The sequence below is a fragment of the Salegentibacter sp. BDJ18 genome (assembly GCF_017579965.1).
Classification (GTDB): Bacteria; Bacteroidota; Bacteroidia; order Flavobacteriales; family Flavobacteriaceae; genus Salegentibacter.
In genome coordinates this window covers 1-57,671 of sequence record NZ_JAFLQX010000010.1, presented here as the reverse complement: position 1 = coordinate 57,671, position 57,671 = coordinate 1, and the positions used below count along the sequence as shown (strand labels likewise).

Sequence of the window (57,671 nt, the reverse complement as noted above, 5' to 3'; positions counted from 1 at the left end):
ACGGCTGGAAACTCCCAAAAGTTTAAAAATCCACGTCTCAAAATTACCAGCGAACCCCTTTTACATTCATCTCCAGGCTGTAAAGAGCCTGTTGAGCAGTGATAAAAAGGGTTTGTTGGTTTTTACCACCAAAAGTCACATTTGCTGTCCAATCTTTATCTATTGGAATATGCTGAATTTTATTTCCAGATTTATCGAAAACTGTCACGCCATTTCCGGTAAGGTAAACGTTGCCCCTATTGTCTATAGTCATCCCATCTGAACCTAATTCAGTAAAAAGCTTTTTATCTGAAAGGCTACCATCGCGATTAATTCTATAGGAATAGGTTTTATTAGCACCTATATCGGCGATGTATAAGGTTTTCCCATCGGGAGTGCCAATAATTCCGTTGGGTTGTACCAGATCATCTACCACAATACTTATTTCGCCCTGCGGATTCACATAGTAAACGCGCTCCTCTTCAATTTCCTTTTCGGTACGTTCCCAGTAATCCCTCTGATAATAAGGATCTGTAAAGTAAAATCCGCCACCTGGGGCAATCCATAAATCATTGGGACCGTTTAACCTCTTTCCCTGGTAAGAATCAACTAAAACCTCAACTTCTTTTTCAGAATTAATTTTCCAGATTTCTGAATTTTCATCTGCAGCAGCTAGAAGATTTCCTTCTGAATCAAAATAAAGCCCATTAGCGCGGCCCGAATTTTCCATAAAAACCGAAATAGTACCTTCTTCTGCAGACCATTTATAGATTCTATTATTCGGCTGATCGGTAAAATAAATATTTCCTTCAGCCTCTGAAGCAGGACCTTCGGTAAACTCGAATTCATTTGAAATAAGCTGTAGTTCCTGCCCTTCTTTAATTAATTCTTTTTGAGAGCTACAGGAAGTAACCCCCAAAATCAGGATGAAAAACGATAAAAATCTTAATTTAATAGTATTCATAAAAAAGCCTTTCCCTAAAGATAGGGAAAGGCTTTTAAAAGTGAATTAAACTACGTAGGTTAAAATATAAATCCTTTCTAAAGTGTAATTTATCGTCATTCTGAATTTATTTCAGAATCTAAGATTTATAGAATTCTTTCAAATTAGAAGCTGAAACAAGTTCAGCTTGACGAACCCTCAGCCATAGCTTTTCATCAAATAAACCTACAAGGTTTCAGAAACCTTGCAGGAATAAACTACCATCTATGATGAACTTCCTGTTTTAAATATTCATCATAGATCTTATTCATTTCTTTAATTTTTTCATTGCTTAGCTCCGGCCTGTCATAGATAGATAGGTTAGACAGCAATTGTTCTTCTTTTGAAGCGCCGGGAATTGTACAACTAACCTCAGGAAATTTAAGAATCCATTGCAGCGCAATTGGAGCGAGGTTTTGAACTTCAGGAAACAATTTTTTAAGCTCTTCCACCGCCTTTAAACCGCGATTGAAGTCTATTCCAGAAAAAGTTTCTCCTTTATCAAAAGCTTCTCCATTTCGATTAAAATTTCGGTGATCTTCCTTATCAAAACTGGCATTTTTATCGAATTTACCAGTTAATAATCCACTGGCAAGCGGAACGCGGGCAATGATACCGATATTTTTCTTTTTAGCCTGTTCAAAGAAAAGCTCTGAAGGACGCTGCCTGAATAAATTAAATATAATTTGAACGGTTTCAACATTATCATATTCAATCGCTTTTAAAGCCTCTTCCACTTTTTCAACACTAACACCAAAATGCAGTATTTTACCCTGATCTTTTAATTTCTGAAAGGTTTCAAAGATCTCGGGACGATAATATACATCTGTAGGCGGGCAGTGCAACTGGATTAGATCTAGCGCTTCAAAACCGGTTCTTTTAAGACTTTCTTCTACATAAGCGGTAAGTGCTTCAGGCGTATAATTCTCTGGCGTATGCGGGTTAATTTGTCTTCCGCATTTGGTAGCCACAAAAACACGCTCAGACCTGGATCTAACCACCCGGCCTACAGCGGCTTCACTTAAACCGGCTTCGTAAACATCGGCCGTATCAATAAAATTAATTCCCTTATCTATGGCGGTATTAATGGTTTTTTCAGCAGTTTTATCACTAAAATCTGATCCCCACTTTCCACCTATTTGCCAGGTTCCAAGGGAAATCTCTGAAATTTCAAAACCTGTTTTCCCTAATTTTCTATAATTCATATAATTTTTTTCTTCTTTCAATTTACAAAAAGCTCACTACAAGATATAATCTGTACTTACAAAATTGGAAGTTTTTGAGTTTAATAATTCCTGTAAGATCTCATTATTGTAATCATTATCTTTTGAAGCTACAAAAGTCCTAATTGAGAAAGATCTTAAGGCATCGTGAACACTTAGCGTACTTACCGCGGAATCTTTTCTTCCGGTAAAAGGAAAAACATCTGGCCCACGCTGGCAGGAACTATTAAGATTTACCCGGCACACCAAATTCACCAGTGTATCTATAAGTGGCGCAATTTCCTGAATATCCTTACCAAATAAACTAACTTGCTGGCCATAGCTGGAATCAGCCATTTCATCTAAAATCTCCTGAATATCTGTAAAAGGTTTAATTGGTACCACGGGACCAAATTGTTCTTCCTGGTAAACCCGCATTTTTTTGCTTACCGGGAAAAGAACTGCCGGATAGATATAATTTTCTGAAATTTCACCACCCTTTTCATTCAAGATTTCGGCACCTTTTTCCCTGGCGTCATCAATTAATTCTTTAATATAATCGGGTTTATCAGCTTCAGGCAAAGGAGTAAGTTTCACACCATCTTCCCAGGGATTCCCAAATTTTAAAGCATCTACTTTTTTAGCAAAACGCTTATTAAATTCTGCTCTTACATCTTCGTGAACATAAATAATTTTAAGCGCGGTACAGCGTTGCCCGTTAAATGATAAAGACCCCGAAATACACTCTTCTATAGCCAAATCTAAATCGGCATCTGGTAAAATAATGGCCGGATTTTTCGCTTCCAAACCTAAAACCAGTCGTAATCGGTTTTTATATGGGTGCTGATCCTGCAATGCGATAGCCGATTTACTATTTCCAATAAGCGCTAACACATCAATTTTTCCTGCCGCCATTATAGGTGCTGCTACTTCCCTGCCACGACCATAAATTACATTTACCACACCGGGTGGAAAACTGTTTTTGAATGCTTCAAGAAGTGGAGAAATAAGTAGAACTCCATTTTTTGCCGGTTTAAAAATTACCGTGTTCCCCATAATAAGTGCAGGAATTAGTAATGCAAAGGTTTCATTTAAAGGATAGTTATACGGCCCTAAACATAAAACCACGCCAAGGGGACCACGGCGAATATGCGCGTGAATACCATCGCGTTTAAAGAATTTCGCACTATCACGATCTAATTGTTTATAATCTTCAATAGTATCATTAATATATTCAACTGTGCGGTCAAATTCTTTGCGAGAATCGGGGAGCGATTTACCAATTTCCCACATTAAATATTTGACAACTTCTTCCCGGTTAGTTTGCATTTCGGCCACAAAATTCTGCATACAGGAAATTCGCTCTGACACCTTCATAGTAGGCCAATCGCCCTGCCCTTTTGCATAAGCTTTACAAGCTGAATCTAAAACTTCTAGCGCAGAATCTTTATCCATATGCGGAATAGTACCCAGTAAAGTTGGTTTGTAATTCTCTGTGGAAGAAATAGTGGAATAAACCTCATCTGTCTGGCCCTTCCATTTAATCAATTCCCCATTACTAAGGTAGTGTTGTTGATGAAGCAAGTTTGTAATCTGAGATTCCTGTGGTATTTTCATAATTTAAGTTTAAAAAGCTGGTTTAATAAGAGTTAGTTTTAAAATATTTTCTGATTTTTAGAAAAACAATTACCGGGACAAAAGCTACAGTTTCATCCCGGTTATAGTTGTTTTATTACTTTTTTTCTTCTCCAGAATTGGTTAAGAAAAGGTCTTCAAGCATTTAAAATTACAAAAAAAACCTCACATTATTCTTCAGAATTAGATACAAGAAATTTATTAACCTTCAACCAGTGAATAAAAGCATCAAACCAGCGGTTACTGGTACGGTCTGGATTTCCAAGTCCGAAACCATGGCCTCCGTTTTGATAAAGATGAAACTCCACCGGTTTCCCGGCCTTATGCCAGGACTCGATTAAACCAAACTCTCCGTAGAAGAGAAAATCATCGGCAGCAATAACGTTGAACATAGGAGGAGCATCTTCTGGAACCTCTACTTCATTTAAACCTCCATAGATTGGAGCAATAAATGCCAGATCCATGGTTTTGGAATTAAGTGTTGAATGCATAGTAAGACCGGCACCGGCCGAAAATCCCATCATACCAATATTGCTTGTATCAACTCCCCATTCTTCAGCCCGCTCAACGATCATAGCATAAGCAGCCTCGGCATCTTCGAGTTGGTTAGAAAGGTTAGAGCGCGGTCTTTCCGGGCGCGTTTCCGACTCGTCGTCTGAAGATTCGGCTGGAGGAGTGGCAGGTCTTTCCATGGACGCCCTAAAATCATCCAGCGATTCAGGAGTTGGGTGTAAGCGATATTTTAGTACAAAAGCAGTGATTCCCTGTTCTGCAAGCGCTTCGGCAACTTCCCAGCCTTCATTGCCCAAAGAAAGCCATCTAAAGCCCCCACCCGGAGCCACAATTACGGTTGTACCGTTGGCTTTTTCAGGATCGGGCAAAAATGGAGTAAGGGTTGCTTTGGTTATATTTCTCGCCATGGGATCTCCCCACTGGCGAAACCAGGTTTCTGAAGCGGGTTGATCTTCAACCCCACCCGTTTCTAACGGAATAGCATTTGGTTCGTTGGGTGTTTCATGAGGGTAGATTGTTCCGTCTTGCGCCGTTCCCGATGTGGCAACGAGAAATAAAATCGACCAAATGGCAGACTTCGCTAAGTTAATTGGTGTGTTAGACATAATAAATTAGTTTTAAAGTTAGTTATTCAAAAAAATATAATTCACATTTTAAGGTTCACTTATTATTAATCGCTATCTCCAATACTTCCTGCTCAACCTGGTCGATTTTAATATATCTACATAAGTACCATTTTAGGCCTACTATTTACTTAGCAGTTATCTTCCGTTAAAGAAAATCATCACTCCTATAACCAATAGTACTACAAGAATAGAAACTACAATATCAACCCAGTTATAGCTGTTTTTGTTGTTTTTCTTTTCTTCTTCAGAAATTGTCTGAAACGTAAGATTATCGGTTTTAATTTTTGAAGGAATACTGGTTAAGAAACTTACCACGGTAATTAGCACTACACAGAAAAGGAAGAACCAGGCCGCAAAAGTTAAAAAGTTAATATCTCCTACCAGGAATAAGAACCCGTTTGGATCTAAGGAATCTTTAAATAATTCCAGGATAATCCTGAGAGCTCCTACAATAAATCCAACTACTAAAGTCACAAAAGCACCCTGTGCGTTTATACGTTTATAGAAAATACCCAGTAAGAATACGGCGGTAATTGGAGGTGCGATATATGATTGTACTTTTTGTAAATATTCATATAAAACTCCAGAAATATTTGCCATAATAGGAATCCAGATAATACCGATTATCACAATAATTACAGTAGCGATTTGCCCGGTTCTTACCAGTTTTTTCTCCGGGGTATTTGGTCTTAATTTTTTATAGATATCTACCGTAAATAAGGTAGAACAAGAATTAAAAACTGAAGCTAAAGAACTCATTAATGCAGCGAGTAATCCGGCAGCTACAAGTCCGCGTAATCCGGAAGGCAACAAGTTACTCATTAACACAGGAAAAGCTTCATCTGGGCTATCCCAATGCAATTCTCCACGCATCTTAAGTGTAAGGGCGATAATACCCGGAATTAAGAATAAGAATACCGGAAGTAATTTCAGCAAAGCGCCAAAAATAGTTCCTCGTCTTCCTTCTTTAATGTTCTTTGCGGTAAGTGCACGTTGCACAATATACTGGTCTGTACACCAATACCAAATACCTACAATTGTACTGGTAATTAGAAGAGATGGCCAGGGAAAATCGGGATCTGAAGCAGAGCGCCACATATTAAGATATTCGGGCGTTACGGTTTCTTTCATACTCGCCCAACCTCCTACTTCATCTAAGCCGATAAACGTAAGGGCAGCAGCACCAAGCACAAGAATAATAGCTTGCAGGGTTTCAGTATAAACAACTGCCCGCATTCCGCCTAGAACCGTATAAATACCGGTTAAAATTACTGTAGAAAGTGCACCGGTCCAGAAATTGATTCCGAGTAAAGCAGAAACCACAATACCTCCTGCATAAATAGTTACCGAGATTTTTGTAAGTACATAGGCGATTATAGAAAATACAGATAACACCCATCTTGACCTGGCATCAAATCTTTTTTCTAGAAATTCGGGCATTGTAAAAACCCCACTCCTGGCGTAAAATGGTAAAAATACCCAGCCAAGAATAAGCACTACCCAGGCCTGTATTTCATAAATAAGCATTGGTAGCTTATTCCCCGCACCGGCACCGGCAAGGCCCACAACGTGTTCGGATCCAATATTGGAAGCAAAAATAGAAGCTCCCACTACAAACCAACCTACATTTCTCCCAGCAAGAAAATAATCTTCGGTATTAGACTGTTTTTTTCTTATTACCCAAAAGGCAATTCCCGCTAACACCAAAAAGTACAGGCTAATCGCAATCCAGTCATAAATATCTAATGCTTTCATAAACTTATTTTACTGAGAATTTAAAACTGGTTTTTGAAGAATAAGTTTCTCCCGGCTCCAATACTACAGAAGGAAAACCTTCCTGATTTGGAGAATCTGGGTAATGTTGTGTTTCAAGACAAAAGCCACTTCTGTGACCGTAATTTCCTTCGCCATCTGCCTGGGGCAGTGTCCCGTCTAGAAAATTCCCAGAATAAAACTGAATTCCCGGCTCATTGGTGTGAACCTCCAACATTCTACCACTTTCTTCGTGATAAGCTGAAGCTGCAAAGCGCATCCCACTATCCTGTTCATTTAAAACCCAACAATGATCGTAACCCTGGCCACGTTCCAGTTGCTGGTTTTTTTCTTCAATATGCTGTTCCACGGTTTTTGCTTCGCGGAAATCAAAAGGAGTTCCTGCCACATCCTTTAATTCTCCTGTTGGGATCAAAGTTTCGTTTACCGGTAAAAATTCATCAGCATTTATTTCAATTTTATGATCTAAAATAGTTTCAGAAAAATCTCCTGAAAGGTTAAAATAAGCGTGTTGGGTTAAATTTAATACTGTTTTCTTATCGGTTGTAGCATTATAATCTACTTCCAGGGCGTTATCCTCAGTTAAAGTGTAAACAACCGTAGTTTCCAGGGTTCCAGGATAACCTTCTTCCATATCTTCACTAATATAAGAAAGGCTAAGGGAGCTTGCACTGGCATCATTAACAGTCCAAACCACTTTATCAAAACCTTTTTCCCCACCATGCAGATGGTTCTGCCCATCATTTTGAGCCAAAGTATATTCTTCACCGTTTAAGGTGAATTTCCCGTTTGCAATGCGATTTCCAAAACGGCCAATTAGAGCTCCAAAAAACGGATTATCTTTGATGTATTGCTCTAAAGAATCAAATCCTAAAACCACATTCTCAAATTCGTCGTCCTTATTGGGAGCTTTTAAAGAAGTAATTCTACCACCATAGGTGATTATTTTCACTTCCATACCATTTTCGTTGGTAAGTGTATATTGCGCTACTTTTTCACCATCAGATGTGGTACCGTAGTCTTCTTTTTGCATTTCCGTTTTTTGGCTTTTTTCGGTATTCATTTCATTTTCTTTAGTTTCAGCTTCCTTGTCGCTATTTTTACACTGAATAAAAAACAAGGACAGAAAAACTATCCCGAAGCCGAAAAGGTTATTTGTTGAAATTCTCATAATTAGATGCGTTATGTTAGAAATTACATTCCGTGTTGAAACATATGGTAATACGCCTCGTTAGCGTTTATTTTATCTTTGAACTCCCTAATACTGGTTTTTTCGTCTATAACCAGTAATTCAATCCCCGCTATATCGGCAAAATCTTCCAAAAACTCAGTGGTTAATGCCTGGGTATACACCGTATGATGAGCTCCCCCTGCTAAAATCCAGGAAGTAGCTGCAACTTCAAGATTGGGTTTTGCATCCCAAAGCACACGCGCTACCGGTAAATTTGGTAAATCGGCTTCCGGCGCTACCGCTTCCACTTCGTTTACAATTAACCTAAACCTATTGCCCATATCTATTAACGATGCATTTAAAGCATCGCCCTTTGGAGCGTTGAAAACCAATCTAACGGGGTCTTCTTTTCCACCAATTCCAAGCGGATGAACTTCACAGGTTGGCTTAGCATCAGCAATTGAGGGACAAATTTCCAACATATGCGAACCTAAAACATAAGATTTTTGTGGGGTGAAATGATAGGTATAATCTTCCATAAAAGAAGTTCCTTCTTCTAATCCAACAGCCATAACTTTCATAGCACGTAAAAGCGCTGCGGTTTTCCAATCGCCTTCTGCGCCAAAACCGTAGCCATCGGCCATTAGCCGTTGTACGGCAATACCAGGAAGTTGTTTCAGCTTTCCAAGGTTTTCAAAAGTATCGGTAAAAGCTTTAAAACCACCTTCGTCTAAAAATGATCTTAATCCTAATTCAATTTTAGCGGCATCAATCAAAGAATCTCTTTGTGCACCACCTTCTTTCAGGTCCTGACTTAAGTTATAATCAGCTTCATATTTCTTCAGTAATTCATTTATTTTTTCTTCTGAAATTTTATCAATATGCGCTACCACTTCTGAAGAATCATAACCGTTTACGGCCATTCCAAATTTCATTTCAGCGGCCACTTTATCACCTTCGGTAACGGCTACATTCCGCATATTATCGCCAATACGTGCCACTTTTAGATGCTGAAGTTCGTCCCAACCTAAAACCACTCGAGACCAAATCCCAAGTTTTTGCTGAACGCGATCGGTCTTCCAATGGCCAACAATTACTTTGCGCTTTTTACGCATTCTACTCATCATAAAACCAAATTCCCTATCTCCGTGAGCTGACTGATGAAGATTCATATAATCCATATCAATTCTACCCCACGGAATTTCAGCATTAAATTGCGTATGCAAATGGCAAAGTGGCTTTTTAAGTAAACTTAGCCCTTTAATCCACATTTTGGCAGGCGAAAAAGTATGCATCCAGGCTACGATTCCAATACAGTTTTTATTGGCATTGGCGTCCTGACAAATATCAGTGATCTCATCGGCCGTCTTCACGGTATCCTTCCATACTATTTTTAGCGGAAGATGTTTCGATTCATTAAGTCCGTTTACAATTGTTTTTGAATCGGCTGCAACCTGGTTTAAGGTTTCATCGCCGTATAAATGCTGGCTCCCGGTGACGAACCATATTTCTTTTGCTTCTATATTTATCATTTGAATTCAGAATTATTTAGTTTTTTAAAAAACCCCACAGGTTTTTGAAGCCTGTGAGGTGATTATTAGGGTAGATATTAATTTTGGCCGTAATAGGCATTTTTGCCGTGTTTACGTTCGTAATGTTTTTTGATTAAGGAATCTTTCATCCTAGGTGCTTCCGGATTAATTTGTTTGGTAAGCAATGCCATCTTAGCTACTTCTTCCAAAACTTTACTATTGTACACAGCTTTAGCGGCATTTTTTCCCCAGGTAAAGGGACCGTGATTACCTATTAACACCATAGGCACTTCCTCGTAAGAAAGCTTTTTATCTTTAAAACAATCCAAAATCTGGATACCGGTATTATGTTCGTAATTCCCTTCTATTAGTTCATCACGCATTGGTGGTGCGCAAGGAATATCGGCGGTAAGATGATCGGCGTGAGTAGTTCCAAAAATAGGAATATCTAATTGCGACTGTGCCCAGGCTACAGAATATGTAGCGTGAGTATGGGCGATTCCGCCAATGTTTTCCCAGTTTTTATAAAGAAAAGCGTGGGTTTTGGTATCAGAAGAAGGTCTCATTTCACCTTCAATCACATTATTATCAAAATCCAGAATTACAATGTCTTCCGGTTTTAATTCATCATAAGGAACGCCACTTGGCTTAATTGCAAAAACCTTTTTTTCACGATCTACAGCACTTACATTTCCGAAAGTATAGATTACCAGGTTTAAGGCATCAAGTTCCATATTGGCCTCGTAACATTCCTGTTTTAGTGCTTTATATTTAGAGCTCATTTACGGTAGATTTTCGGTTAATATTATTTTCAACAAAAGCGCCCAATTCTTTATATTCTTCCATTAAACCGGCGTAAGTTTCCAAAGCTTCCGGTCTAGGATGATATTCGGCTTCAAAATCGCTACCCAGTTTTTTACTGGCCTCGATTACATTTGGATAAAGCCCCGCAGCAACAGCTGCGTAAACTGCAGCACCAAGCGCAGGAGCTTCATCTGATGAAGCAACTTTTATAGGCATATTTAAAACGTTAGCAAGGGTTTGCATAATAAAGGGTGATTTCCTTGCTACCCCACCAATACCAATAACGCTATTTATTTTTACTCCTTCTTCTTCAAAACGATCTACAATTTGTTTGGAACCAAAGCAAATGGCATTGATAAGCGCTTTAAAAATATGAGGTGCTTTTGAGCCCAGCGAAAGTTTGGTAATCGCACTTTTTAATTCCTGGTTGGCATCCGGAGTTCTTCGACCGTTTATCCAATCTAAGGCAATAGGAATACTTTCTGAAAGTGGAATTTCTTCGGCTGCTTCAGAAAGTTTTTTAATGAAATCTTTATCTATTTCATCTCTAAGTTTTGCTTTTTGTTCTTCGGAAATAATAGCTGAATTGAAAACCAAATTTTCCAAAGGCCAGTGAAGCACATCTTTAAACCAGGCCAACACATCGCCAAAAGCCGATTGCCCGGCTTCAAGACCAATCATTTTAGGAATTACCGATCCATCTACCTGTCCGCAGATTCCGCGAACGGTTTTATCTCCAACATTTTCCTGTTCAGAAACAATAATATCGCAGGTAGAAGTTCCCATAACGCGAACTAAGGTATGCTTATCTATTTTTGCACCAACCGCCCCTGAATGAGCATCGAAGGTTCCAACCGCGATCACACAATCGGTAGAAAGTGCAAGCTTTTCGGCCCAGGCTGCACTTAGATTTCCGGCAACTTCATCTGAAGTATAAGTTTCGGTGTATAATCTATCCCGTAATTCGCCTAAATAGGGATCCAACTGATTTAAAAAATCTTTAGAGGGAAGTCCGCCCCAGCTTTCGTGCCACATCGCTTTATGACCGGCCGCGCAACGGCTACGTTTAAAAGAAGCTAAATCCTGATTTTCAATAAGCATAAACGTCATTAAATCACAATGCTCCATCCAGGAATATGCGGCGTTTTTCACGGCTTCATCTTCACGAATAACATGCGCAATTTTTGCCCAAAACCATTCAGAAGAATAAATGCCACCTTCGTATTTGGTAAAATCTTCCCCGCCCCAGGTCCTGGCCAATTCGTTGATTTCATTGGCCTCGTTAATGGCGGTGTGGTCTTTCCAAAGAACCATCATCGCGTTTGGATTCTCCTTAAAACCTTCTTCAAAAGCCAGCGGAGTACCTTCTTTTGTAACCGCAATTGGTGAGGAGCCGGTGGTATCAATGCAAATTCCTTTTACTGCAGAACCATCAATATTGGTTTTTGCTAAAACACCTTTTATTGTTTTTTCTAAGCCATCAATATGGTCTGCCGGATGTTGGCGAAACTGGTTGATTGCTGCATTACAATATTTCTTATCACGCCATTGCGGATAATAAAATGTATCGGTGGCCAATTCTTCTCCACTCCCTGTATCTACAAGTACCGCTCGAACAGAGTCTGTTCCATAATCCAGGCCTATAACGTAATTCTTCATTCTTGGTATGCTATTTAAATCTTTTTTATTGCTATTTTTTTAATAATCTTATATCATAAATACTTGCTGTTCTGGACCCCGATTTGGCTTCAAAACGTATGGTGATTTTTTCCTCTTCATTATATTCTAAATTGTTTGGCAGATTATATTCTTTAGAAAAAAATTGGTCGCCTTCTTCGCCATTAAAATTTTCTTCCGCCAGAACTTTATCATTTATATAAATGCTAAATTTTCTATTTGCATCTTTTCCGTAGTAAGTAATTTGAAGTTTTTTGGCATTATTCTCCGTATCTTTTAAATCGTAACTAAACCATCCCGTAGCATCACGCCAATGCCGATCTTGATGGACCCCGGTATTAGAATCTTCACTTTGAATAAAATGATCTGATTCCGGTTGCTGTTCACCGGGAACTACCCTGTCTATAGTATTTGCTTCCAGTGCACGCTCAACGATTTCCTTTTCCTTTAAATCTTTTTGCTTTTTCTGATAACTTTCTTTCGTTTCCAGGGGAAGATAAATGGCATATCTGGACTCGTGAATATTATAAAAAGGAATAAATTCCTGTTCTTTAAACTTTTCTGGATAAATACCATCGGCTACTGAAAAACTTAGATGTTCACCCGGATTCTTTTTGACTTTTCCCACCAGATCTTCTAGATTTTCAGATAAAAATACCGGCATTTGAGAGATTGGAATTTGAGTACCATCTGCAATATGGCCACCCCGACTATCATCAGCAAAAACTCCTTTTTGATCTTGCTCCCCGGTTTTTGTTCCTAAAACAATTGGCCCATACTTTAGCGCGGCATAGTCTGAACCATCGGGAAGTTTTTCAGCAGTAATATGCATAGGTAATTCCACTCTTATTTTTTCTCCGTTTTTCCATGTTCGGTTAATGCTTACATAAGAACCCGGCTCCTGATTTACTGCAAAAGATTCTTCATTTATAAATATTTTAAACTGATCTTTTTTTACCCAGGAAGGATACCTGAGATTCAGGGTGAAATTTTTCTGTTCCTTAGTCTTAATGCTAAGATTCGTGGTTTCTTCTTTAGGAAAATCAGTATGCTGGAGTATTTCTACATCTTTTTCTTTCCATTTTAGGGTTGAAGGAATGAAAAGATTTACATACAATTCGTTTTCAGAATGGGTATAAATAAACTGGTTATACTTTCCGTGATTTTCAATTCCGGAACCTACACAGCACCAAAAACTGGTTTCAGGCTGGGAATAAACACGGTAATGGCCGGGACGCATTGGAGTAAAATATACAAAGCCTCCCTTTTCTGGATGTTGGGAAGAAAGAATATGATTATATAATGCCTCCTCATAATAATCTATATATTTTTCATTTGGGTTAGTGAGGAACAATTTCTCACTCAACCTTAACATATTGTAGGTGTTGCAGGTTTCTGGACCCTGCTCGCTGGAAATCATTTCAGAAAAATCTGTAGTAGGATGAAAATGCTCCCTAACACTATTCCCTCCAATGGCTACCGAGCGTTTATTGACCACGTTATCCCAAAAATAAGTCGCGGCAGTGTGATAATCTTCGTTGTCATCTAAACCAGCAATTGTTTCAAAACCGATTACTTTAGGAATCTGCGTATTGGCGTGCATCCCATTTAGAATATCATTATTCGAGGCTAATGGTTTGAGCAGTTTTTGATGTGAAAATTTATAGGCCAATTCCAGGTATTTTTCTTCACCGGTGATTTTGGCCACATCTGCAAAAACTTCGTTTAAACCACCGTGTTCTGAAACCAATAACTCCTGAATTTGTTCTTCTGAAAGTCCGCTGGTGACCTGCAGCATCCAGTCAGAAAAACTGATCAACATATCTTTGGCCTTAGATTTTCCCGCAATTTGATAAGCATCCCGAAGTCCTGCGTAGGTTTTATGAATGTTATATAAAGGCACCCATTTTCCATTTAAGCTAAAACTTGCTGCATCAATATTACCGTTGGAAATTTCGCGCCAAAGTTCTTTACTTCCGGGAACGCCACCAATATAACCGTTGCCGTTAGCTTGCTGAACTCTTTCTAATTCGTCTAAGCTATAATTCAGCAGAGAATCAGCTTTTTTACTTCCCGCTGAAGCCTGCATTTGCGCCAGGGCGGTAAGATAATGTCCCCCAATATGACCATCTAAACCTGAATTTTCCCAATTGGTATAACTTTCTGCCTTTGGGTCTAAGCCCGCTTCACGTAAAAAAGGTGCTAAAAGTTTATCGGGGTTTAATTCTAAAATATACTCTAGATCAACCAGCATCGCGTTGCGAAAAGGACCTTCTTCTAAGCTGACATCCTGAAGCTTAAAAGTTTCTAATTTGGTTTGCTGGCCAAACATAAATGTTGAGGCCAGGCAAACTAATAAGCTAAAAAGATTTATTTTAAAATCAGCAAAGGAAAATTTCATTTTAAATTATTTAGACGATAATACTACTACAGAAAAAGGTGGCAGGCTAACTTCTAACTTGCCTTTTCTCAGTTTAAAATCTTTAAATTCAGCAATATTTATTTTATTCGGATTATCAAAAGTATTATGATCCTGGATTTTCCCTGATTTCAGGATTTCAGCTTCCATTTTATTTACATCTAAACCGTCCAAATCTATTTCTACTTTATGTTCTGCACTGGCATCAATATTTACCAATGAAATATTGGTATTTCCGGTTTCATCTTTAGAAGCTGAAACAGAAATTGCAGGCAACGATTCTCCATTGTAGGTATATTCAGGAGAATCAAACTCAACGGGTAACAACTGCGCATCGTGGTGTACGGTGTACATTTTAAATACGTGGTAAGTTGGCGTAAGAATCATTTTTTTACCTTCGGTAAGCGCCACTGCCTGTAAAACATTTACGGTTTGCGCCAAATTGGCCATTTTAACCCTATCACTATGATTATTAAAAATGTTTAAGGTTGTACCGGCAATCATAGCGTCTCTCATAGTATTTTGCTGATATAAAAATCCGGGATTAGTACCTTCTTCTACGTCGTACCAGCCGCCCCATTCATCTACTACAAGATCTATTTCATTTTTAGGGTCATGCTTTTCCATGACTTCTATATGCCCTTTAACAAACTCATCCATTTTAAGCGCTTCTTCCATACTTTTAAAATAGATCTCCTCGTCATATCCTGTAGCTGGACCTTTATTTTCCCAATCTATTACAGCATAATGATGAAGACCAACCGCTTCAATTAAAGATTTTGGAACTTCTTTCATCAAAACTTCTGTCCAGTGATAATCGTCTCCGGAAGCTCCGGCGGCAATTCTATAAAGATTGTCTTTATTTTCCCCGGCGGTCATAAATGTTGAATACTGTTTATATATGTTCGCATAATATTCAACGGTCATATTACCACCGCAACCCCACATTTCATTTCCAATACCCCAATATTTTACTTTCCAGGGTTCTTCTCTTCCATTTTCCTTTCTGAGTTTAGCCATAGGACTTCCTTCTGGATGGTTTGTATACTGTACCCAGTCCATAAAATCCTGAACTGTTCCGCTTCCTACGTTGGCAGAAATAAACGGCTCTGCTCCCAGTTCTTCACATAGGTTTAAAAAATTATGGGTACCAAAGCTATTGTCTTCGGTTACCCCTCCCCACCAGGAGTTTACCATAGTAGGTCTGTCTTCCTGGGGGCCAATACCATCTTTCCATTGGTAAGTATCAGCAAAACAACCTCCGGGCCATCTTAGGTTTGGTATTTGTATTTCCTTTAAAGCTTCAATTATATCTATTCTCACCCCATCTTTATTTGGGATAGCACTGGTATCTCCTACGTAAAATCCATCATAAATAGATCTGCCCAGATGTTCAGCAAAATGCCCATAAATATGCTTGCTAATTTTAGGCGCATCTTCTGCCGTTTTGAATGAAATTTTTGTCTCCTGCCCCTGTACATTAAAAACGAAGCCAAGCATAAGAGCAAATAAAATTTTAACTTTCATATTATTATTGATTTACAGTGAATTAAATATCTTTAAACCCCTTAAGTGTTAATTATACATTTCCAAATATAAATAAAAGTAAATCTCAAAAACAATTTTTCTTTAACAAATTTTTAATTTTGTAAGTTCAGAAATTAAATTCAATATTAGCATGGCCGCGTTTCGGTTTTAAATTTCAGGTAAAAAATGGTACAGAAATACCAATTAGAAGACAAAGTTCTTCTGGCAGTAGATTGTATAATATTTGGTTTTGATGAGGAAGATTTAAAAATTCTTCTTATTAAAAGAAATTTTGAACCCGAAAAAGGAAAGTGGTCTTTGATGGGAGGTTTTCTTAAAAGACACGAAAACCTTAATATCGCTGCTAACCGCATTCTTTATCAACTTACCGGAATTGAACAAATTTACATGGAGCAGTTGTATGCTTTTAGTGAAGTAGACCGGGATCCTGCAGAGAGAACAATATCGGTAGCCTATTTTGCCCTTATTAATATTAAAGAGCATGACAAGGCTCTAATTGATAAATATTCGGCTAAATGGTTTAGCGTCACAGAACTTCCAGAGCTTATTTTTGACCATTCTGAAATGATTACCAAAGCAATAAAAAGGTTACGCTACAAAACTTCTAAAAAGCCAATTGGTTTTGAACTTCTACCCGAAAAATTTACGATGCGCCAGCTTCAAAAACTTTATGAATCTATACTTGGAGAAAAGCTGGATAAACGCAATTTTATCAATAAAATCAATGCTTTGGATATTTTAATTAAACTGGAAGAAAAAGATATGAATTCTTCCCGGAAGGGTTCTTTTTTATACCAGTTTGATGCCGAAAAATATCAGCAAAAAGTGGAAGAAGGCTTTTCTTTTAAACTATGATTTAGCAGATACTACCCAATATTTTCTTCTAAATATTTTCAATAAAAAATCCTTTTGAGAGTAGTTTTATCGAACTTAATGAATAATCAACCGTAAAATTGAAATTAAAACTTTTCTCCCAAAAGGATGAAAATAAGTATTTATTGGGGCGTAATTTTTATAAATCTCTAATAGATTGCTAATTTAAGAAAAAAATTATAACTTGTGGTCATACAAACCATAAGTTTTTTATGCTGCGCCAGGTTTAGTTAATAAAATTCAATAATTAATTATTCTAAAAAGTTCTACACCCTAAAAATTACGATGAGGTCTATATGAAAGCACCCAATTTTAAAGTAGCCTGTTTAAATAGATGCTATTTATTATTAACCATCCTTCTATTATCTCCACTCTTCAATTATGGACAGGTAGGAAATCTATTTTCTACAGATGCAGAACTTTCCAGTAGTTTAATTAATCAAATCTTTCAGGATAATAAAGGCTATATCTGGATTGCCACAGAAGATGGTTTAGACAGGTACGATGGGGCAAAATTTTCAATTTATAAACAAGAACGGGAAGATTCTACTTCAATCTTAAATAATTATGTAAAGTCTATATTTCAGGATAGTGAGGGCGTTTTATATTTCGGTTTTTTTAATGGCTTACAATATTTTGACCACGCTACTGAAGAATTCCATGAAATTCCTCTCTTAACGGAAGACAGTTCTGCCTATCCCGCGCACGTTACCACTATGCTTGAAAGAGAAAACGGAGAAATTTTAATAGGAACGTCTGGGCAGGGTATTTTAAAATTAAGCCAGGAGCATGGTAAACCAGTTGCCAGGAAATTTCCAGAGATGGTTCCCACTTCGTTTCTTGAAAAAATTTTTGAAGATAGAAATGAAAATCTATGGGCTATAAGCCAGGATAAAGGGCTATTTAAAATAACGCGCGAAGGTAAAATTACCGAGTATTTTAATGAAAATGATTATGAAACTCAAATTTCCAGTATTACTCAAGATCAAAATGGGAATTTGTACGTGGGGAGTTTGAGTGCGGGCCTGTTTAAATATAATCGTGAAAAAGATAATTTTAAATTTATAGAAGACTCTAAAAACCTACCGGTAAAAACACTTTTTGTAAATAAAGAGAATGAAATTTTTGTGGGTACAGATGGGATGGGTTTAAAGATCTATGATCCTGTAAGAGAAAAAATGAGTGTAAACGATTTTAGCATTGCTAATTTCGATTTTAAGAAAACTAAAATTCACTCTATAATGCAGGATAAAGCCGATAATCTTTGGCTCGGTATTTATCAAAAAGGAGTTTTACTAATCCCAGATAAGGCCAATAATTTTAATTATATAGGCTACCAATCGGTAAAAAACAACATTATAGGTTCCAACAGCGTGGTATCTATATTTAAAGACAGGCAAAATATTTTGTGGGTAGGTACCGATGGGGACGGATTATATGGCATCACCGAAGATAAAAAACAGCGTTTTCATTTAGGTCAAAATGGGATACAGGGATCGGCGAGTATTATGAGCATTTTCCAGGATTCCGAAAATGAATTATGGATTGGCACGTACCTTAACGGCCTCGCAAAAGTAAATAGGGAAGCGCAGGATTTAGAATATATTGAGCCTTTTAAAGACGACAAGAATAATACCGTAGAACGCGTTTATAATATTACTGAAGATAGTAAGAAAAATCTTTGGATTGGCACCCTGGGATACGGGCTTTATTCTTACAATCTTGAAACCAAAGAAAGCGTAAACCGTAATATTATTGAAAATGGAGCCCCTTTTGACCAGTTATACAACAAATGGATTAACTGCTTACTCCTATCTAATACCAATAAGCTTTATATAGGCACTTATGATGGGCTTGCCACCCTGGATTTGGAGAAAAATAGCTACCTGAACCAAAAAGGTGAAAACCATATCTTAACCAATAAAATTGTTTACAGTCTATATGAAGATGAAGAAAATAATTTATGGATAGGAACTTCTGAAGGTTTATTTTACAAACCCCATAACGATACTATTACCCAAAACTACACTATAGAGCACGGGCTTCCCAGTAATGTGATAAGCGCGATAGAGGAAGACAGCAATAATAATTTGTGGATAAGTACAAATAATGGTATTTCAAAATTTGAACTTCAAACCAAAGAGTTTAAAAATTATTATTTCCGGGATGGGCTTCAGGGAAATGAATTCAATAAAAACGCGTCTTATGCTGAAGCTAATGGCCGCCTATATTTTGGAAGCACCAACGGTATCACTTTTTTTGATCCTTCAGAAATAACTTCAAAAGGAAGTGATGTAGATTTAAGAATTACAGGATTTTATCTTCAGGATGAACCGGTAAAAAAAGGGATGAAATCTGGTTCTTATTCCATAATAGAAAAAGCAATTACTGATGCTGATACTATTGAACTGGCACATAACGATAACGATTTTAGCATTGAATTTTCTTCGTTTGCATTCAAAAACCAGCAGTGGATTACTTATTCTTATTCCCTTAATTCAGAAAACTGGATAAAATTAAGGCCAGGGATGAATACCGTAACCTTTAATAATCTCGAACCTGGGACTTATAATTTTAAAGTAAGAGCAAAAGATTATGGAGAATACTCCAACGAGCAGGAACTTAGCATAATTATTCATCCGCCCTGGTATTTTTCCAGCTGGGCCAAATTAGGGTATTTATTACTGCTTATTGTTATTTCTTATGTTATAGTGCAGGAAATATTACAGCGACGTAAAACAAAAAATGAGTTACAGGAACATTTACGCGCAGAACAAATTAATGAAGCTAAGCTGCAATTTTTAACTAATATTTCTCACGATATAAAAACCCCAATTTCCTTAATTATAAATCCGTTAAAAAAACTTATAAAAACAGATCCTGAAGAAGATCGCCAAAAGCTCTATAAAATTATGGAGCGAAATTCTGAACGGATTTTGCATCTTTTAAACCAATTAATTAATGCTCGAAAATTTGACCAGGGAAAAATTGAACTGAAATTTCAAAAAACTGAAATAATAGGTTTTGTAAAATCTATAACTTCACTTTTTGACGACCAGATTGAAAGCCGCAGAATCAAGTTCGAGATTAATAATCCAGATTCAGAAATAACAGCTTATATAGATCCAAATCATTTTGATAAGATAATTCAGAATTTAATTTCCAATGCTATAAAATTCACTCCCCAAAATGGAACTATTGAAGTGAATATAGGCACTAATGAAAATAAGAATCAATTTTACATTATTGTAAAGGATAATGGCGTTGGCATTAAAGAAAGTGAACTAGATAACGTCTTTAACCGTTTCTACCAGGTCTCTAATAAGGAAAGCAGACAGTTTGAAGGTACAGGAATTGGTCTACATTTAACCAAATCTATAGCCGAACTTCACCACGGCACCGTTAAAGTTGAAAATAATAAGAACCAGGATGGTTGTAAGTTTATAATTAGCGCACCGCTTGGAAAAGATCATTTAAAAGATAGTGTGATTGCTGAAGAAACCTCTGCTACTTCCTATCCCAACAAAGAAACTCGTGCCATACATATTATTCCTAATAGAGAGGAAGTAAAAAGTACTTCAGAAAAGAATAAACCTACCGTTTTAATAGTTGATGATGATGATGAAATAAGAAATTATATTGCTATAGAATTACAAAACCATTACAACATTATAAAAAAAGAAAACGGAAAATTAGCTCTTCCCGAGGTGATTAAAAACGCTCCCGATTTAATAATTAGTGATGTAGTAATGCCCGAAATGGACGGTATAACGCTTACGAGAAAAATCAAAAAGAATATTCATACCAATCATATCCCTGTAATTCTTTTAACGGGTAAAACCGATAAGGAAACCAACCTGGAAGGGCTGGAAATAGGTGCAGATGCTTATATCAACAAACCCTTTAATATAGATATCTTAAAAAAGACGGTAAAAAATCTCATTAAAAACAGGAATGTTTTAAAGAACACTTATTCCGGAAACCAATTACACGAAGAGAAAATTAAGCATATAGATCTAAAATCTGGTGATGAAACCCTGGTTGAAAAATTTATGGAAGTTGTAAATAATAATATAAGCAATCCAAATTTAAATGTAGAAATGGTTGCTTCAGAATTAGGTATAAGTCGGGTTCATCTTTATCGTAAATTAAAACAGCTCACCAACCAATCAGCTGGAGAATTAATCACGAATATCAGGCTGAAAGAAGCTGCCAATTTACTGATTTCCAAAAATATTAATATAGCTGAAGTAGCCTACGCAGTTGGTTTTTCCAGCACGTCAAAATTTTCAACCAGGTTTAAAGACCTGTATGGAATGCCTCCAACAAATTACCGGCAAAAACAAAAACATGCTTAATTAATTATAAAAAAGAGTCAATAATTTAATCCTCAGCTTGAAATAATAACGGAGCGAGCTGGTGTAAGCTACGACGCCAGGTATGGAATTCGTGCGCAGTTCCATCAGAAATGTATGAAACCGCATTAAAACCTTCCTTTTGCAATTCAGAAACTGCACTTTTCACGGCATCAGGTCTTTCTTTACTTCCGGTACTAATAAAAATTAATTCAGGTTTGGTTCTATCCTGGAGTTCCTTCGGTTCATAAATACCTCCACTAAACAGCGCGTAGTGAGAAAACACATCAGGCTTGTTTAGGGTTATAAGTTTTGTTTCAAAAGCTCCCATAGAAAGGCCAGCCATTGCACGGTTTTCTTTATTGGCTTTTGTTCTGTAATGAGTATCTATATAAGGAATTAATTCGTCTACCAACACCGTTTGAAAAGGCTTGATATCGAAGTCTTTTAAACCTCCAAATTCTATTTCGTTGGTCATGCCATAAGTCATCACTAGGATAAAAGGTTTTGTTTTTCCTTCTGCCAGCAGGTTATCCATAATAAGGTTGGCGCGACCCTGATTGGGCCAGGAAGTTTCATTTTCACCATATCCATGTTGTAAATATAAAACCGGATAGTTTTTCTGTGGTTCCAAATCATACTCGGGTGGTGTATAAACAAAAGCTCGCCGCGAAGTCTCTGTACTTTTTGACGGAAAAAGGATTTGTTCAACCTTACCGTGCGGAACATTTTTTAAAGCAAAGAATTCCTGATCCTGAGCAGGGACTTCAATACCACTTCCCCAGCGATTCGCTCCGAAAAAAAATAAACTCCCCGGATCTGGCACAGAAGCACCATCTATGTTTAATTGATAATAATGAAAACCTTCATCCTGCGGCGCCGATTCACCTGTCCACACTCCTTCTGCATCCTTCTCCATATCGTATTTCACACCGCCAATATCCAGTTGAACCTTTTGGGCTTCAGGAGCAGATATTTGTGTACGAACCTGTCCTTTCTCGTTAACCATAGGATATTCACTACCCGGCTGATTTACCGGGGAGGGTTTAAACTCTTCCTCATTGTTCCTCTCCTGACTCTGTGCAATTCCGGGGTGGAACAAAAAGCCTAAGCTCAGAAAGAGTATTAATTTATAGTGTTTCATAATAAAATTTTAAATGTTAAATATTAGATTAGCCTATCCAGAAAAATCTTCTTACTTAAACAAGAGCGGCGCAAAAGAAAACAGGTTGTGGCGCCACACAGGCCAGGTATGCCCTCCGGGATATTCACTATAATCGTACTTTATTCCCATCTCATCAAATTTGGCCATCATCGCTTTATTATTGTTATAAGCTATATCTTCTTCACCACCCATAGAAATCCAGAAAGACTCCAGGTTGTTATTAATTGTAGCGGCTTTTTCTTGCATAAAAGCATATTCCGGCCTGGTAAGTTCTGGATTGTCTGTAAACCAGCCGGAGCTAAAAACTCCTAAATGAGAAAAAAGATCGGTATTTCGAATACCGGCGTATAAAGTTTGAAGTCCACCCATGGAAAGTCCGGCCAGGGCTCTGTTTTCTGCACCCGCTGCCACACGATAATTATTTTCTACAAACGGAATTACAGCCTGCTTCAGTTCCTTCTCAAAAGTTTGAAGTGATTGCTGAAAAGAATTACGGGAACCCAAATTTCCATCCATCATTACCACCAGCATAGGTTCAGCTTTGTTTTCGGCAATAAGGTTATCCAGAATTAGATCGGCACGTCCCTGGGTAGACCAGCCGCGTTCATCCTCTCCTCCACCGTGCAATAAATATAACACCGCGTAATCTTCATCTGAAGCGTCGTAACCCGGAGGAGCGTAAATATACATTCTGCGCCAGCTATTAGTTACTTCTGAAAAATAACGCCTTATCCTCACATCCCCGTGCGGTACATCCTTTAGGGCATAAAATTCTCCCTCCCGGGATGGAATTTCAATTCCGCTTGCCATTCTACCCATTCCATAAAAGGTTTCGCTGGCAGGATCGGCTACTGCTACATCGTCTATAACCAAAGAATAATAATGAAATCCCTGGCCTATAGAATCTGTAGTAACCGTCCAGGTTCCGCTGGAATCCTTTTTCATATCGTATTTTTTCCCGAGATCTATCTGCATCTTCTTTGCTTCCGGAGCATTTATACGGAAGCTTACGCGATTGTCCGGCAAAATTTGCGGATAATCAGCAGAACGAATATTTGTTGAAGCCGGGGTTCCTAAAACAGTATATTCTGAAAAAGATGATTCATCTACCGGTTTAAATAAAAACTGGCTAAACATATAAAGTCCGTTCTTCCAGACTTTAAAATCATGCCCCCCGGGCTCCAGGTAGTAAATATGCGGCACTCCTTTCTGAAAGAGATAATTATGAGTACGCTGACTTACATTAATAAGATCATCCTTATCCCCACAAGAAATAAAAAGTAGCTCAAGTTTTTCTTTGGCTTTCTGAGGATTTGGTAGCAGTACTTCAGGTTCTTTGGTGTTGGGTGCAGCTGAAAAAGCTCCCACCCAGGCAAATTTATCGAGATTGCCAAGACCAAAATTCAGGGATTGACCACCGCCCATAGAAAGTCCCGCAATAGCGCGATTTTCACGATCTGTCAGCACCGAATAATTCTTTTCAATAAAAGGAATCAGGTCATTTAATAAATCACTTTCAAATCGGCTAAAAGCTTCAATTTTATCCGGCGCAAAGATATTCCCTTCGGCACGGTCGTTTTTCATTGCCCTTCCGTTAGGCATTACCACTAGCATAGGTTCAAGCCTGTTTTCACCATAAAGATTATCAAGAATTACCTGCGGATTAGCTCCTTTCAGCCATTCTTTTTCATCTCCACCAATACCGTGAAGCAAGTATAACACAGGATACTTCTTTTCTTTTGAAAAACCGGGTGGAGTATAAATTAATGCTTTTCGCGTATTTCCAACCGTTTTGGAAGCATAACTAATTGTGTCAATTTTCCCGGTGGCAATGCCTGTGCGTTCCTCATCAAAACCCTGAGGCATTTCTTTGGAAATCTCCTGGGCCGATGAAGAAAATCCTAACATCAGGAGAAAAATTAATAGCGTACTGAATTTTTTCATAGTACAAATAGTTTAAATTATTATCAATTACTTCAAAAGCGGAAGCATTTTTTCGGCATAACGCTCCCCCAATTCCCTATATCCTGCTGCTGAAAAATGTAACCCGTCATCCACAGCTTCACATCCTTCTGAAGAAACGATGTGCGCGTTGGGAATTTTCTGTGGAAGCTTTGCGAGTATCTTATTCATACTGGCACATTTGCCGCCCTGTTCTTCTGAAACCATCTCGCCGGCTATTAGCGGAACTTCTTTAGCATTTAAATTCAGGTCTTTCAATAAATTCTCATAAACAACCTTTACTTTTTCGGGCCACTGTTCATCCCCCGTATTAGATTCTCCCTGGTGTAAAAGTATTCCTTTAATCACCCCCTTTTCCTGGGCTTTTTTTCCGAGATCTACTAAATGTCCATAAGGATTCCCGTTGTATTTGTTAATAGCCGGTAGCATCCAATGGGGAGCGTTGGCAACATATTCTTTATGATTCTCTTTATCGAAAAGTTCAATTTTACATCCTCCAACAGCAACATTAATCACTCCCACTTTTATATTTTCAGGTAGATTTTGAATCATAGTTCTTCCAAAATAATCGGTTGGGGTTAAACCGGTATCGCACCTTGACAAAGGCGGAACCGCGGTATACCATTTTCCTGCTTCACGTCCCAGTTCCGGGCAATCTACACTTTGCAGCACCTGGAATCTTTCATTTCCTATTGTATCCTGAGATTCAAATTTGGCGTGCCCTTCCATATTGGACTGACCAAAACTTAAATAAACGTGGAAATTGGAATCCTGTGCAAAACCAACCGGCCCAATTAGTAAGATTGCTATTAGAAAATATATTGCTTTCATATTTTAGTTTATTAATCAGATTAGTTTGCTTGTGGGGTAATAATCTGGTAATTACCACTTAATTGCATAAGGCTAAACAGGTAGAGCAGCCCATCAAAATAAGGATCAAAATAGCCATCTTCGTAAGGTTCTAATTTTGCGTCCCAAATTTCATCTACAAACTTCCAGCCTTTGGGATGGGTCGTCACTAGAGAAGCCGTAGCAGCAGTAGAAACAAGACCAAGAGAATGCCTTAACTTCTGAAAACCTCCCGCAGGAAGTATCCAATCTGGAGTTGAGCCATCTATGTTATATTGATCTACATAAGTTTCCAGTCCCTCACAGTACAGAAAGTTCTGGAAACGGTGCGCATATTGTTGTTGCCATTTCCTGTCTTTAGCAAACCAGCTATAATCCATGGCAATATTAAAAGGCACCCGCCAGGAATCATATCTAAATGCATCCCCCATCTTACCGCGGCTATGGGGTTCTCCGCTAAATTCAGCATAATCTGGAGTTAAACCGGTTTCAGGATGAGTGGCGCGATGAAGAAAAACCCTTGCTGTATCGGCAGTTGCTCTGTAAAAATCCTCACGACCATCATTGCCATATTCTGCCCAAATCTCAAAGAAAGCCGGCACATGATAAGAAGGGTCTGTCCAGTCATATCCGCCATCGTGGGGTACAAAAGTTATTTGTTTATGTTCCTCATTTAGTACATTCCTAACACCATTAGTACCATCTTTACTCCACATAGCATCCAGAATTCTCCTGGCTTCGGCGTAATAATCTATCCCGGTGTCATTTCCCCAAAGATTAGAAGCGAAAAGCAGTGCAGTTACAAAGAATAATTCCCCATCTGAAGCCGATCCTTCGGCATTCTTTTTTCCCGTTTTTGGATCTACACTCCAGGCGAAATAAGCTTCACTGGGCCCTTCCTGGTGCTGCATATATTTCACCGTCCAGCGCCACAATTTGTCAAAAACTTCTTTTTTATCAAACTGAACCGCCACCATTAATCCGTAAGAAAGTCCTTCGGTACGGGCATCTTTATTTTTAAGGTCAGATACGTATGCTAAAGAATCCTCTACTTCAAAATACACCCTATTTGGGCCTTCAAAAACATCGTAATAAGCTTTTTCCAGTTTTGCATCAATAGCTGCTTGAGAATAACCGGCTTCTAAAAATAGATTTCTATATTCCCCAGTTTCCCAGGCTCCCTTAGTCCAGGGTTCCATTTTTCCACGAGGATCTTCTACTTCTTCATCACAATTTTGTGCAATTATATCTGCGGTAAAAAACAGCAGACAGAAAATGCACAATACAGGTATATAAAACTTTTTCATCATTTTTTCTCGTGTTTAAAATTTGAATTATGAAATCCCCTATTCCTCAGGAACCACATCGTTTGCCGAGGTTGCATATAAACCTATAAGAGTCCCGGTAAAACCACCGGCCACGTTGGTGGATAAAATATCGCCAGAAACAGTACCTCCTAAATTCTTAAAATTGTCCCCGTTAATAGCATAGCTGAATTTATAGTCATCCCCATCTGCTTCTACTCTTAGTTGTAGCGCTCCTTTGAATTCTATTTCTTTAGTGGCTAAAATTTTAGAGGAACCTTTTTCTGTTCTTTCTAACACTAAATAATCTTTATTATCCTTTTTAGTTAAACCGAATACATAATTGAACCTTTCACTTTGTAAAGCTGTAATTCCGGCTAAATCTTTTTCAGACTTAGGTTTATAATTCATGGTAGTTGTAAAGGAAAAATCTTTGTGCTGCTGACGGTGAAAAAGCGTAGAAGTAGGTTTTACTTCCTTAATATTTACATCAAAGGGATTTATTTTCACTCCATTTTTAGTTATTTCCATAAAATCTTCACGCGGACCTCTTAAACCTATCCAACGATAATCGAGTTTTTCTGAAGTAAAATCTTCGGTATAGGTAAAGTTACCATTAGGGAAATAATCTCCCTCGCCGGTCTTATTTTCTACACCTTCAGGCATTTCAAGTTTTGGCTCCATGGGAACCAAACCGTTTTCAAAAACCGGAAATTCCCCAGACCAATCTACGGGTAGAATAAAAGTTTCCCTCCCGGTATTTACCCTGTCTTTTTCATTGGGGCGTATTCCTAAAAACACCCCGTAATATTTATCATCTGGACCAACTACCAAATCGGCGTGTCCTACCCAGTCTACTTTATTCTCCCTGTCTTTTGGAAAATGACGCTGCGTTAAGATAGGATTGCTGGGTGCAGGCTCGTAAGGCCCCATTGGCTTATCGCTTACAAAAATTACTTCGCTATGCCAACCACCGGTACCACCTTCAGCACACATTAAATAATACCGACCGTCTTTTTTATAAATATGCGGTGCTTCAATCCAGATTGGCTTTTTAGAAAGGTCTACCCCACCATTCACAATAATTTTATTGGTGCCTTTTATTACCTGGTCTTTTTCTACATCGTATTCCCAGATTTTAATCACGCGATGGCCCTGGTATAATTCTTCGCCCTCATCTGGCGCATCGTTATGAGTTACATAAGCCTTCCCGTCGTCATCAAAAAAGATTGCAGGATCTATTCCCGCAAAATCTAATTTAATAGGATCACTCCATCCCTCTTTAGGATCCTGGGTTTTTACAACTATATTACCAAAACCGCCGGCAAATTGTGTGGTGATCATATAGAACGTATCGTTATTGGGATTGTAGCGAATATCTGGCGCAAAAATTCCCAGACTAATTTCGGTATCCTGCACTTTAAGTTGAGATTTGCGATCTAATACGTGACCAATTTGGGTCCAGTTTACCAAATCATTGGAATGAAAAATTGGCACCCCCGGAAACATCGCGAACGATGAAGAGACTAAATAATAATCGTCACCTTTGCGGGCAATAGCCGGATCTGGATACATTCCCTGTAAAATTGGATTGTAGAACTCATTAGAATCCAAAGGATTTTCATTATAGATATCGTCATCACCTTCGTATACCACGCTGGAAAATACCGGAATATTTTTTTGGGCATTACAACCGGTAAAAACAAATAAAGCCAAAAAGGCGGTGATTAAAACAACTTGATTTTTTTTCATTATTTACTTTTTAATTAATTCTTATCGTTTTTCTATTAAATCTTATTTTGAAAACATCCAGTAATCGAAATACAGAATTTCACTAGCTGCTCTGCCTTTAAATACAAAATATACATCGTGCACACCGGTAACTTTTTCTACTTCTGTGGTTACCAATTCCCACCTATCGCCACCACCGGTTAACGGAACTTCTATGGTGCCTATTAATTTTCCATCAACCGCATCAAGCCTTATTTCCATACTTACGTTTCCATTGTGCGTGGTTCCCACTCTGGCAGTAAAATTTGAAACACCATGCGCTCTAAAATCTACTTCGCGAACCTTTGAAAAGGAATTATTACGCTTGGCTACTATAAAATTTCCAACCTCCTCATTTTCTCTGGATTTTAATCCTTCTGACCAGGCAATAGTTTCGGCTTCATTTTTAACATACGGGTTTAAAGTTTGTAAAGCTTCCTCAATTCCATCGGTCATTTTCATTTGCTTTACTGAACCGTCTTCGTTAAACTCCATTTCTTCTACGGCTACAGATCTTGTAAATCCGCTTCCACCGGGGAGCGCGGCATTGTGATAAAAGAAATACGTATTTCCTTTAAAATCTATAGTTGCGGGATGGTTGGTAAAAGCACCACCTTCCTGTGGCATTACCACACCCTGGTATTTATAAGGCCCGGTTATATTTTTACTTGTAGAATATCCAATATGCTCCGGTAGTGGCCCGGCCGCGAAAAACATATAATAAGTGGCATCTTTTTTATAAAGCCAGGGACCTTCTTCATAGGTTGTTGGCCTCCTGGTATTTTCTTCGCCTTCTCGTTTTCCAAATGCTTCAGTAGTATTGGGAATTTGGGTTATTTCACCTTCATAACTAATCATATCCTCATTTAACTTTACATAATACGGCACCGGATTTCCCCAAAATAAATATGCCTGCCCATCGTCATCAATAAAAACTGAAGGATCTATATCATCCTGGCTGTTACTTATTAAAGGTTTTCCCAGCGGATCAATAAAAGGGCCGTATGGACTATCGGCTACGGCAACGCCAATTCCATTTTTTCCTTCCCTGCTTGTTATTGGCACGTACATATAGAATTTACCGTCCCTTTCTGTAGCCTGTGGGGCCCAGGCATTTCTCCCTGCCCATTCAAAATCGTCATAAGCTAATATTGCGCCGTGGTCTGTCCAGTTAACCATGTCTTCGGTGGTATATAAACGCCAGTCGTTCATCGTGAACCAGGTAGACTCATCTTCGTCGTGAGAAGTATATAAATACACTTTATCATTATAAACCATCGGGGCAGGATCTGCCGTGAAATTGGTTTGAACAATTGGGTTTTGAGAAATACCTGCCTTAAAAGTTAGCATAAGGCCAAGGCATAATAAAGTTCTTGTAATATTCATAAATTGATTTTTATTCATTCCATGATATTCATCAATAGTCTGAAATACTATTGATTTTAATTGAATAATAACTGGGCATATTGATATAAAGATCTTCGCCAGGTTAACCATTCATGAGCAGTATCAGGGGAAGAGTAAAAAGTATAATCTATATCCTGTTTTTCCAGCATATCCCTGAATGCATTTACGGTTTTAAAGAAAATCTCAGCCTCTTTAGTTCCCAAGCTTAAAAAGATCATATTCAGTTTTTCTTCAACATCTTCAGCATTACTAAAAGCACCATTTAGAAAAGTATCGGCATCCAGTTTTTTATTACCGGGAAAATTAGCAGTACCACTAAAACCTCCGTAGTAGGAGAAATGTTCCAGGTTATTCATAATAATACTCATGGTTTGACTGGCTCCCATTGAAAGCCCTGCAATGGCACGGTTTTCCCTATTCGGAATAGTGCGAAATTTGTTATCGATTTTGGGAATAACCTCGTTTATAAGCACTTCTTCAAAAGAAGACATTGGCCTATTCTCTCCTGCTTTTTCAAGATCTTCAGGTTTGTATGCATAGCCGTTATCCATTACAATAATCATAGGTTCTGCATCACCTGAAGCAATTAAATTATCCAGAATCAAATTGGCGTGACCCTGCGAGGACCAGCCGGTTTCATCTTCATAACTCCCATGCTGAAGGTAAAGCACCGGATATCTCTGTTCAAGATTTTCAAAATATCCCGGCGGGGTATACACGAAATTACGCCTCCACTGCTGGGTTATTTCTGAAAAGTATAAGTTTTCAGAAACATTTCCGTGAGGCACATCTTTTAGGGCATAAAACTCTTTATCGGTTGCTGGAATTTCGATTCCGCTGCCCCAGCGGCCAGCACCATAATAATATTTTGAACCGGGATCTGGAACTGAAGCGCCACCAATATTAAGTTGATAATAATGAAAGCCTTCATCCTGCGGGGCAGATTCCCCCAGCCATACACCTTCTTTATTTTTTTCGAGATCATACTTTACCCCGCCAATATCCAGTCGAACCTTATTTGCTTCGGGCGCTTCAATTTGAACCCGTACTCTTCCTTCTGAATTTACCTTCGGAAATTCTTTTCCGGGTTGATTTACTGAAGAAGGTTTAAAATCTTCAACAATCTTTTCCTGTTCCCTTTGAGCAAAGGAAAATGAGACTGAAAAAATTAATAATAACAGGAATGGATGTTTCATAATTTAAGATTTAGAATGGTGCTTAATATTTTTTAGAAGGAATTTATTCTCCACTCTTTCAGTTCGTAAAACCTATTCTACGGCTTCTACCCCTTCTTCTGTTTGTTCCACTTTCTTAATGGTACCATCTTCATTGTAGTACATATAATCTACCGTAATTGAACGTCTATAACTTCCTCCGGTTGGTAATACGCCATTATGGTAGAAGAAATAATCTTTTCCTTTGTACTCGATAATACCGGGATGAATGGTAAAACTATTGGGAGCGCTGTCTGCGAGTATTCCACGGTATTCCCAGGGTCCTTCTGGACTATCAGAGGTAGCATATTCAACTCTTTCGCGTTCTTCTCCTTTGCTGGCATATACTAAATAATACAGGCCTTTTCTTTTGTAAACCCAGGGACCTTCTATAAAATTCTTTGGGTTATAATATTGGATCTCCCCATCTAATTCAATCATATTATCTTTCAATTTTACCATTTTGAGACTACCATTGCCCCAATACATATAGGCCTGGCCATCATCGTCTACAAAAACTGAAGGATCTATATCATCCCAACCGTGTGGATTATCGGTGGTCATTTCATTATAAATTAAGGCTTCCCCTTTAGCATCCTTAAATGGGCCCAATGGGGAATCGGCAACTGCTACTCCTATTGCCGCACCCCCATTACTCCTGTCATCATCTTTATGAAATGTAGAGACATAGAAATAAAATTTACCGTCTCTTTCTGCAACCTCAGCAGCATAGGCATCCCCGGTTGCCCAGGAGAAATCTTTTGGCGAGAGTTTTGGTCCGTGATTTTTCCAATTTTTCATATCAGTCGAAGAAAAAACCAGCCAATCTTTCATTTCATAGTTGGTGGAAGATACTGAAGCCGTATCGTGACTGGTATATAAATAAACCGTATCGTCATAAACCAGCGGTGCGGGGTCTGCCGTAAAAACATCTGTAATAATGGGATTTTGAGCTTTTGTAAGCTGTGGTGCAAGCATTACCCCTAATCCTACCAATGCGAGCATTTTAATTTTTAGTTTCATAATTTTATTATTTATCGGTTAAAGTCATTTTTTAATATTTAATGTATACTGTTCTCCTTCAGAAGTTTTTAAATCGTATTCATAAACCTTCTGAATTTCAACCGGATTTAAATCAGATTCTTCTGAAATAAGCGGTTGCTTAATTTCCGGGAGATTATAGAATTTATTAGTGTTATCCCCTTTGGCTTCTTCCAAACCTTCTCCTTCCAACGGGCTATATGACCGAATCCTAACCACACCTCCTAATTCAGATTTAATACGAATATTCCCTGGCTTATTATTCTTCCATTCAATATCTACTTCAAAACCTCCACGAGCTCTTAAACCTGAAACTTTTCCTTTACTCCAGTCTGCAGGTAATGCAGGCAGAATATGAATGGCGCCATCGTGACTCTGTAAAAGCATTTCGGCAATCCCGGCTGTGCAACCAAAATTTCCATCTATCTGAAATGGAGGATGCGCATCAAAAAGGTTGGGATAAGTACCGCCTTGTTCGCTATGGCCTTCCTGCATCGAAGGGGTTAACTGGTCTTTTATTAATTTAAGCGCGTGATCACCGTCAAGTAATCTCGCCCACAGGTTCACCTTCCAGCCCATTGACCATCCGGTAGATTCATCTCCCCGGGCTACTAAAGAAGTTTTTGCAGCTTCAAATAATTCCGGATTCCGGTATGGGGAAATTTGGTTTGAAGGATAAAGTCCGTATAAATGAGATACGTGCCTGTGATCGCTGCTAGGATCATCCCAATCTTTTATCCACTCCTGCAATTGTCCCCAACTGCCAATTTGCATTGGTGGTAATTGCTGAAGTTTTTCATTTAATTCGACTATAAAATCTTCATCATCTCCAAGTATTTCCGCGGCTTTGGCTGTTCTTGAGAAAAGATCGAAAATTAGCTGATTATCCATCGTAGCTCCATAAGATAAAGATGAGCCTGGATGTGCGGTTGGGGCGTGTTCCGGGGAAATAGAAGGTGAGACTACAAGCCAGTTATTTTCAGGTTCCCTGATCATAAAATCCAGGTAGAATTTCGAAGCTTCTTTTACGATGGGATATACAGATCTTAAAAATTCTTTTTCTCCTGAAAAATCGTATTTATCAAACAAATGCTGGGAAAGCCAGACTCCTCCCATTGGCCACATTCCCCAATAGGAACCGTCTATTGCACCCGTCATTTGCCAGATGTCGGTATTATGGTGCATCACCCAGCCTTCTGCGCCGTACATATCTTTGGCGGTTTTTCTTCCCACTTCTGAAAGTTCCTTCACCATTTGGATCAATGGCTCGTGAAATTCCGGAAGATTCATGATCTCGGCCGGCCAGTAATTCATTTCTGTATTAATATTTACCGTGTATTTACTATCCCAGGCAGGGGTTAACTGGTCATTCCAAATTCCCTGCAAATTGGCGGGTTGCGTTCCCGGCCGGGAAGAGGTAATTAAAAGATAGCGCCCAAACTGAAAATACAGGGAAACAAGGGCTGGATCATTTCCGGTTTTGAAATTTATGATCCTTTCATTGGTGGGTAGCTTCGCAGCTTCCGTTTCACCAAGATCCAGTGATACCCGGTTGAAATAAGTTTGATAATCTTCCAGGTGGGTTTCGTAGATCTCTGCTGACTCCTTTTTTTCAATTGCTGAAAGATATTCTTCTGCTTTTGCTACTTCATCAATACTGAGATCTTTATAGTTTTTAAAATTAGAAGCGATGGAAATATACAGTGTAGCACTGTTTGCATCCTGAATTTTAAGAGCTTCATTTTCTGAAATTATTTCTCCCCCTTCAGTCTGAATTTTAGTGATCGCCAGGAATTTAACTTTACCTTCTATCCCTTCAAAATCGCTGGTTTTACCGTGTAGTTTTAATGTCCTATTTTCAGCTGAAACTTCAGCACCGCCAGGGCGATCCATCGTAGCTGTGAAATTTAAAGCTTCAGGTTTATCTGCCGTAATTTGTACCACGATCACCTGATCGGGATGGGAAGCGAAAACTTTTGTTTCATAGCCTACACCTCCAGCTGTATAGCGGGTTGTGGTAACTGCAGTTTCCAAATCCAGTTCCCGGTAATACTCAGTATAATTTTGGTGATTCGGAAAAGATAATTTCAGGTTCCCTGCGGTTTGATAAGGCATTCCGTGGGAAGTTTTACTAATGAAATGCTGATTAACAAGTTCCTGGGCTTCTGCGCTTTTTCCATCAAACAGAAGTTTCTGCACTTCGGGTAAATATGCTTTGGCTTCAGGATTATCATTCCGGTTAGGTTGTCCTGCCCAGATAGTATTTTCATTTAACTGAATAACCTCTTCCTGAGGATCTCCATAAACCATTGCTCCCAATCGCCCGTTTCCTACGGGAAGTGCCTCTACCCATTTTTCAGCAGGTTTATTATACCAGAGTTTCAATTGGGAATCTTCCTGACTCCAGGATTGAAAAGGTGAAATCAAAAACAGTATTCCCAGCAATACGGAAAATCCAATACTGGAATAACTATTTGTTGAAATTTTGATCTTACCAATTCCCATATCTTCTATTTTTCAAATTGAACCCAGTCAACCTCAACTCCGTCACCATTTTTAAGTTGCACGAGCAGATCCTGCACAGCTGTTGCTTCAGATCTTACAGGAGTCGAAAAAACCTCCCAATTTCCACCTTTTTGGATGGTAACTTCAGCAATCTCCTTATCGTTCTCACCTGCAAGTTTCAGCGCTACAGTACCACCAGTTAAAGATCTTGCCCTGATTTTGACATTTTTGGGACCCTCAGCACCAAAATCAATCCGGTTATATTTCACCCAGGCATCAGGTTTATTTAATACCACTTTCCAACCCTGAAAAGGATCAAGCCGGTCTAAAAATACCGAAGCAGCTCCATAGTTGCTTTTCGCACTATAGCGGTCTATCTGAATTTTAGAAGTACTGGAGGTAATTCCCACTCCGCGTTTGGTTGGAATCACTTTTTTGATATTTCCATTCTCTTCAAAGAACAAACTATCGGCACGAATGGAGCGGTTTTTATCAAAATCGGGGGAAAGATCATTATCGTGATAGAATAAGTACCACTGATCTTTATAATTCACGATGGAATGATGATTGGTCCAGGTACCCGAAGCGGATTCATCCATAATAACCCCCTGGTGGGTAAAAGGTCCCATCGGATTATCGGAAGTGCCATATTCAAGCCTTTCAGTATTGTTGGCAACGTGCGGATAAGTCATATAATAAGTGCCATTTCTTTCAAAAACAAAAGGTCCTTCAATATGCCCTTTTTGAGGGATCTCCTCGAAGGTCTTTATTTCTGAATCCAGCTCCAGCATATTATCCTTCAGTTTCGCACCATAAATTTTTCCACGGGACCAATACAGATAAGCCTGCCCGTCTTTATCAATAAAAACATTGGGATCTATGCCTTCTACGCCCTGAATGTGGTTTGGCTGTGGCTTATAAGGTCCTTCAGGCTTGTCGGCGACTGCCACACCGATTGAAAAACCTTTTTCCCCGTCTCCGGCATCTTTGAGTCTGGTAGGAAAATAGAAGTAAAATTTGCCATTTTTGGATACCGCATCAGGCGCCCACATACTGTAAGCCTTAGGATCGGCCCAGGGAACATCTTTTTGATCCAGAATTTTTCCGTGATCTGTCCAGTTGGTAAGATCTTCCGAAGAAAACACGTGGTAATCAGCCATATTGAACCATTCGGCACGGCCTTCGCCTTCCGGCGGCACAATATCGTGGGAAGGAAATACATATAGCTTTCCATTAAATACCCTTGCCGTAGGATCTGCTGTAAACTGATCCATAATCAGCGGATTTTGTGCAAAAGCATTTACTGACAGGAAAAATACTATCAGGCTCAGTGATATCGTTTTCGGGATATTCAAATTTTTCATTTTAATTATTTTTTTCAGCTTCAATTTTAAAGTAATCGAAATCTACGTAACCCCCAGATTCTTTGGTAGCGTAGTTGAACAACGCAAACCTGTAGCCCATAAAGTGCGGAAGCGTGTAAGACATTTTAAGTTGGTTGCCAATAGTTTTCCAGTTTTCACCATCAAGACTGTAGTAAAATTCTGCTGTATCTTTCCTGTCTTGAAAATCCCCAACGGCCTTAAGGTAAAGCTCCTCCTGATTCAAAGGAATACTTTCCACCTCAACAGGTTCTTCGGAAGCTCCATTGACCATAATAATGTGCTTCTTATTATTTAGCATTTTAGCCCCAACAAATCCGAAATTCTTCTGAAGCAATCCAAGTCCCGCATAATCCCCTTCTTTCATTCCTGAAAGATTAATTTTGGTTATGCCCGAGCTCTTAGGGCCAATAGCTCTTTGGGTAAGGGTATTTCTGGTATCTAAAAATGAAGTATCTACTCTATCTGTAGTCAGCCTTAAATAACCTTCACGATCTTTTACAGACCAGTATTCATCCTGCGGATTATGATTCCATTGCCAAACCAGAGGCAAATCTCTGTCTCCTGACTTTCTACTAAAATCATCTGAAGCCACAATTCCCGGGATCCATCCTTCGTTTGCGGGTAAATCCAGGGTTGCAGGCACCTTGCCATTTTCACCCAGAACAGGCCAGCCGTTTTCCCATTTTACAGGAACCAGGTAAGGAATACGCCCTACTGCTCCATAGTCCCGGAATAAATATGCAAACCAATCCCCTTCCGGCGTATCAATTAAACCACCCTGGGCCACGCCTTTATCCTGAAAAGCAAGTCTCCCTTCATAAGGTCCCGTAATTTTATCGGCCCGGTGAATAATAACCGTTCTCATCCCGTCTCTTGGCCAGGCGATATTGAATAGATAATACTTGTCGTTAACTTTAAATAATTGAGAACCTTCCGCAGGTAAAATAAAATTAGAACCTATAGGTTCGGTAGCGTTCTCAATTAAAACCCGTTCTGTACCTTCCTTTACTCCTGACAGATTATCTTTAAGCTCTACTATATTCAGTTTACCTCCACCCCAAATGAGATAAGTCTTTCCATCGTCATCAAAAAATAAAGTATTGTCGTGAAGAGATGGGGTAAAAGAAATCTCTTCAAAGGAACCATTTTCAATATCTTTTGTTTTGAAAATATAAGTTTTTCCTGTGGTGCTCGAAAAAGTGGAAACGTAAAAAGTCTCATTATGGTAACGAAGGCTGCTTGCCCAGGAGCCTCTTCCGTAGGCATTTTCCCCATTTTCCAGATTCAGGGCATCTGTATCTCCCAAGATATCGTAAGCATAATTCACTATTTCCCAGTTTACCAAATCTTCAGACTTCATAATTGGTACCCCGGGATTCATATGCATCGTGGTGCTGCTCATATAATAGGTGTCATCGACCCTAATTATGGAAGCATCGGGAACATCGGCGTGGATGATAGGATTTTGAGCCTGCTGTTGTGCAACGACTGAATTTCCTAAAAACAGGCTTAAAACTATAATGAGGAGATTTCTCTTTTTCATATTTTTTATTTGAAATAGGGTTTGGCAAATTCTATAAAATATGGCCAGTTAGGGACTACAGTATGGCCGCCTTCGTGTATTCTAAAAACGAGTTTACCTTCAGATAAAAATTCCCCAACTTGAGGAAATTCAGTTTTTGACAGTGCTTTTTCAGCATAGATTTCATAAGCAGGACTCGCGTGAACTCCAGCTAAAAACATCCCTTTGGCGTCTATCCAGTTTCCTTCAACTTTAGGATCTCCGCTGCTGATAAAAACCGGTCGTGGCGCTGCAAGCGCAATCAAATGATGTGCATCTACCGGAAGATCTTTTGTTTCTAAAGGACCGCCGTACTTTATAAAATTGGGAGCAAACCAGTGATATTCGGAGCTGGAGACCAAATTCTCTACCTGTTCTCCAAAATTTCTTCTCAATATTTTAGTACCACCTGCACCGGCAGAACCTATAAATCCCACAGCAAATCTATCATCGTAGGCCATAGTGACCATTGCAGCTTTCCCGTAGCGGGAAAGTCCTTCTATAGCCACCTTTTTTGAATCAACTTTAGAATGATTTTCAAAATAATCAAGCGCACGGCCGGCACCCCAGGCCCAGGCTTTCAAAGCGCCCCAATCATCTAATTTTCTCGGTTCGCCTTTATTCACTAATCCGATAATTCCTTGTCTAAGTCCGGCGCCATTATCAGCTTGATAACTTGTGGGAATCAGGCTGGCATAGCCCCAGTTCTGAGCCAGTAATTGTTCCTGCCAGGGTGTTTCCTGCTCAGGCTCAGGAAAAAACCCAGCCGGAAAATTCCAGTCGAATTTCAAGATTACCGGCACTTTTTTATCTGTATTTTTAGGAAGGGTCAGGGTCATCTCGATTTCAACGTCAATTTCGGGATAGGCAGAGTTATCTACCACTCCTAAAAGTGCCTCAACCTGCACAGGATAATTGCCAATAACTGAATCTTTTCTGGAAATAACTTTCCAGTTTACAGCTGGAGTATTTTCAGGGAAGCGGCCATAAACTTCTGCATCAAAATCTTCTTTGATCTCCTGTCTCCGATTTTCCCATTCAGAAACTGAAGTGACCTTTGATCCATCTTTAAAAACCAAAAGTTCCGGCAGGCTATAATCTACAACTTTAGATTCATCTGAATTTGCGGCATTAGGATCGTTCGGATTTCCCGAAGGTCCGTGCCGCAAGGATTCTATTCCTAACTCCTTCAGCATTAATTGATGATCCTGCGCACTTAGACGATAAATACTATCCCGCTCCTGCTGAGAAAACTGCGCCATCGATTGATTAACGCAGCTAAAAAAAACGATAATGACAAATAATTGTTTCATTTTCACTATTTTACAGGAGGAGAAACCTTTGCTAATTTGTAATCACAAATCCGCCCTGAGGTTGAATGGTGACTTCAAATTTTCCTCTTTTTTGTTTGATTTCTTTCTTTTCAGTTTTCCCCTTTTTTGAGTCATTAATAATACTGAATGTATCTTTCAGTTCAGGAAGGGAAAAGCTCACCTTTTTCACTTCTTTTGACGCATTGATCCCGGCGATATACCATTGATCTTTGTGCCTTCTTGCTATTACGCTGTACTCGCCCGGATATCCCTCAATGAAAATAGTTTCATCCCAGGTGGTAGGAACATTTTTCATAAAGTCTACTGCAAACTCCGGAGCGTCTTCGAGGTTATTCGGTGTTAACGCGAAGAATTGAACCGGTGTTTGGAATAGAACTGCAGTTGCCAATTGAAAAGCATCAGAGGTTTTTCTAAAATTTCCGCCGTCATTGGTTCGGTTGTACCTTTCGTTTAGAACAGTACCGCCAAAATCCATACTTCCCACCGTATTCCGTATAAAGGGATGAATGGCAGCACTGCGAGCTTCCTGGTCATTTGCATACTGACTAAACATTAAATTTTCCGAAGCAAGGACTGCTTCAGTACTTATAAAATTAGGATACATTACTTCCCAGCCCCTTGGAATCGTGGCACCGTGAAAGATCATCATTAATCCGTAATCATTAGCATCGGACATTATATCCTCGTAAAGCTGAATGGTCTCTTGTTTATCACCACCCATAAAGTCTACTTTCAGGCCTTTTACTCCATTCTCCTGCAACCACTGCATCTCCTGTTTGCGGGTAATCGCCCGGTGCATTTTATTTCGCGGAGTCATAGGCGCGTCATTAGCAACCCCATTGGAGTTATACCACAAGAAAACATCAACATTTTTGCTTTTGGCGTAATCAATTAGCTCTTCCATCCTGTCGTACCCGATATTCTGGTCCCAGAGCGCATCAATCAGGATATATTCATAACCCATTTCAGCCGCAAAATCTATGTAGGTCACCTGGTCGTAATAATTCATACTGCCATCCTGCCACATAATCCAGCTCCATACACCGCGCCCGAATTCATAATCCTGAGAAGCTTCGTAAAGCGGCTCCACCACATCAAAAGGAATGGTGGTTTCTACAATAGGCTTTAAACTTTCTCCAATTGTGATAGTCCGCCACGGAGTACTATACGGAAGGGAAATTGCGGCTCCGGTGGATCCAAAATCATTATTTTCAGTACTGTCTGGGAAAGCAATCGTATATTCCCCTTCCTCATTTGGATCGCTGAGATGAGCGCCCACGTAAGTGCCGTCAACTCCGGTTTCAGAAAGTAGCACCCAGTGATCTTCGGTTTTAAATAAACCCGGAAAGGTATATCCCAGATTATTGGCTGAAGCTTTAGTAATCTCCTGATCTAGATAATAGCCCTCTTCATAACTGGGTTTGGTACGCTGAAAACCTACCATAGATTTTGACTGAGGCGTAAGGAAGCTTTTCGCCGTATTTGGGAAATTAAATCCTGTAAATTCTTTCGTCACCACGTGGGCTATGGTATCGCTATATTTTTGAAGACGGTATCTAAAAGCGATGTCATTATTACTAACACGGAAAATTACATCCATTTTTTGCCCTTTTTGAGTGGCAAAAGTGGCGGTTAGTTCACGTGCGTTATAATTGATCTCTGAATCTTTAAGTTTTTTGGATTCATAACTCTTTTCTACGGAAGTGGTTCTACTCCCTTCAAAACTTAAACCTTCGGAATAATCTGAAATATTTGTTTTTAGTCCCAGCCGGGATTTTTCCAGCACCACTTTATTATTGTAGAAAACAGAATAGGTTGGTATTCCAGCTTCCAGATTAACTTCTAATCTTACAGCATCATCGGGACTCTGGATGGTTGCTTCCTGTGCTACCACAAATGGAAAAATACCTAACAGGCAGATAAGTAAAAAGACTTTTTTCATTTCTAATTTCAAATTGTAGGGTTATTTTGCTGCAGCCAGATCTATAAGTTCTTTCACAACCGGTTTTGCATTATTATCTCGATTGAATAGCAACGGATAATCGGTTCTTCCCCTCACCGGCCAATTGTTTTTCCAGGAATTTCCATCGTTTACTCCCCAAAGCGCAACTCTTGAGATCTTATCCTGATGCTTCAGGAAAAGCTCAAAAAATTCTACATATCTCCTGGTGAATTGCTGCTCAACATCGGCTGGCAGACCCTTAGGAAATGGATTCATTTTATCTTCATACTCATAATTATCTGAGATTTCTGCACCGGCATCGCCCCAGGGGGAAGGTAAAACACTAAGATCTAATTCAGTGATCATCACTTTCCCAAGGTTTCCATATGCTTCCAGGCTTTTTTCAAATTCACGAATATCGGGATGGTTTAATCCAATATGTCCCTGCATTCCTATTCCGTGAACAGTAATTCCTTCCTTTTGAAGCTTTTCTACCATTCTCACTACCCCGGCACGCTTTCCTGGCACTGCCATAGAATAATCATTGTAATAAAGCTGGGCTTCGGGATCGGCTTCGTGGGCAAATTCAAAGGCCAGTTTTATAAAATCTTCACCTAAAATTTGATAGAACTTGCTATTTCTATAATTTCCGTCGTCTTCTATAGCCTCATTAACCACATCCCAGGAATGAATTCTGCCTTTATACCTGCCCACAACGGTATGAATATGATCTTTCATTCTTTGGGTAAGCATTTCTTTAGATACCGTATTTCCATCTTTATCGACAAAAAACCAGTCGGGAGCCTGGGAATGCCATATCAAGGTGTGCCCGTGGATATGCATATTATTTTCTTCGCCTATCTTCACAAATTCATCGGCAAGTTCAAAATTGAACTCTCCTTCTTTCGGTTGAATTCGTGCACTTTTCATAATATTTTCGGCAACAATAGAATTGAAATTCTCTGTTGCCACTTTAAGTTCTTCAGGCTGCCTTCCCATAATTTGCCAGGCATTGAGAGTGGTTCCAATATGAAAATTATTCGCGAGAGCATTTTTTAAACTCGCTTTGGATACCTCGCTATTATCAACTGATTTTTTATTAGAATTACAGCTGTAAAATGTAAAAAACACACTTAACAATAATATAAAAATAGACAATTTTTTTCTTTTGTACATAGCAGTTGATTTTAAAATTCCAGGAAGAAAGTTTATAATAATTTACAATTTCTTTATAAAAAAGTTCCCCTAACTTCTAAAAAAGGCTAATTCATACCGGGTAAGCGTTGCTAATCCAACCGGTATCCAGACTTTTTTGAGTTAGGAGAACTATTCAGTAAAACTCACACATGATTAAATTTAAACGGATAGCAACGCTATTATTTCTAATTGATTTTTATTCACATTCCTTTTTTTCTTCAGCATATTCCCCAAACCATTTATATACAGCATTAGCACAGGCTTCAGGATTATTATCATAGGCTATACCAGCATTCGGGTCTCCCCGATGAATTAAGTTCTCAGGAGCCAGTAAATTCCAACTTACATTCCCGCTCTCGTCGGCAAGAGCTTTAAAATTTGCTCCAAATCCCCAGGAGCCGGCCTCGCCGGTAACACCACCTTCGCCCCAGGCATTATAACCTTGGGGAGCCCAATCTATTTCAGTAACTGCAATGGGGGCAATATCTGCAACCGGCTTGATATTCTCTGCCCAATTACTTTTAAAAGTTACCGGATCATTATTGTCCTCTCCCCAATAACCGGGATAAATATGTACCGCATATCCAATATTGTCATCTTCAATAGGATTATTTGCATATCCCTTATAATGCGATTGATAACCGGACCCGGGAATCCAAATCACATTTTCAAACCCATTATTACGAATCATATCTACTAAAGGCTGAAAAAACATTTTTAATTTATCGAAATGGGGCTGGGTATTACTACCCCATTCCCCATTAGTGCCTAAAATATGAATTGGTTCATTGGCTAATTCGAACATAACATGTTCAGAATTTTTTAAGGCTTCATGCTTCGATAAATAGTCCCATACAGTTTTAAGATATTCATGATATTCATCATCAACATCTATCCTTTCGGGGCATACTCCCGGTGGTCTAAGGATAACATACATTCCTCTTGACTTCGCATGCTCAATAAGAGGAAGTATTACTTCATCTACCGCATTTACAAAACGATCAAAATTAAATTCTGAAATATCTTTTTCTCCATCTACCTCGGCCCCGGGATTATTTGACCAATAAGGATCTATGTGTAGCCGTACCATATTTAAATACCAGCCGTCGTCATCTTTATTAGTTAGTTTATTCATAACCGATTTATTATAATTTAATGCTCCCTGTACATCATAATTATTCCATCGCCATTCACCTACATGGCCCCCGTTAAACCACGGATTTGGAGTCATGGCCACCCCGTGAAGCAAAACTTCTTCTCCACAGGTATTTTTCAAATACCTTCCATCAACACTCAATTTATATGTATTTAAAGGCCATTCTATATCTTTAGAAGGTTCATCTTCTTCTATTTCATCAGCATCTTCAATAGAATCTTGCTCCTCGGTTTCTTTTTCCGGCAAGAAATTATCATCGGCTGAACATCCTGGTAATACCAGGAATAAAATCATAAGAATTGCTACTCTGTTAAGAACCTTACTAACCGGCATTCATTTTGTTTTATAATTCTTCCAAAGCTTCAGCGAAACTCTTATAAGCAGGTTTCCTGTTTAAGTTAACATCCCACAAACCCTGGAATTCACCGGGCAACCAGTTTGCATCTTCAGGACTATCGGTAACACCCCAAACAGTAATGCCATATCTTTGCGCCTGAGGTACATGTTCTTTATAAGCTTCAACTACATAGCTATACATATCGGCTTGCTGTTGTAAAACTTCATCTGTAGGTTCAGAGACATTTGTTCTTACGTCCAGTTCTGAAACTTTTATGAGTTTACCTGTTTCAGCAAGAAGTTGAAACATTTGAGCAATATTATTTTTATCGGAATCTATACTTATATGCATTTGAGTCCCAATACCATCTACAGTAGCACCCTGGCTTTCTATGTATTCTACATATTCAATGAGTCCCCGGGTCTTATCTAAGTTATATTCAAGGTTATAATCGTTTATAAAAAGGAGATCTTCGGGGCTACCATACTCCCTGGCCAGTTTAAAGGCTTTAACCGCATAATCTTTACCCAGGTAATCCTGCCAGTAAAATTCGTCACTGGTGATATCAGAATCGGTCGCTCCACTTTTTAATTCGTATGGATTTCCATCATCCATAGGTTCGTTAACAACATCCCAGGCATCTACATAGTCTTTGGAAACTTCCATCATGCCCGTAATCCATCTTTCCATTTCGCCACCAATGATCTCCTCTTTTTCTTCAGGTGTTTTCTCTATAACACCACCGGCATTGGGGTTTACACGCGAAAGCGTTACGTCATCAATATATACCGTCCCTGCAAAGTCACCATAGCTAATAACTAATCGCTCACGATCTTCTTTGGTTATCGTCGTCTCCAAAGTATATTCCTCCCAGTCTTCTGATACGTTAAATGAGCCAAGCCCATCACTTGAATAATCAGATGGCGATTGTAGCTCGGCACGAAGAGTACCCGCAGTATTTGCCTTTACTTTAAAATTCAATACATAAGATCCCCCCATTTCCAATGTAGGTAAATCATAGGCAATCTGTGCCTCCCAAAAATTCGTAGCTGAAGGATTCGTAAAGGTAAAAGCATAACCTGTATCTCCATAGCCCTCACCTTCTGCGGAGCGCTCCATGGTAGAGCCATTTCCCCAGCCAGCCCAGCCATCGGTGCCAGTTTCAAAATCAGAATTGGTAATTACACTTGGATCCAGTGCGGGACCGCCACCACTGCCTTCCTCGTTATATTTTTTCAGGCTTATATTATCAAAATAATAAGTAGTGGCCACATTGCCGAGATTAAAAGCAATAGTACTTGAGCCTGCCATTTCTTCAGAAACAATAATTCTTTTGGTAAAAGTAGTCCATTCAGCAGAGGCGGGAATAGCACCAAAAAAATCCCAGTGTTTATACTCTCCAGGTTGAATATGAGCCTGGGTAGCAAAAGAGGCATCAGCATCTGAGCGAACATCCATAGTAAGTTCGTATTCTTCCCCTACTTCCATAGGCGGAGAAAACTTAAAAAAGAACTGGCTTTCCCAATCGTTTTCCCGAACTTCTCCATTGGTCACCGCTAATGCCCTGCCCTCACCGTCTGCACCTTCTCCGGCAGCCGTAAAAGACATACTATCATCTTCGTTAGTCTCATAGTTTGCTGCTTCATCCGTTTCAAAGTCAGCACCGGCAATCTCATCCCAGCTTGGTCCGCCACCTATTACTGTTGGCGCAATTGTGCTGTTCAGGTATTCGGCATTTTGATTAGCGTGCCAGGTAAGCGTATGCCCGTATATAGAAGTTCCTGCTTGTTGTGCCGCAGCTATAAGTTCATTTACCTGAGCAAAATTCATAGAACCATCATTTTGCACGATGGCACCATGCTTCATTCCATAACCTACGGTAAGCTCATCAAAATTTTTATTAATAAGCCTGTACATTACTCCTTTATTAATATAATCTGAAATAGAAACAGCCCCACCTAAGGTGAAATTTGAGGTACTATCTTTATAGCTCTTAAGAGGTGCATAAGAATTAATATCTTCCTGTGCCTCGAGGCCTTCAGGTTTTTCTACTTCAAATGCTAATGGATCTGGATCGGCACAGGAAAATAATGAAGCCAATAAGCCACTACAAACAAGAAAACGATTTAAATATTTCATAATCGATTTATTTTTTTATTTTATTCTATTATGGGAGAAAATGTTTCCATACGTACCCCACGATCTCTAAGTACAAGCGTATCTGTTGTACTCACATTAATTTCTTCAAGGTTAACTTCGTAATCCAGGTAAAGAGCATCACGATCTTTTCCGCCCCAACTGTTTTGTTCGCCATCTTTTACAAACTGGCCGTTACCACTTGCCGTATACTCATCTGATGCAGCTCTTACTGTACAGTTACCAGAATCGTCAAAGCTTAAAATTAAGGTGCAGTTTACAGCATAACCTTCGCTGTTTTGAAAAACCAAATCTAACTCTACTTCATTTAAAGAGCGGGTTGTGAGGGCTACTACCTGATCGTCTACTACGTACTCTTCTTCTCTTATTACAGTATCGTCAAGATTCTCGTTACCGGTAGTTCCTTCAATTTCATCTACCCCACGGCGTAAATAATAACCATGCCACGGATTCACATATTTTACGGCATAAAGAATGAAATCTTTAGGCAAAACATCCCAATCTTCTGCAACGGGTTTACGTGGATTTGTAACCTGTGGTATTCCCCTAAGAATGGAATCTGCGCTTACAACATTGGTCATTTGAAGTGGAATTACATAATTTCTTCCAATAGCAAGACTATCGGCAAAAAATGCATCGCTTAGCTGAAGCTCAACTCCACCGGTTAGTTCACCTTGCGGAATCCTGATTTCATTAGATTCCAGTGTATAATAATTTTCGGGCATTGCCTGAACAGGTTGGCCGCTATCATCAAATACAAGACCTTCCGTTAAAGAATTATCTACCTCAAAATCTATAAAAACGTCCTGATCATTATCGTAAGTTCCACCGGTAGTAGCCATTATTCTCGCTTTACCTTCATTATCCAGAGAAGTATCAAAAATATCTTCTCCCAGTGTAATTGTCCTTACCGGGTACTGGTAAGCAAAATAAACGGTTTGGTATTCATAGTCGTCAAATTCCCATTTATCATTCTCACATGAAGTAAAGCCTGAAAGAATAATTAAAGCGATTAAATATATTTTATTTTTCATTTTCTGTTCTTTATAATTAAACTAACTACCAGCCCTGGTTTTGGATAATTGCATCGTATTTTAAAACTTCGCTAAAAGGGATTGGACCATATCGCATATATTCTTCATAAATCCTGTCTTCAACAGTTATTGTTTGATGATTCCCGTCAAGAATACTTACTCCTCTGGCCGGAACATTTAAATCATCACCCCAACGACGGATATCCCAAAACCGGAAACCTTCAAAACTTAGTTCTAATCTGCGTTCATTTCTTATTAATTCTCGCATTGCATTTTGATCTGAGCTAATTGACTCTAAATATGCATCTGGCTGCGTTATACCAGCGCGCTCCCTTAAGCCAGCAATAATATCGTAAGCAGAAAACCCAAAAGGTCCTGTTCCTTGTGGCCCCCAGGCTTCGTTAGCAGCTTCTGCGTAAATAAGGTATAATTCGGTATACCTCATCCTGGCGGTATAATGCTGTTGAGTATTGCTGGTTACAGGATCTAAATTCACATCCTGCCTTAGCAATTTCTTTAAATAATAACCTGTTCTGGTTGAAGTCTCTACGGCATTTAAAGCATCATTGGTACTTCCGTCAGCAGCGGTTACAATGGTTGAATTACCTGGTCCTGCGGTACTTTGATTTACCACAATGTAATGATCTAACCTTGGATCCCTGTTTTCGTAAGGATTAGCGGGATCAAACCCACTAGCCGGATCTGTAATAGGATAACCATTGGCCATGGGAAATGAATTCACAAGGTTTTGAGTTGGATTTAGTTGTCCGTCACCAAATAAAGTTGGTGGAAAATGTTGCTGTTCTAAATCACTGGTTTCTACCACATCGGTTCTCCAAATAATTTCCGGCGGGTTATTTCCCCCTCCAATTCCACTTATTTGCGAAGCATTTTTGTACCAGGTATGACCATTTGCTGCAATACCACTTGCTCCTCCATTTTCTGCCAATACCTCCCCGGCATAATTGGCTACATCGGCCCAGGTAGTAGTATTTCCATCGGCATAAGCAGGGCTTGCAGCAAGTAAAGCCGCCTGTGCCCTTACAGTTTTGGCAATTCTACCGGTCATTCTTTGTTTGGCATATTCACCAAAAACCCTGTTATAATCTCCTAAATCTGAATACCCTTCAGGTAAACTTGAAAGCGTTTCATAATCTAAAGGAAGTAAAGCTTCAGCCTGTTCTACATCTGCATATAACTGTTGCATGCACTCTTCAAAAGTTGCCCTTGGCTGATTAAAATCTGAGCCGGTTTCTTCAGGTTCTAATAAGATTGGAACCCCTAATAGCTCTCCATTAGCCCAACCCGCATGTTGACGTAAGAGATAATACATATATAACGCTCTAAGGCCATAGGCTTCACCTTTAAGCCTGTCGTTAAAAAGGGAGCTTATTTCTTCATCTTCAGACCAGGTTACTTTATCAGTCTCGGCAAGAAAGATATTGATATACTGGATAGCTGCCCTTGCATTTTGCCACTGGTCAAAAGGATTATTTTGAGCTGTCCATTGCCCGGTAGCAATTTCACGGTAAGGATTATTGTTTACGTTACTAACGGCATCATCTGTTGCTACCTCACTAAAAGAATAACCATTATTTGGTAGCCTGGTATAAGCGTTAAGTAGAATACCCTGAGCATATTCGGCCTCAGCATACATATCTTCCAGGCCTCTATTATTCTCTATGGCAGGTTCTATAAGATCGTCACAACTTGTAATTGTAAAGACCATTAATAAAAGAAGTAGTAATTTACTTTTCATTTCCTTTTATATTTAAATTTTTAAAATATTGCTTTTACGCCCAGGTTATAAAATCTGTTCTGGGGTGCACTTCCTACATTTAACTCTAAAATCTCACGTTCAGGGGATACAGTTAGTAAATTAGCTCCATTTACATATACCCCTAATTCCTGCACAAATGATTGGGCAAATAATTCTTTTGGTAGATTATAGGAGATTTGAACTTTTGCCAGGTCAAAACGATCTGTACTATAAAGCCAGAAATCTGAATTTCTAAAGTTATTATTACTATTAGTGGTAGTTAATCTTGGATAAGTTGCAGTTTCACTTGTCTCCGGCGTCCAACGATCCCGAGCTACAATTGAATATTTATCTTCACCATCCATCCAGAAATAAGAACTATTTTTCATACCGTGAGCTCCAAATCTTCCAATTCCAAGAGCGAAAAAGGTGAAATCTTTCCATTCAGCTGTGAAATTCACACCTAAAGTTAGCGGGGAGCCAAACCAGCCAGCTTTGCCAAGATAAACTTCATCCTGGTTATCTATTACGCCGTCACCATTCTGGTCTATATATTTAATATCTCCCGGGGCAACCTGCCCATAACTTTGCGAAGGTGAATTCGCAATTTCTTCAGCACTTGCAAACAGTCCGTCGCTTTCCAGACCCCAAATACCATCTAAAGGATTTCCTTCCCTGGATTGGTATTCATCTTCATACATTTCAGCTCGTTTGGTGGCCTTGGTATCATAATAAGTACCAACAACTCCAAGCGTAGTTTTCAATTCTCCAAATTGCTGATTCCAATCTGCTCTAAAATCAAACCCTACACGTTCATCATCGTTATAATTCACATAAGGGATAAATGAAGAGTTTGGCCATCCGGTTTCAAAATAATTAGGATATAATACAGATGCCTGTACTATACCACCCGTCATTCTATTGGCAAAAACAGAACCCTGAATTTGGAAAAGATTATCAAATAACGAAGCTTCAACCCCTAAATTTATTTCTTCTCTTTTAGAAAAAGTTAGGTCATCATTCTGGCCTCTTCTGGAATCTGTAGAGCGGCTTAGAGCACCATCTCTCCAGTTAAACCAGGCACCATCGGTTTGGGTGTAAATACTTTCATATAAATAGTAATCCTGTATATCAATATCGGTATGTAAAATACCTGCGGAAGCGGTAAGTTTTAACTCATCAAATACCGTTGAATTTTGAAGAAAATTCTCTTCGCTTAAACGCCATCCTAACGTAAAGGTTGGTGAAAAAGCCTGACGGTTTCCTTCAGGTAATTTTGCTGAATGTACCAGCGCTCCACTAAAATTAACAAAATACTTGTCTAAATAATCGTAACCCAGGTACAACCCTAAATTAGCATTACTGGTTCGGTGATATTCTTCTGAAATAGATTGCTGAAATCCATTGGCAATAAGCATTGCTGAAACGTTATGATCTTCTTCTATTTTAGTCTCATAATTAAATTGCCCTGAAAAAGAAATTGTTTGTCTATACCAGCTATCGCTTATATTTTGCACACCAGATCTGGCATCCTGCCCATACTGGGTTAAACTTGCAATTAAATCATCCCCATCATAATTAGTCCAGCTAGGCTCGTATACTGCGTATTCATTGTTATATGATTGGTTGTAAGAAGTAGAATAATCTACTCCAAAGTTTGAATGAAAACTCAAGCCTTCCAGGAGATTTCCTAAATCTGCTCCAATACCTGTATTAAACTGAAATTGTCTACTAGTATAATTATTACTTCCACCCGCATAAATTGCAGCAAAAGGATTGGTTTGGTCAAGCTGCGTACCCCCTAAAAGATATTGACCATCTATAAGGTTACTACTATTGTTAACATACTGCAGAGAATTCTCATCGCTTTCCTCAATCATACTTGTTGGAATTAACGGCGAAAATCGGTTTGGCCTTAAATTGGCCGCACCTGCCCAATAATCTGTATTCACACCCCAACCGTTATAATAAACAGCTGATGCGTTTACGGTAGCATATAGAGTTTCAGTTATATCAATATCTACATTACCACGAATATTAAACCGCTGGGTTCTGTTATTTTCAGCTTCACCGAAATTTAGTAGTGAACCTGCTGAATAAAAACCAAGATTTGTATAATATTGAGCGGTTTCATTTCCGCCAGAAATCTGGGCGGTAGCATCATACCTGTTATAGGTTTCCTGTAAATAATCTGAAGAATAATAGTTTACATCGGGATACCTGTATGGGTTGTCCCCGGCTGCATGTTGGTAGATAGTTTCATCATCAAACCGCTGACTCAAACCATCATTTGCCCTTGCTTCATTATAAAGGGTCATATATTCTGCAGAGCCAAGATATTTTGGATAACTTTTTGGAACAAACATTCCTGCATTTATCCTAACATCAATTTCCTGCTTCTGAATTTTTCCTCTTTTTGTAGTAATTTGAACAACACCTTTAGCAGCACGACTTCCATAGAGCGCCACTGCTGAAACTCCTTTTAAGAAACTAATTTGATCTATTTCTGTAGGCATTATACTTCCGGCATCTCTTGGCACTCCATCTATAAGCACTAAATACTCGTCCATTCCCCAAATATTTCCGTGGAAACCATTGGCAAATCCTTCCATATTTTCCAGGGTACTGGTATTGTAATTCTTCTCCATTAATTCATCCAGATCCACAAAAGAAACTCCACTTATTAGATTTCTCTTCTCTACTTTACGAAATGCAACATTTACATCTTCATAACCTTCTGCAGGCTCAAGACTTATATTATCCACAAATGGAGTTACAATTACTGTTGTAGGTTTGTACTCGAGAGCTGCTACGGCCAAAGTGGAATACAAGCCGGTTGAGAGCGAAAAACTCCCAATAGAGTCTGTAACCACGGTGTTGCCAGCCTCTGTCGTTACGGTAGCACCCACTAACGGCTTTCCTTCTTTACCTCTAACGATGGCTTCAACATCAATATCTTCAGATGTTTGTGCGACCCCTATAAAAGGCATCAAGGCAAATAGTGCACAAAAAACTACTTTAAATTTTATAATATTCATTCTCTCTATGTTTAAATTGAACACAATGCGGTTACCAGCCAGGATTCTGACTAAATTCTAAATACATATTTACATCCACATTTTTTAAAGGCAGCCAGTAATGTTTGCTACTAAAGTTTCTTTCCAGAATAACTTCTTCCCTTAAGTTTAGAACCCGGTTTTGTGAAGGATCATCGGTATTAAGTTCTCCGGCCCGGTCAAATTCTACAGATTTCTTTAAAGTATATGGACTTTCGGTTAACAACAACCAACGTCTTAGATCATTAAACCTGTGTCTTTCAAAAGCTAACTCTACTGCACGCTCCCGGCGCACTTCACTCATAAAAGCATCCAGAGATCCTAAAAATTCATCTGCCACGTGACCAACACCGGCTCTATCTCTTACAAAATTAATAGCGTCTACCGCTGTTTTACTATAGCCTGAAACCTGTCCTGTAGGTGAGCCATAAGCCTGGGCAGCTGCTTCAGCATACATTAGGTATACATCTGAGAGTCGCATCCAGGGTAAATGAATATTTAAACTGTTCCCATACCCATAACCTTCATCATATTTATTCGCTGTTATTGGGATAAACTTGTAAAGCATATAGCCGGTTCTACTACCCGTTCTTATATTTCTATAACTTCCGCCGGTAAATAGATTGGCATAACGGTTATATTCCTCATCTGCTGGCATAGAACCCTGAACGGTACGAACACCATCATAAACAATATCATTATAAAATCTTGGATCACGATCTTTCCACGGATATTCGGGATCATAACCAGATTCTGGATCGGGTTGCGTAATATCTTCAATTGGCATCCCATTGGCCATTCCATAAAAATCTACATAGTTTGCAGTAGGCAGAAATTTCACATCCCCATCGGTTAAAATGGGAGAAGGCTGATATTGTTTTGCTGTACCATAAGTAGATCCATGCGCACCAAAATAAGGTCCTCTAAAAATAGCCTCGGTACTACCTGGTATTTGCCAGTTTTGCCCGGTTGTATAAAAGTTTAAATGATAATCTGAAAATGGTACTAAAGAATAATCTGCTTCTCCAGATTCTGTTAGAGTAAGTAATTCTGCGAAAGCTTCAGCAGCTTTTTGAGCATAAGAAGTATTGTAAACAGCGTTCCCTGTAGACTCCTGATTCATTAGGGGACTTGCCGCCCATAAATAATTCTTCCCTAAATAACCAAGCGCCATTATTTTATTAATACGCAATTGGTTTTTCCCTAATGTTGCGCTTCCAGCATCTGTTTCGTCCCAATCTGTAGGTAATAAATCGGCAGCAGCACGAAAATCCTGTGCGGCAAGATCTGCAGCTTCGTGATAACTTAAACGTGGTAATTGAAGTTGTTCATCACTTGGTAAAACTTCATTTATATATGGTAATCCTCCAAAATATTGGATGAATTGGAAATGAAACCATCCTCTAAAGAACAATAACTGCCCTCTTATTAAATCTTTTTCTTCCTGAGTGGCATCTGTAAGACGGTCCATATTAGCAAGACCTAAATTGGCTTTTCTAATTCCATACCATCCTAATTGCCATAGGGATTTTGAAAATCGGTCATCATCTGTACTAGTATTGTTTCTATCCATCCAGCCGGCTTGCCATCCATCAAATTCTGACTGCCAGCCCCAAAAGTTTCCATTTTCAATTTTATTGATAAAGTGAAAATCTCGCGCGGTGGACTCAATCTCATCATCTCCCCAATTCCAGGAGTTGGTCCAGTAGGCATTGGTGAAATCTGGGATACAGTGATATAATTCTTCCGTAAACCCTTGAAAATTGGTGAAATTTTTAAAGGCTTCCTCTTCAGAAACTATAGATTCATCTTCCCTGTCTAAGTAATCTTCACAAGATGATATGAAAACTAAAGCAAATATTGCCAGACTAAATTTTATAATGTTTTTTATATAATTTTTCATAACAAGCTATTTTAAAAAGTAATATTTACCCCTAAGTTGTATCTGCTTACGGTTGGGTAAGCTCCCTGGGATGCCCATCCCGTTCCGGCAAAATTCGATTCCCTGTCATCTGGCATATCAGACCATAAGAAGAGGTTGTTTCCATTTAAGAAAACCCTTAGGTTTTTTACTCCCAATCTATCTACTAAACTAGAGCCGGCATCGAAAGTATAGGCTATTTCGGCATTTTTAAGTCTTAGGTAAGAACCATCAAACATATACCTGTTGGCAGCGTTATATTCACTTGGCGTGGTAAGCCATCTTGGCACCGGTGAATCTGCATTAAAGTTATCTTTAGACCAGTAACTTCCTTCTTCATAAACCACGTGATTTTGGCTACTTAAACTTCCTAAAACTACCTGTCGGGTTACATTGTTTACTCCGTAAAACTGTACATAACTACTAAAGCCTTTCCAGTCAAATCCAATGGTAGCGTTATAAGTGTTTTGAGGATTCCCGGTAAACCCAAATGGAATATTATCATAAGCATCTATTACTCCATCTCCATTAAAATCTATAATATGATAGTTTCCGGGTAATTTCTGGTTATCGTTTGCATTATGAATGGTACTTGCATAGAGATCATCCCAGGTATTGTAATAACCAGGTGTAACATGAGAATATGCCTGCCCAATTTGTAAACCTGCATTTTGCTGATAAGCGGGTAATAATGATGGATCATCGGCATCTATTACTTCATTTTGAGAGTGCGTCATATTAATATTTGACCATAATCTCAAACCATTTTCAAACCTATAGCTTAAATCAAGATCAAATTCATAACCTTCATTTTTTACGTGTCCAAGGTTTGCAACCGGTGCTTCGGTACCAAAATAAGAAGGTATCGCCCTATCGCCTCCATTAATTAAAATATCGGTTCTTTCATCTATAAAATAATCGAAGCTACCTTGAATGAATCCATCAAAGAATCCAAAATCGACTCCAATATTCGTTTTCTTTACCTTCTCCCAGGAAACATCTGGATTTCCTACAGATTCTTCTAAATACCAGGTGTACGGACTTTGCTCTGCGGCTTCTCCGGTTACACCCATTCTTGCCTGCCCATTGTAGCCCCACTGCGTCATGTATAGAAATCTTCCGGCTACGTTATCGTCTCCAATTTCACCGTAATTAGCTCTTAACTTAAGCATATCTAAGAATGAAGCAAAATCAAAGAAATTTTCCCGTGATAAAATCCATCCCACACCTCCTGAAGAAAAGAAAGCAAATCGGTTTTCAGGACTAAATTTCTCAGAACCGTTATAAGCACCATTATATTCAAAAGTGTACTTATTGTCTAAGGTATAAGTAGTTCTAAAAACCCAATCTTCTCTATAACGAGGTATTTGGCTTCCGGTAGCATTTTCATTTCTATTCATAAGTCCCATTACAGAAACATCGTGACGCCCATCAAAATTCCTGGCATATCTAAGTTGTAACTGGTAGAAAAGTTTTCTATGTGAAGACCAATCCTGAACAGCCCCTGGGCTGGTAGACCATTTTACACCTTCCTGAAAATCAAAACGGCTATTTGGGTCGTAGGCCTGCTGGTATAGCTCGGTGCCGGTTTCAGGGTCTATCCATTTTTCCTGCGCATCATTGTATAAATCATTAATTCCACGATCGGCTTCCACAAAAGTGTTATCTAATGCGATGGTACCGTTAAAATTTAGTCCCTCTAAAATCATATCAAGATCCTGATCCAGGGTGAAATTCGTAGTTAAGCGAGTGGTAGTCATATACTGAATTCCGCTTATACCCAAAACTCTAACTGAATTGGTAGCCGCACCTTCATTGGGCGCATAATATCCCCAGGCTCCATCTGAATATCTTGGAAGAAAAACATCTGGGGCAGTACTATAAGCTGCTACCCACATACTATATTCATCTCCGGTAGCTCCCCACGGGCTTTTCTTTACGCCATGTGAGCCGGCCAGGTTTACCTGGAACAAAGTGGTAGGGGTAATCTGAAAATCGAGATTACCTCTTACGTTTAATCTGTTAAATCCATATCCAGGTTCATACCCCCTGTTATTATCATATTGCTTCATTAAATCTCCTTCTCTAAGGAAATCTGCAGTCGTGAAGTACTTTACAAAATCGGTTCCTCCACTTACATTTACGTTTGCGTTATAAGACATCGTGTAATCACGAAAAAGAGTATTTGCCCAATCAACATTTGGATATCGCTCTCTTTCTGCCTGGTCTGCCGGATTTCTATATTTGTCAATAATATCTAATGGCATATAATCGTTCCAGGCGCTTGGGTTTAAACCAAGTTCATTCTCAATGGCTTCATTACGAACCCTTAAAGCATCATAAGCGTCGTATTTACCGGGCAGCTTAGAAGGCCTTTTCATTGTAGTGTTTACTCTTGCCCTTATTATAGCTTTTCCTTTTTCACCTCTTTTGGTAGTTACAAGAATCACCCCGTTTGCACCCCTAACTCCATACACAGCGGTAGCAGAAGCATCTTTTAAAACTGAAATTGATTCTACCGAGCTTATTGCTACACTAGACATTGGCCGTTCCACTCCGTCTACCAAAATAAGCGGGGAAGAGTCGTTCCAGGTACTTTGCCCCCGAATTAAAATTCTGGGATCTTCTTCTCCAGGCATACCCGTACTGGCACTGGTAATAACGCCGGGTACATTCCCGGTTAAAGCTGCACCAATGTTCGTCACACCACCTGCTCTTTCCAGAACATCACCGCTAACTTCTGCTATAGATGCTACAACGGTCTCTCTTTTTTGTTCTCCATAACCAACAATTACCACTTCTTCTAGCGCATCCTGGTCTGGATCCATAATCACGTTAATTTCCGATTGGTCATTAACTTTTCTCTCTATGGTTTTATAGCCTATAAAGCTAAAAACCAGGGTAGCATCGGCAGGAGCATCTATGGTATAATTCCCTTCCATATCGGTTACAGCACCGAGATTTGGAACTTCCTTTACAAGAATATTCACCCCTGGTATTCCAAGATTATCTTCAGATGAAGTAACCGTTCCCCTAATTGTTTGTTGTTCACTTCCACTTTTTGGCTTATTATCATTAGCATAAACCGAAGGAAAAAACAGAAGTTGAAGCAATAGTCCAAAAACCATTGTTCTAGTTAGGTAAGGAAGATTTATTAAATTTATTTTCATATTAAAAATGTTTTAAACTCTATTAAAATGGCTCAAAGGCATTTTAATTGGCTTGCTATTCATATTCGATAACGTTTTAGTTTTTAGGAATAAAAAAAGTGACATTCCCGGGATCATTTCTGAAGAATAAAACCTCATTCCGAAAATGATTTCTGTGAAGCTTCGTTTCCGTTAGATAATAATTTGTCATTCTCTTATTATTATTTCGTTTAAGGGTTATTAAATAGTTTAAAAATGAATAAATACTCCTTTTTGATATTTAAGATAGTTTTAAGAAGTATTGTTTCGTTTTGTTAACCTGGAATTAAAATTCAGCTTATTTTAAGGTTTTGATCATTTCAAAAAAGCTTAATTGTGAATTATTCCTTAAAAAATCTGAACCAAATATATCCGTTAATTCAGCTTATCAAGAATTGTGGTGTTACAAATACTTTACGGTATGTTACATGCGAGAAAAAAAATGGTAAAATCAATGTAAATTGGGTTAAAATAGGACATATTTTAAGATAACGTAATGGCCTGAAACCCTATAAAACCTATACCTCTCAAGGCATTGTGATTTTGGAAAGGATTATAGTATATAAAAATGTTAATTTTACACTTAAACGTCGCCTTAAAACAAAAATAAATGCTTAGCTGGCAAAAATTGGTTTAAAATTCCTCGATTTTCAAATGATTTTGAAGCAAAAAAACGCTAATTCTCAACTCAATTTTCAAGAATTTGTGTTTCTATAAAATTGGTTTCGATTTTTCAAATTTGGTTAAGGAGAAATGAAGATTATTTGGGATGATTTAAAAAAAATAATACCCGGATTTTTATCTTAAGGATAACGAAAAAAGATGATTTGGTAAGGATACCGGCAGAAGACAAATTGAAGTATTTGTTAGGTGTGAAATGTACTTTGAAGGTAATTAATAAGGCAAGCATTTAGGTGAACGATTGAAGAAATAAAAGTACCAGGCCTGCTTCCTACTTTTCACTTTAGAATTTGAACATAAAAAAAGCCAATGAAAATTTAATTCATTGGCTTTTTTAAGATAAATATGGAAGAAACTACTTCCTCTTAATTACTTTTTCAGCTGCTTTTAAAATAGCCTCTGAATTTAAACCGTATTTTTCAAATAATTGTTCCGGGGTGCCGCTCTCTCCAAAAGTATCCTGGGTGGCCACAAACTCTTGTGGTGCCGGATTATTTTCGGCTAAAGTGCGGGCAACGCTTTCTCCAAGTCCGCCAAGGAAGTTATGTTCTTCAGCAGTTACCACACATCCGGTTTTCTTAACCGACTTGATTATGGCTTCTGCATCTAAAGGTTTTATAGTGTGAATATTAATCACATCAGCACTAATTCCTTTTT

General features: G+C 38.8%; 36 protein-coding genes (1 of these 36 running past the window's edge). 3 read left to right on the top strand and 33 right to left on the bottom strand.

The features are described 5' to 3' along the window. Positions 1-26: the 3' end of a Gfo/Idh/MocA family oxidoreductase gene (locus J0871_RS06800; RefSeq protein ID WP_075325820.1), read on the top strand. It extends 1,309 nt beyond the left edge of the window; the window shows 26 of its 1,335 coding nt (coding positions 1,310-1,335); its start codon lies beyond the left edge, outside the window; the stop codon is at positions 24-26. 17 nt (positions 27-43) lie between these two features. Here the strand turns inward: J0871_RS06800 and J0871_RS06795 are convergent, their stop codons facing one another. The 11 genes from J0871_RS06795 to J0871_RS06745 form a co-directional block, all read right to left on the bottom strand. After that, positions 44-943: an SMP-30/gluconolactonase/LRE family protein gene (locus J0871_RS06795; protein ID WP_208224393.1), complete on the bottom strand. Its 900-nt coding sequence runs from the start codon at positions 941-943 to the stop codon at positions 44-46. Between the two features lie 236 nt (positions 944-1,179). Next, entirely contained in the window at positions 1,180-2,166 is a 987-nt protein-coding gene (locus tag J0871_RS06790; protein WP_208224391.1) for an aldo/keto reductase, read from the bottom strand. Positions 2,167-2,202: 36 nt separating this feature from the next. Next, the gene (locus J0871_RS06785; RefSeq protein ID WP_208224389.1) at positions 2,203-3,780 is read right to left on the bottom strand and encodes an NADP-dependent glyceraldehyde-3-phosphate dehydrogenase; all 1,578 of its coding nucleotides are present in this window, start codon (positions 3,778-3,780) and stop codon (positions 2,203-2,205) included. Between the two features lie 188 nt (positions 3,781-3,968). Continuing rightward, positions 3,969-4,916, bottom strand: coding sequence for an alpha/beta hydrolase (locus J0871_RS06780; protein WP_208224387.1), 948 nt, complete (start codon positions 4,914-4,916; stop codon positions 3,969-3,971). Positions 4,917-5,072: 156 nt separating this feature from the next. Beyond that, entirely contained in the window at positions 5,073-6,692 is a 1,620-nt protein-coding gene (locus J0871_RS06775; RefSeq protein WP_208224385.1) for a sodium:solute symporter, read from the bottom strand. A 4-nt stretch (positions 6,693-6,696) separates the two neighbouring features. After that, complete coding sequence (locus J0871_RS06770; RefSeq protein WP_208224383.1) at positions 6,697-7,881, bottom strand: aldose epimerase family protein; 1,185 nt, start codon at positions 7,879-7,881, stop codon at positions 6,697-6,699. Between the two features lie 23 nt (positions 7,882-7,904). Continuing rightward, positions 7,905-9,413, bottom strand: coding sequence for an L-arabinose isomerase (gene araA, locus J0871_RS06765; protein WP_208224381.1), 1,509 nt, complete (start codon positions 9,411-9,413; stop codon positions 7,905-7,907). Positions 9,414-9,490: 77 nt separating this feature from the next. Continuing rightward, complete coding sequence (locus tag J0871_RS06760) at positions 9,491-10,195, bottom strand: L-ribulose-5-phosphate 4-epimerase (RefSeq protein WP_208224380.1); 705 nt, start codon at positions 10,193-10,195, stop codon at positions 9,491-9,493. Continuing rightward, positions 10,185-11,876 carry a ribulokinase gene (locus tag J0871_RS06755; protein ID WP_208224378.1) on the bottom strand — a complete coding sequence of 564 codons (1,692 nt, stop codon included), beginning with the start codon at positions 11,874-11,876 and terminating at the stop codon, positions 10,185-10,187. Before J0871_RS06755 ends, J0871_RS06760 begins: the two co-directional genes overlap by 11 nt. Before the next feature lie 31 nt (positions 11,877-11,907). After that, positions 11,908-14,295 carry a glycoside hydrolase family 127 protein gene (locus tag J0871_RS06750; protein WP_208224376.1) on the bottom strand — a complete coding sequence of 796 codons (2,388 nt, stop codon included), beginning with the start codon at positions 14,293-14,295 and terminating at the stop codon, positions 11,908-11,910. A 6-nt stretch (positions 14,296-14,301) separates the two neighbouring features. Next, complete coding sequence (locus J0871_RS06745; RefSeq protein ID WP_208224374.1) at positions 14,302-15,840, bottom strand: alpha-L-arabinofuranosidase C-terminal domain-containing protein; 1,539 nt, start codon at positions 15,838-15,840, stop codon at positions 14,302-14,304. 186 nt (positions 15,841-16,026) lie between these two features. On the opposite strand from J0871_RS06745, the gene J0871_RS06740 reads away from it, so the two are divergent. Beyond that, the gene (locus J0871_RS06740; protein ID WP_075325809.1) at positions 16,027-16,716 is read left to right on the top strand and encodes an NUDIX domain-containing protein; all 690 of its coding nucleotides are present in this window, start codon (positions 16,027-16,029) and stop codon (positions 16,714-16,716) included. Between the two features lie 314 nt (positions 16,717-17,030). Then, positions 17,031-21,092: a hybrid sensor histidine kinase/response regulator transcription factor gene (locus tag J0871_RS06735; protein WP_208224372.1), complete on the top strand. Its 4,062-nt coding sequence runs from the start codon at positions 17,031-17,033 to the stop codon at positions 21,090-21,092. A gap of 25 nt (positions 21,093-21,117) precedes the next feature. On the opposite strand, the gene J0871_RS06730 is transcribed toward J0871_RS06735, so the two are convergent. From J0871_RS06730 to J0871_RS06625, 22 genes are all read right to left on the bottom strand, one after another. Beyond that, positions 21,118-22,233, bottom strand: a complete 1,116-nt coding sequence (locus J0871_RS06730) for an alpha/beta hydrolase-fold protein (protein ID WP_208224370.1) — start codon at positions 22,231-22,233, stop codon at positions 21,118-21,120. 51 nt (positions 22,234-22,284) lie between these two features. Then, positions 22,285-24,198 carry an alpha/beta hydrolase-fold protein gene (locus tag J0871_RS06725; RefSeq protein WP_208224368.1) on the bottom strand — a complete coding sequence of 638 codons (1,914 nt, stop codon included), beginning with the start codon at positions 24,196-24,198 and terminating at the stop codon, positions 22,285-22,287. 27 nt (positions 24,199-24,225) lie between these two features. Beyond that, a complete protein-coding gene (locus J0871_RS06720; protein WP_208224366.1) occupies positions 24,226-25,047 on the bottom strand; it encodes a sialate O-acetylesterase in 822 nt (273 codons plus the stop codon). A 20-nt stretch (positions 25,048-25,067) separates the two neighbouring features. Continuing rightward, the gene (locus J0871_RS06715; protein ID WP_243870419.1) at positions 25,068-26,375 is read right to left on the bottom strand and encodes a glycosyl hydrolase family 8; all 1,308 of its coding nucleotides are present in this window, start codon (positions 26,373-26,375) and stop codon (positions 25,068-25,070) included. A 36-nt stretch (positions 26,376-26,411) separates the two neighbouring features. Continuing rightward, positions 26,412-28,121 (bottom strand): glycoside hydrolase family 43 protein, encoded by a 1,710-nt coding sequence (locus tag J0871_RS06710; RefSeq protein ID WP_208224364.1) that lies wholly within the window; start codon positions 28,119-28,121, stop codon positions 26,412-26,414. A 42-nt stretch (positions 28,122-28,163) separates the two neighbouring features. Continuing rightward, on the bottom strand, positions 28,164-29,525 hold the full coding sequence (locus J0871_RS06705; RefSeq protein WP_243870418.1) for a glycoside hydrolase family 43 protein: 1,362 nt from the start codon (positions 29,523-29,525) through the stop codon (positions 28,164-28,166). Positions 29,526-29,581: 56 nt separating this feature from the next. Next, positions 29,582-30,742 (bottom strand): alpha/beta hydrolase-fold protein, encoded by a 1,161-nt coding sequence (locus J0871_RS06700; protein ID WP_208224362.1) that lies wholly within the window; start codon positions 30,740-30,742, stop codon positions 29,582-29,584. Between the two features lie 72 nt (positions 30,743-30,814). Continuing rightward, positions 30,815-31,783, bottom strand: coding sequence for a glycoside hydrolase family 43 protein (locus tag J0871_RS06695; RefSeq protein WP_208224361.1), 969 nt, complete (start codon positions 31,781-31,783; stop codon positions 30,815-30,817). A 24-nt stretch (positions 31,784-31,807) separates the two neighbouring features. After that, complete coding sequence (locus tag J0871_RS06690) at positions 31,808-34,306, bottom strand: glycoside hydrolase family 95 protein (protein ID WP_208224359.1); 2,499 nt, start codon at positions 34,304-34,306, stop codon at positions 31,808-31,810. 5 nt (positions 34,307-34,311) lie between these two features. Next, entirely contained in the window at positions 34,312-35,580 is a 1,269-nt protein-coding gene (locus J0871_RS06685; protein ID WP_232228897.1) for a family 43 glycosylhydrolase, read from the bottom strand. Positions 35,581-35,671: 91 nt separating this feature from the next. Next, complete coding sequence (locus J0871_RS06680) at positions 35,672-37,234, bottom strand: glycoside hydrolase 43 family protein (protein WP_208224357.1); 1,563 nt, start codon at positions 37,232-37,234, stop codon at positions 35,672-35,674. Positions 37,235-37,239: 5 nt separating this feature from the next. Next, on the bottom strand, positions 37,240-38,565 hold the full coding sequence (locus tag J0871_RS06675) for an acetylxylan esterase (protein WP_208224356.1): 1,326 nt from the start codon (positions 38,563-38,565) through the stop codon (positions 37,240-37,242). A gap of 31 nt (positions 38,566-38,596) precedes the next feature. Continuing rightward, on the bottom strand, positions 38,597-40,528 hold the full coding sequence (locus tag J0871_RS06670; protein WP_208224353.1) for a glycoside hydrolase family 97 protein: 1,932 nt from the start codon (positions 40,526-40,528) through the stop codon (positions 38,597-38,599). Positions 40,529-40,549: 21 nt separating this feature from the next. Beyond that, positions 40,550-41,704 (bottom strand): endo-1,4-beta-xylanase, encoded by a 1,155-nt coding sequence (locus J0871_RS06665; RefSeq protein WP_208224351.1) that lies wholly within the window; start codon positions 41,702-41,704, stop codon positions 40,550-40,552. 217 nt (positions 41,705-41,921) lie between these two features. Beyond that, positions 41,922-43,214: a cellulase family glycosylhydrolase gene (locus J0871_RS06660; protein WP_208224349.1), complete on the bottom strand. Its 1,293-nt coding sequence runs from the start codon at positions 43,212-43,214 to the stop codon at positions 41,922-41,924. Between the two features lie 10 nt (positions 43,215-43,224). Next, complete coding sequence (locus J0871_RS06655; protein WP_208224346.1) at positions 43,225-45,357, bottom strand: endo-1,4-beta-xylanase; 2,133 nt, start codon at positions 45,355-45,357, stop codon at positions 43,225-43,227. Positions 45,358-45,377: 20 nt separating this feature from the next. After that, positions 45,378-46,409, bottom strand: coding sequence for a DUF5627 domain-containing protein (locus tag J0871_RS06650; RefSeq protein WP_208224344.1), 1,032 nt, complete (start codon positions 46,407-46,409; stop codon positions 45,378-45,380). 25 nt (positions 46,410-46,434) lie between these two features. After that, the gene (locus J0871_RS06645) at positions 46,435-48,168 is read right to left on the bottom strand and encodes a RagB/SusD family nutrient uptake outer membrane protein (protein WP_208224342.1); all 1,734 of its coding nucleotides are present in this window, start codon (positions 48,166-48,168) and stop codon (positions 46,435-46,437) included. Between the two features lie 20 nt (positions 48,169-48,188). Then, the gene (locus tag J0871_RS06640; RefSeq protein WP_208224340.1) at positions 48,189-51,206 is read right to left on the bottom strand and encodes a SusC/RagA family TonB-linked outer membrane protein; all 3,018 of its coding nucleotides are present in this window, start codon (positions 51,204-51,206) and stop codon (positions 48,189-48,191) included. Positions 51,207-51,237: 31 nt separating this feature from the next. After that, a complete protein-coding gene (locus J0871_RS06635) occupies positions 51,238-53,127 on the bottom strand; it encodes a RagB/SusD family nutrient uptake outer membrane protein (RefSeq protein WP_093303458.1) in 1,890 nt (629 codons plus the stop codon). A gap of 11 nt (positions 53,128-53,138) precedes the next feature. Beyond that, positions 53,139-56,315, bottom strand: coding sequence for a TonB-dependent receptor (locus J0871_RS06630; RefSeq protein WP_208224338.1), 3,177 nt, complete (start codon positions 56,313-56,315; stop codon positions 53,139-53,141). Positions 56,316-57,369: 1,054 nt separating this feature from the next. Continuing rightward, positions 57,370-57,671: transketolase C-terminal domain-containing protein (locus J0871_RS06625; RefSeq protein ID WP_275952263.1), on the bottom strand; the 302-nt coding region annotated here is incomplete at its 5' end.

Excerpts from the sequence above, each read along its gene's own strand:
- J0871_RS06795 (WP_208224393.1), bottom strand. The coding sequence starts at position 943 with ATGAATACTATTAAATTAAGATTTTTATCGTTTTTCATCCTGATTTTG.
- J0871_RS06790 (WP_208224391.1), bottom strand. The coding sequence starts at position 2,166 with ATGAATTATAGAAAATTAGGGAAAACAGGTTTTGAAATTTCAGAGATT.
- J0871_RS06785 (WP_208224389.1), bottom strand. The coding sequence starts at position 3,780 with ATGAAAATACCACAGGAATCTCAGATTACAAACTTGCTTCATCAACAA.
- J0871_RS06780 (WP_208224387.1), bottom strand. The coding sequence starts at position 4,916 with ATGTCTAACACACCAATTAACTTAGCGAAGTCTGCCATTTGGTCGATT.
- J0871_RS06775 (WP_208224385.1), bottom strand. The coding sequence starts at position 6,692 with ATGAAAGCATTAGATATTTATGACTGGATTGCGATTAGCCTGTACTTT.
- J0871_RS06770 (WP_208224383.1), bottom strand. The coding sequence starts at position 7,881 with ATGAGAATTTCAACAAATAACCTTTTCGGCTTCGGGATAGTTTTTCTG.
- araA (WP_208224381.1), bottom strand. The coding sequence starts at position 9,413 with ATGATAAATATAGAAGCAAAAGAAATATGGTTCGTCACCGGGAGCCAG.
- J0871_RS06760 (WP_208224380.1), bottom strand. The coding sequence starts at position 10,195 with ATGAGCTCTAAATATAAAGCACTAAAACAGGAATGTTACGAGGCCAAT.
- J0871_RS06755 (WP_208224378.1), bottom strand. The coding sequence starts at position 11,876 with ATGAAGAATTACGTTATAGGCCTGGATTATGGAACAGACTCTGTTCGA.
- J0871_RS06750 (WP_208224376.1), bottom strand. The coding sequence starts at position 14,295 with ATGAAATTTTCCTTTGCTGATTTTAAAATAAATCTTTTTAGCTTATTA.
- J0871_RS06745 (WP_208224374.1), bottom strand. The coding sequence starts at position 15,840 with ATGAAAGTTAAAATTTTATTTGCTCTTATGCTTGGCTTCGTTTTTAAT.
- J0871_RS06740 (WP_075325809.1), top strand. The coding sequence starts at position 16,027 with ATGGTACAGAAATACCAATTAGAAGACAAAGTTCTTCTGGCAGTAGAT.
- J0871_RS06735 (WP_208224372.1), top strand. The coding sequence starts at position 17,031 with ATGAAAGCACCCAATTTTAAAGTAGCCTGTTTAAATAGATGCTATTTA.
- J0871_RS06730 (WP_208224370.1), bottom strand. The coding sequence starts at position 22,233 with ATGAAACACTATAAATTAATACTCTTTCTGAGCTTAGGCTTTTTGTTC.
- J0871_RS06725 (WP_208224368.1), bottom strand. The coding sequence starts at position 24,198 with ATGAAAAAATTCAGTACGCTATTAATTTTTCTCCTGATGTTAGGATTT.
- J0871_RS06720 (WP_208224366.1), bottom strand. The coding sequence starts at position 25,047 with ATGAAAGCAATATATTTTCTAATAGCAATCTTACTAATTGGGCCGGTT.
- J0871_RS06715 (WP_243870419.1), bottom strand. The coding sequence starts at position 26,375 with ATGATGAAAAAGTTTTATATACCTGTATTGTGCATTTTCTGTCTGCTG.
- J0871_RS06710 (WP_208224364.1), bottom strand. The coding sequence starts at position 28,121 with ATGAAAAAAAATCAAGTTGTTTTAATCACCGCCTTTTTGGCTTTATTT.
- J0871_RS06705 (WP_243870418.1), bottom strand. The coding sequence starts at position 29,525 with ATGAATATTACAAGAACTTTATTATGCCTTGGCCTTATGCTAACTTTT.
- J0871_RS06700 (WP_208224362.1), bottom strand. The coding sequence starts at position 30,742 with ATGAAACATCCATTCCTGTTATTATTAATTTTTTCAGTCTCATTTTCC.
- J0871_RS06695 (WP_208224361.1), bottom strand. The coding sequence starts at position 31,783 with ATGAAACTAAAAATTAAAATGCTCGCATTGGTAGGATTAGGGGTAATG.
- J0871_RS06690 (WP_208224359.1), bottom strand. The coding sequence starts at position 34,306 with ATGGGAATTGGTAAGATCAAAATTTCAACAAATAGTTATTCCAGTATT.
- J0871_RS06685 (WP_232228897.1), bottom strand. The coding sequence starts at position 35,580 with ATGGATCAGTTTACAGCAGATCCTACGGCAAGGGTATTTAATGGAAAG.
- J0871_RS06680 (WP_208224357.1), bottom strand. The coding sequence starts at position 37,234 with ATGAAAAAGAGAAATCTCCTCATTATAGTTTTAAGCCTGTTTTTAGGA.
- J0871_RS06675 (WP_208224356.1), bottom strand. The coding sequence starts at position 38,565 with ATGAAACAATTATTTGTCATTATCGTTTTTTTTAGCTGCGTTAATCAA.
- J0871_RS06670 (WP_208224353.1), bottom strand. The coding sequence starts at position 40,528 with ATGAAAAAAGTCTTTTTACTTATCTGCCTGTTAGGTATTTTTCCATTT.
- J0871_RS06665 (WP_208224351.1), bottom strand. The coding sequence starts at position 41,704 with ATGTACAAAAGAAAAAAATTGTCTATTTTTATATTATTGTTAAGTGTG.
- J0871_RS06660 (WP_208224349.1), bottom strand. The coding sequence starts at position 43,214 with ATGCCGGTTAGTAAGGTTCTTAACAGAGTAGCAATTCTTATGATTTTA.
- J0871_RS06655 (WP_208224346.1), bottom strand. The coding sequence starts at position 45,357 with ATGAAATATTTAAATCGTTTTCTTGTTTGTAGTGGCTTATTGGCTTCA.
- J0871_RS06650 (WP_208224344.1), bottom strand. The coding sequence starts at position 46,409 with ATGAAAAATAAAATATATTTAATCGCTTTAATTATTCTTTCAGGCTTT.
- J0871_RS06645 (WP_208224342.1), bottom strand. The coding sequence starts at position 48,168 with ATGAAAAGTAAATTACTACTTCTTTTATTAATGGTCTTTACAATTACA.
- J0871_RS06640 (WP_208224340.1), bottom strand. The coding sequence starts at position 51,206 with ATGAATATTATAAAATTTAAAGTAGTTTTTTGTGCACTATTTGCCTTG.
- J0871_RS06635 (WP_093303458.1), bottom strand. The coding sequence starts at position 53,127 with ATGAAAAATTATATAAAAAACATTATAAAATTTAGTCTGGCAATATTT.
- J0871_RS06630 (WP_208224338.1), bottom strand. The coding sequence starts at position 56,315 with ATGAAAATAAATTTAATAAATCTTCCTTACCTAACTAGAACAATGGTT.